Annotated in this window: 43 protein-coding genes and 3 tRNA genes (1 of these 46 running past the window's edge); 24 read left to right on the forward strand and 22 right to left on the reverse strand. The window is 69.3% G+C overall.

The annotated features are described in order from the left end of the window. The 9 genes from RAC81_RS05905 to hpt form a co-directional block, all read right to left on the reverse strand. Positions 1 to 1,317: the 5' portion of a PH domain-containing protein gene (locus RAC81_RS05905; RefSeq protein WP_375081458.1), read on the reverse strand. It extends 639 nt beyond the left edge of the window; only the first 1,317 of its 1,956 coding nucleotides appear in the window; its start codon is at positions 1,315 to 1,317; its stop codon lies beyond the left edge, outside the window. Further along, entirely contained in the window at positions 1,314 to 1,910 is a 597-nt protein-coding gene (locus RAC81_RS05910; protein WP_375081459.1) for a PH domain-containing protein, read from the reverse strand. The genes RAC81_RS05905 and RAC81_RS05910 overlap by 4 nt, the downstream gene beginning before the upstream one ends. Continuing rightward, complete coding sequence (locus RAC81_RS05915; RefSeq protein ID WP_375081460.1) at positions 1,846 to 2,343, reverse strand: DUF3180 family protein; 498 nt, start codon at positions 2,341 to 2,343, stop codon at positions 1,846 to 1,848. The genes RAC81_RS05910 and RAC81_RS05915 overlap by 65 nt, the downstream gene beginning before the upstream one ends. Then, positions 2,340 to 2,879, reverse strand: a complete 540-nt coding sequence (gene folK, locus RAC81_RS05920) for a 2-amino-4-hydroxy-6-hydroxymethyldihydropteridine diphosphokinase (protein WP_375081461.1) — start codon at positions 2,877 to 2,879, stop codon at positions 2,340 to 2,342. The genes RAC81_RS05915 and folK overlap by 4 nt, the downstream gene beginning before the upstream one ends. Beyond that, a complete protein-coding gene (gene folB, locus RAC81_RS05925; RefSeq protein ID WP_375081462.1) occupies positions 2,876 to 3,268 on the reverse strand; it encodes a dihydroneopterin aldolase in 393 nt (130 codons plus the stop codon). Before folB ends, folK begins: the two co-directional genes overlap by 4 nt. A gap of 3 nt (positions 3,269 to 3,271) precedes the next feature. Continuing rightward, positions 3,272 to 4,075, reverse strand: a complete 804-nt coding sequence (folP, locus tag RAC81_RS05930) for a dihydropteroate synthase (RefSeq protein ID WP_375081463.1) — start codon at positions 4,073 to 4,075, stop codon at positions 3,272 to 3,274. Next, positions 4,072 to 4,674 (reverse strand): GTP cyclohydrolase I, encoded by a 603-nt coding sequence (gene folE / locus RAC81_RS05935; protein ID WP_375081464.1) that lies wholly within the window; start codon positions 4,672 to 4,674, stop codon positions 4,072 to 4,074. The genes folP and folE overlap by 4 nt, the downstream gene beginning before the upstream one ends. Before the next feature lie 2 nt (positions 4,675 to 4,676). Further along, positions 4,677 to 6,677: an ATP-dependent zinc metalloprotease FtsH gene (gene ftsH, locus RAC81_RS05940; protein ID WP_375081465.1), complete on the reverse strand. Its 2,001-nt coding sequence runs from the start codon at positions 6,675 to 6,677 to the stop codon at positions 4,677 to 4,679. Between the two features lie 116 nt (positions 6,678 to 6,793). Beyond that, positions 6,794 to 7,345: a hypoxanthine phosphoribosyltransferase gene (hpt, locus tag RAC81_RS05945; protein ID WP_375081466.1), complete on the reverse strand. Its 552-nt coding sequence runs from the start codon at positions 7,343 to 7,345 to the stop codon at positions 6,794 to 6,796. Between the two features lie 129 nt (positions 7,346 to 7,474). Here hpt and RAC81_RS05950 point away from each other — a divergent pair, with 129 nt between their 5' ends. Further along, positions 7,475 to 8,017, forward strand: a complete 543-nt coding sequence (locus RAC81_RS05950; RefSeq protein ID WP_375081467.1) for a DUF937 domain-containing protein — start codon at positions 7,475 to 7,477, stop codon at positions 8,015 to 8,017. A gap of 16 nt (positions 8,018 to 8,033) precedes the next feature. Here RAC81_RS05950 and tilS read toward each other — a convergent pair whose 3' ends face one another. Then, positions 8,034 to 9,020 carry a tRNA lysidine(34) synthetase TilS gene (tilS, locus tag RAC81_RS05955; RefSeq protein ID WP_375081519.1) on the reverse strand — a complete coding sequence of 329 codons (987 nt, stop codon included), beginning with the start codon at positions 9,018 to 9,020 and terminating at the stop codon, positions 8,034 to 8,036. Positions 9,021 to 9,086: 66 nt separating this feature from the next. Here tilS and RAC81_RS05960 point away from each other — a divergent pair, with 66 nt between their 5' ends. Both RAC81_RS05960 and RAC81_RS05965 read left to right on the forward strand, forming a co-directional pair. Continuing rightward, entirely contained in the window at positions 9,087 to 9,722 is a 636-nt protein-coding gene (locus RAC81_RS05960; protein ID WP_375081468.1) for a TMEM175 family protein, read from the forward strand. Positions 9,723 to 9,765: 43 nt separating this feature from the next. Beyond that, on the forward strand, positions 9,766 to 10,257 hold the full coding sequence (locus tag RAC81_RS05965; protein ID WP_017204665.1) for an inorganic diphosphatase: 492 nt from the start codon (positions 9,766 to 9,768) through the stop codon (positions 10,255 to 10,257). Between the two features lie 77 nt (positions 10,258 to 10,334). Here RAC81_RS05965 and RAC81_RS05970 read toward each other — a convergent pair whose 3' ends face one another. After that, positions 10,335 to 11,702, reverse strand: coding sequence for a M23 family metallopeptidase (locus RAC81_RS05970; protein ID WP_375081469.1), 1,368 nt, complete (start codon positions 11,700 to 11,702; stop codon positions 10,335 to 10,337). 210 nt (positions 11,703 to 11,912) lie between these two features. Between RAC81_RS05970 and RAC81_RS05975 the strand changes: the two genes are divergently transcribed. The 8 genes from RAC81_RS05975 to RAC81_RS06010 all read left to right on the forward strand — a co-directional run bounded on the left by RAC81_RS05975 (position 11,913) and on the right by RAC81_RS06010 (position 16,668). Then, positions 11,913 to 11,985: transfer RNA gene (locus tag RAC81_RS05975), tRNA-Glu, on the forward strand. A 29-nt stretch (positions 11,986 to 12,014) separates the two neighbouring features. Next, a tRNA-Asp gene (locus RAC81_RS05980) sits at positions 12,015 to 12,088 on the forward strand. Between the two features lie 68 nt (positions 12,089 to 12,156). Then, a tRNA-Phe gene (locus RAC81_RS05985) sits at positions 12,157 to 12,229 on the forward strand. Between the two features lie 151 nt (positions 12,230 to 12,380). Further along, the gene (locus tag RAC81_RS05990) at positions 12,381 to 13,556 is read left to right on the forward strand and encodes a PP2C family protein-serine/threonine phosphatase (RefSeq protein WP_375081470.1); all 1,176 of its coding nucleotides are present in this window, start codon (positions 12,381 to 12,383) and stop codon (positions 13,554 to 13,556) included. Further along, the gene (locus RAC81_RS05995) at positions 13,553 to 15,517 is read left to right on the forward strand and encodes a glycosyltransferase family 2 protein (protein ID WP_375081471.1); all 1,965 of its coding nucleotides are present in this window, start codon (positions 13,553 to 13,555) and stop codon (positions 15,515 to 15,517) included. Before RAC81_RS05990 ends, RAC81_RS05995 begins: the two co-directional genes overlap by 4 nt. Continuing rightward, positions 15,501 to 15,833: an STAS domain-containing protein gene (locus RAC81_RS06000; protein ID WP_375081472.1), complete on the forward strand. Its 333-nt coding sequence runs from the start codon at positions 15,501 to 15,503 to the stop codon at positions 15,831 to 15,833. Before RAC81_RS05995 ends, RAC81_RS06000 begins: the two co-directional genes overlap by 17 nt. Further along, on the forward strand, positions 15,823 to 16,245 hold the full coding sequence (locus RAC81_RS06005; RefSeq protein ID WP_375081473.1) for an ATP-binding protein: 423 nt from the start codon (positions 15,823 to 15,825) through the stop codon (positions 16,243 to 16,245). The genes RAC81_RS06000 and RAC81_RS06005 overlap by 11 nt, the downstream gene beginning before the upstream one ends. A gap of 57 nt (positions 16,246 to 16,302) precedes the next feature. Further along, the gene (locus RAC81_RS06010; RefSeq protein WP_375081474.1) at positions 16,303 to 16,668 is read left to right on the forward strand and encodes a hypothetical protein; all 366 of its coding nucleotides are present in this window, start codon (positions 16,303 to 16,305) and stop codon (positions 16,666 to 16,668) included. Here RAC81_RS06010 and RAC81_RS06015 read toward each other — a convergent pair. The 4 genes from RAC81_RS06015 to RAC81_RS06030 form a co-directional block, all read right to left on the reverse strand. Then, entirely contained in the window at positions 16,653 to 21,029 is a 4,377-nt protein-coding gene (locus RAC81_RS06015) for an SdrD B-like domain-containing protein (protein WP_375081475.1), read from the reverse strand. The two genes, RAC81_RS06010 and RAC81_RS06015, sit on opposite strands and share 16 nt — an antisense overlap. Before the next feature lie 44 nt (positions 21,030 to 21,073). Next, positions 21,074 to 22,300 (reverse strand): SdrD B-like domain-containing protein, encoded by a 1,227-nt coding sequence (locus RAC81_RS06020; protein WP_375081476.1) that lies wholly within the window; start codon positions 22,298 to 22,300, stop codon positions 21,074 to 21,076. 161 nt (positions 22,301 to 22,461) lie between these two features. Beyond that, a complete protein-coding gene (locus RAC81_RS06025; RefSeq protein WP_375081477.1) occupies positions 22,462 to 23,199 on the reverse strand; it encodes a hypothetical protein in 738 nt (245 codons plus the stop codon). Continuing rightward, complete coding sequence (locus RAC81_RS06030) at positions 23,196 to 24,335, reverse strand: Dyp-type peroxidase (protein WP_375081478.1); 1,140 nt, start codon at positions 24,333 to 24,335, stop codon at positions 23,196 to 23,198. Before RAC81_RS06030 ends, RAC81_RS06025 begins: the two co-directional genes overlap by 4 nt. A 67-nt stretch (positions 24,336 to 24,402) precedes the next feature. On the opposite strand from RAC81_RS06030, the gene RAC81_RS06035 reads away from it, so the two are divergent. From RAC81_RS06035 to RAC81_RS06065, 7 genes are all read left to right on the forward strand, one after another. Next, positions 24,403 to 25,734: a nitrous oxide reductase family maturation protein NosD gene (locus RAC81_RS06035; protein ID WP_375081479.1), complete on the forward strand. Its 1,332-nt coding sequence runs from the start codon at positions 24,403 to 24,405 to the stop codon at positions 25,732 to 25,734. Positions 25,735 to 26,046: 312 nt separating this feature from the next. Continuing rightward, positions 26,047 to 26,967, forward strand: a complete 921-nt coding sequence (locus RAC81_RS06040) for an AEC family transporter (RefSeq protein WP_375081480.1) — start codon at positions 26,047 to 26,049, stop codon at positions 26,965 to 26,967. Between the two features lie 41 nt (positions 26,968 to 27,008). Beyond that, positions 27,009 to 27,533, forward strand: coding sequence for a hypothetical protein (locus RAC81_RS06045; protein WP_375081481.1), 525 nt, complete (start codon positions 27,009 to 27,011; stop codon positions 27,531 to 27,533). Further along, on the forward strand, positions 27,503 to 28,399 hold the full coding sequence (locus tag RAC81_RS06050) for an NAD(P)-dependent oxidoreductase (protein WP_375081482.1): 897 nt from the start codon (positions 27,503 to 27,505) through the stop codon (positions 28,397 to 28,399). The genes RAC81_RS06045 and RAC81_RS06050 overlap by 31 nt, the downstream gene beginning before the upstream one ends. A 136-nt stretch (positions 28,400 to 28,535) precedes the next feature. Further along, positions 28,536 to 29,963, forward strand: coding sequence for a cell division initiation protein (locus RAC81_RS06055; protein ID WP_375081483.1), 1,428 nt, complete (start codon positions 28,536 to 28,538; stop codon positions 29,961 to 29,963). Between the two features lie 55 nt (positions 29,964 to 30,018). Continuing rightward, positions 30,019 to 30,906 carry an ABC transporter ATP-binding protein gene (locus tag RAC81_RS06060; protein WP_375081484.1) on the forward strand — a complete coding sequence of 296 codons (888 nt, stop codon included), beginning with the start codon at positions 30,019 to 30,021 and terminating at the stop codon, positions 30,904 to 30,906. Further along, the gene (locus tag RAC81_RS06065) at positions 30,903 to 31,736 is read left to right on the forward strand and encodes an ABC transporter permease (protein WP_375081485.1); all 834 of its coding nucleotides are present in this window, start codon (positions 30,903 to 30,905) and stop codon (positions 31,734 to 31,736) included. The genes RAC81_RS06060 and RAC81_RS06065 overlap by 4 nt, the downstream gene beginning before the upstream one ends. A gap of 19 nt (positions 31,737 to 31,755) precedes the next feature. Here the strand turns inward: RAC81_RS06065 and RAC81_RS06070 are convergent, their stop codons facing one another. The 4 genes from RAC81_RS06070 to RAC81_RS06085 all read right to left on the reverse strand — a co-directional run bounded on the left by RAC81_RS06070 (position 31,756) and on the right by RAC81_RS06085 (position 35,703). Then, positions 31,756 to 32,868 (reverse strand): fatty acid desaturase family protein, encoded by a 1,113-nt coding sequence (locus RAC81_RS06070; protein WP_375081520.1) that lies wholly within the window; start codon positions 32,866 to 32,868, stop codon positions 31,756 to 31,758. A 158-nt stretch (positions 32,869 to 33,026) separates the two neighbouring features. Next, positions 33,027 to 33,314: a hypothetical protein gene (locus tag RAC81_RS06075; protein ID WP_375081486.1), complete on the reverse strand. Its 288-nt coding sequence runs from the start codon at positions 33,312 to 33,314 to the stop codon at positions 33,027 to 33,029. Positions 33,315 to 33,488: 174 nt separating this feature from the next. Beyond that, positions 33,489 to 34,469: an intradiol ring-cleavage dioxygenase gene (locus RAC81_RS06080; protein ID WP_375081487.1), complete on the reverse strand. Its 981-nt coding sequence runs from the start codon at positions 34,467 to 34,469 to the stop codon at positions 33,489 to 33,491. 88 nt (positions 34,470 to 34,557) lie between these two features. Further along, the gene (locus tag RAC81_RS06085) at positions 34,558 to 35,703 is read right to left on the reverse strand and encodes a low temperature requirement protein A (protein ID WP_375081521.1); all 1,146 of its coding nucleotides are present in this window, start codon (positions 35,701 to 35,703) and stop codon (positions 34,558 to 34,560) included. Positions 35,704 to 36,058: 355 nt separating this feature from the next. On the opposite strand from RAC81_RS06085, the gene RAC81_RS06090 reads away from it, so the two are divergent. From RAC81_RS06090 to RAC81_RS06100, 3 genes are read left to right on the forward strand one after another with little or no spacing between them, the layout of a single operon-like run. Then, positions 36,059 to 37,591 (forward strand): sugar transferase, encoded by a 1,533-nt coding sequence (locus tag RAC81_RS06090; protein ID WP_375081488.1) that lies wholly within the window; start codon positions 36,059 to 36,061, stop codon positions 37,589 to 37,591. Between the two features lie 4 nt (positions 37,592 to 37,595). Next, positions 37,596 to 38,762 (forward strand): DUF1972 domain-containing protein, encoded by a 1,167-nt coding sequence (locus RAC81_RS06095; RefSeq protein WP_375081489.1) that lies wholly within the window; start codon positions 37,596 to 37,598, stop codon positions 38,760 to 38,762. Continuing rightward, the gene (locus tag RAC81_RS06100) at positions 38,756 to 39,892 is read left to right on the forward strand and encodes a glycosyltransferase (RefSeq protein WP_375081490.1); all 1,137 of its coding nucleotides are present in this window, start codon (positions 38,756 to 38,758) and stop codon (positions 39,890 to 39,892) included. The genes RAC81_RS06095 and RAC81_RS06100 overlap by 7 nt, the downstream gene beginning before the upstream one ends. A gap of 16 nt (positions 39,893 to 39,908) precedes the next feature. Here the strand turns inward: RAC81_RS06100 and RAC81_RS06105 are convergent, their stop codons facing one another. Beyond that, a complete protein-coding gene (locus RAC81_RS06105; RefSeq protein ID WP_375081491.1) occupies positions 39,909 to 40,526 on the reverse strand; it encodes a hypothetical protein in 618 nt (205 codons plus the stop codon). Positions 40,527 to 40,655: 129 nt separating this feature from the next. Between RAC81_RS06105 and RAC81_RS06110 the strand changes: the two genes are divergently transcribed. After that, on the forward strand, positions 40,656 to 42,179 hold the full coding sequence (locus RAC81_RS06110; RefSeq protein ID WP_375081492.1) for a polysaccharide biosynthesis tyrosine autokinase: 1,524 nt from the start codon (positions 40,656 to 40,658) through the stop codon (positions 42,177 to 42,179). A 30-nt stretch (positions 42,180 to 42,209) separates the two neighbouring features. Here RAC81_RS06110 and RAC81_RS06115 read toward each other — a convergent pair whose 3' ends face one another. Together RAC81_RS06115 and RAC81_RS06120 are read right to left on the reverse strand one after the other, a co-directional pair. Continuing rightward, positions 42,210 to 43,007: a phosphotransferase gene (locus tag RAC81_RS06115; protein ID WP_375081493.1), complete on the reverse strand. Its 798-nt coding sequence runs from the start codon at positions 43,005 to 43,007 to the stop codon at positions 42,210 to 42,212. A gap of 188 nt (positions 43,008 to 43,195) precedes the next feature. Next, positions 43,196 to 44,842: a lipopolysaccharide biosynthesis protein gene (locus RAC81_RS06120; RefSeq protein WP_375081494.1), complete on the reverse strand. Its 1,647-nt coding sequence runs from the start codon at positions 44,840 to 44,842 to the stop codon at positions 43,196 to 43,198. Between RAC81_RS06120 and RAC81_RS06125 the strand changes: the two genes are divergently transcribed. Then, positions 44,751 to 46,019, forward strand: a complete 1,269-nt coding sequence (locus tag RAC81_RS06125) for a hypothetical protein (protein ID WP_375081522.1) — start codon at positions 44,751 to 44,753, stop codon at positions 46,017 to 46,019. The genes RAC81_RS06120 and RAC81_RS06125 overlap by 92 nt on opposite strands. 20 nt (positions 46,020 to 46,039) lie before the next feature. Next, a complete protein-coding gene (locus RAC81_RS06130; protein ID WP_375081495.1) occupies positions 46,040 to 47,026 on the forward strand; it encodes a glycosyltransferase in 987 nt (328 codons plus the stop codon). Positions 47,027 to 47,072 lie beyond the last annotated feature (46 nt).

Here is a 47,072-nt window from a genome sequence, read left to right on the forward strand (position 1 = left end):
GCCGTGCTCCCAGACGAGCGGGATGTCGGAGACCGGCGCATCGGGCAGCACCAGGGAGAGCACCCGCTCGACGTCGGCGCGCTTGCCCACCGGGAGGACGACGTTGAACTGCTGAGCGCTGCCGGACTGCTGCTGCGCAGCGCTCTTGCCGCTCATGCGGTTGATGCGGACCGTCCACCACCCGAACGGCCGCCACAGCAGCGACTGCGACACCTCGACCGCGAAGATCCGACCGGGAGGAAGCGTCTCGGTGACGGTCGTCAGCAGACCATAGGTGATGCGGACCCCGTCGGGCGTCGGCGCGATCGAGTAGCGCAGGGACTTCGAGATCTGCGCCCAGGTGATTCCGACCACGGCGACCACGAGCGGGATGCCGATGCCGAGACCGAGCCCGAGCCCGATGAAGCCGCCGAGCGGCTCGCCGTCGAGCACCGAACCGATCAGGATGCCGCCGAAGGCCGCGAGGAAGATCACCCCGAAGAACACCAGCCAGAGCACGCTCGAGATGAGCTGCGATCCGACCAGCCGTCCGGTGGGGATCTTGACGACGCTCTCGGGCTCGACATCGGCCAGATCCACGCCGCCGATGAGACCGTTGACGCCCTCGTTCATCGACCCGACGAGCTGCGCGCGGGCCGAGGCGGGCGCCGAGCCCGCGGCATCCTCAACCGGGTTCGACGCGCCGGCGACCGCCGACCGGCGAGCAGCGCGCGCACCGGACGCGAGACGCAGGATGTCGGCGCGCACTGACTCCGCTCGGGCCGTGGCGAGGTATTCGAGCTCGACGTTGGAGTCGGTGCCGGCTCCGACCACCTCGAGCTTCGCGAGCCCGATGATGCGCGCGGGGAACGGGCGGGTGAGGTTCACGCCCTGCACACGGTCGAGCGGTGCGCGGCGGTGCGAGCGGAAGACGATGCCCTTGCGCACCTCCACGTGGTCGCCCGTGATGCGGAACTGGTGGAAGCGCCAGACGAACCAGAAGATCGCGACCAGCACGACGGCGAGTCCGAGCACACCGAGCAGCACGACGAGGATCAGGTTGTTGGCGAGCACCCACTCGACGGGGTCGCCGCCACCGTACTGGTCGTAGTGGGCTTCCTCCGGCGTGAACAGGTCGACGAACCAGGCGATGAGACGGTCGCGCAGGTTGGCGATCGCGAATCCGGCGACGACGATCAGCGCCAGCCCGCCCTTGAAGAGCGGGGTGAGCGGATGCATCCGGTGCCACTCGCCGTCGGCGAGGGTCGTCGAATCTCCCGCCCGAGGGGGCGTCGACGCGGTGGGCGCGGCGGGCGGCGGGAGCTGCGGCTCGCTCACAGGCCGGTCCGGCGGGTCTCGGCGACCTCGATGAGCGTGTCGCGCAGCGCCTCCGCGGCGGCCTGCGTGAGTCCGGGGATCTGCACTCCGGTGGTCGCCGCCGCCGTCACCATCTTCAGCTGAGCCACACCGAACGCCCGGTCGAGCGGGCCCTGCGTGATGTCGACGAGCTGCATGCGTCCGTAGGGCACCGCGATCATGCGCTGCCACAGGATGCCCTTGCGGAAGACGATGTCGTCGTCCCGCAGCATGTAGCCGATCGCCTTCGCCTGGCGGGGCAGGATGACGAGGGTGATCAGGGTGATCAGCACGATGACGCCGGCGGGGATCCATGCCCACGTCTGGTCCAGGACGAGCGCGAGCACCGCGGCCGCGATTGCGACGATCGCGATGAAGATCACGTTCTGCACGATCTGCGACACGACGTATCGCGGCGAGATCTGGTGCCAGACGCCGTCGAGCTCGAGACGCGCCTCGCTGCGCACCGTGCGCAACGCCGTGTAGTTGCCGGCGTCGAGGGCCGCGAGGTCAGTGACCTCCGCCGAGTTCAGCGGGGCCGGGGTCCCCGGCTCGGTCTCTGGGTTCTGAGTCATCAGGATCCTTCGGCAGGGTGCAGAACTGTTCGGCGACGAGCGCGGCGACAGCGAGCACGACCGCACTCCCGATCAGCGCCAGCATCGCCACAGTCGACCCTACCGGGGGATCAACCGGCCGCGACAGGAGGAACACGAGCAGCCCGGCGCCGAAGCCCGCCATGATCGCGCCCAGCAGACTCGACGCCCGCGCGAGGGTCACGGCCCTCGTCGCGCGGAAGGGATCGATGCGGATTCCCTTGCGCACGCTCGCCCGCACCGGCCAGGCGAGAGACAGCGCGGCGGCGGCGATCAGCAGAAGAAGCAGCGGGAGCAGCAGTGACGGCGTGAAGGTGACCCGCCCCATCACGGTGAGCACATGGTCGAGCAGGAATCCGGCGCCGGTCGCGAGCAGCGCGAGCACGACGAGGACGCCGATCGACGTGCGCTTCATCCCTCACCCCGGTCGCGGAGTGCAGCGGCGAGATCGGCAACGCGACCGTGACCGGGCAGGACTGCGTCGGCGTCGAGGTCGAGCCACGGGTCGAGCACGAAGAGCCGCTCGGCGGCGCGCGGATGCGGCAGTCGCATCGCCTCGGCATCCGATCTCGCGTCGCCGTAGGCGATCAGGTCGAGGTCGAGGGTGCGGTCCCCCCAGCGCTCGTGGCGCTCGCGCCCGTGCTCGTCCTCGATCGCGTGGAGCATGCCGAGCAGCACCGATGGTGCGAGGCGGGTGGTCACCAGGGCGACCGCGTTCACGTACGCGGGGGCCTCGGGGTCCGGCCCGTCGAGCCGCACAGCGACGGTCTCGTGCAGCGGTGAGAGCTGCACCTCCGACACCAGGGGAAGTCGGGCGATGCGCGCAGCGGCGGCGCGGATCGTCTCCTCGCGATCGCCGAGGTTGGCACCGAACGCGACGACGGCGACCGTCTCGGGACGCGGCTCACGGGGGCCGGGCAGATCCGGCGGGATGGTCAGGTTGCGGCTCACGACGTGACCTCCTCGAGGGGATGCCGACGTGCGCGGTGCACGGTCACGGACACGTCGGCGAACGTCAGCGGAATGGGAGCATGCGGCTTGTGCACGGTCACCGTCACAGTGTGCACGCGCTGGTCGTCGAGCGCGACCTCGGCGATGCGCTCCGCCAGGGTCTCGATGAGGTTCACCGGCTCGCCCGCGACCACGGCGGCGATCCTCTCCGCCAACTCGCCGTAGTGCACGGTGTCTGCGACATCGTCGGATGCCGCGGCGTCGCCCAACGGCATCCGGAGGCGCACGTCGATCGTGAACTCCTGTCCGTCGCGGCGCTCGTAATCGTAGACGCCGTGTCGGCCGAAGACCGTGAGTCCGGTGAGGGCGATCTCGTCGAGCTCGGTCATGGCTTAGCCCTCCCAGGCGCGGGCGACGGCGAGGGCGTCGCGGGTGGCTTCGACGTGGTGCACGCGCACGGCCCACGCGCCGGCGCGCATGGCGAGGGCGCTCGTGACAGCCGTTGCGAGGTCGCGCCGGCGCTCGCTGACCGAGCCTTCCTCGTCGACCTGGAGGGTGTCGGCGAGGAACCGCTTGCGCGACGTGCCGACGAGCACGCGGGGACCCAGCGCGACGATCTCGTCGAGCCCGCGCAGCACCTCCCAGTTCTGCGCGCCCGCCTTCGCGAAGCCGATGCCGGGGTCGAGGATGATCCGCGACGGCGCGATGCCCGCGGCGGCGGCCTCGCCCATGCGCTCCTGCAGCTCGCCGGCGACCTCGCGGGCGACGCGGTGGTATTCGGCCCGTGCGTACATGTCGTCGGAGAAGCCTCGCCAGTGGCCGATCGCGTAGTCGGCTCCGGATGCCGCGACGACGCCGCGCATGTCGGGATCGGCCAGGCCGCCCGACACGTCGTTGACGATGCGCGCTCCTGCCCGCACCGCGGCGTCGGCCGTGGCGGCGTTGATCGTGTCGATGCTCACGGGCACCCCGGCCTCGACGAGGCGCTCGATCACGGGGATCACCCGCTGCTGCTCGACCTCGGCGCCCACGCGCTCGGCACCCGGCCTGGTCGACTCGCCTCCGACGTCGAGCACCGTGGCTCCTTGGGCGCGCAGCCGCAGACCGTGCTCGACGGCCCGATCCACCTCGAGGTAGCGTCCGCCATCGCTGAAGGAGTCAGGCGTCACATTGACGATGCCCCAGATGCCCGTCATGCCCGCGACGCTCCGGTCGATGCGCCGATCAGGGCGATGAGCTCGGCGCGGGCGACGGCGTCGGTGTACTCGCCGCGCGCGGCGATCGTGAGGGTCGACGCCTCGGGCTGGCGTCCGCCGCGCATCGTGACGCAGCCGTGGCTGGCGTCGAGCACGACGAGCACGCCGCGGGCGTCGAGGTTCTCGGCGATGACGTCGGCGATCTGCTCGCCGAGCCGTTCCTGCACCTGGGGTCGCGTCGCGAGGATCTCGACGACCCGCACGAGGGCTCCGAGTCCGACGACCTGCCCGCCCGGGAGATAGGCGATATGGGCGTGCCCGGCGAACGGCAGCAGGTGGTGCTCGCACACCGACCGGAAGCGGATGTCGCGCAGCAGCACGGCGCCCGAGGGAAGAGTGTCGGGTGCCGGGCCGCGCGAGACGCTGATGGTGCGCGCGAGGGGTGCCGCGGCATCCTCGCCGACGCCGGCGAAGAACTCCGAGTACAGGTCGGCCATGCGCGCGGGCGTCTGGCGGAGCCCCGGGCGGTCGGGGTCTTCCCCGATCGCCTCGAGGAGCTCACGCGTGAGCCGCTCGATCCGCGTCCTGTCGACGCTCACGGTCAGGCCGTCGCGGGGCGCGGGTTGGTCGCGGTCGACGGGCCCTGCTGCGTGCGGGGCGCGACGGACGGCTCCTCGACGGACGCCGCGACCGGCACGACCTTCTTCGGCACCTCGATGGGCGGCACGTCGGACACGGGACGGTCCTCGCTCGACAGCCAGAGCGGACGCTCGGGCAGCTTGCGCACCTCGGTGAAGATCTCCGCGATCTGGTTGTGGTCGAGGGTCTCCTCCTCGAGCAGCGCGAGCGCGAGGCGATCGAGGATGTCGCGGTTGTCGCTGATCACCTGGTAGGCCTCGTCGTGGGCCTGCTCGATGAGGGCGCGCACCTCGGTGTCGACGCGCTCGGCCACCTTCTCGGAGTACTCGCGGCCGCGGCCCATGTCGCGGGCCACGAACATGTCGCCGCCCTCGGAGCCGAGCTTCACGGGACCGACCTCGGTGGTCATGCCGTACTCGATCACCATCTTGCGGGCGATCGACGTCGCCTTCTCGATGTCGTTCGAGGCGCCGGTCGTCGGGTCGTGGAAGACGATCTCCTCGGCGACGCGCCCGCCCATCGCGTAGGTCAGCTGGTCCTGCAGCTCGTTGCGGGTCACGGAGTACTTGTCGTCGAGCGGCAGCACCATCGTGTAGCCGAGCGCCTTGCCGCGGGGCAGGATCGTGATCTTGGTGACGGGATCGGTGTAGTTCATGGCCGCCGCGGCGAGCGCGTGCCCGCCCTCGTGATACGCCGTGATGAGGCGCTCCCGGTCCTTCATGACGCGGGTGCGACGCTGCGGACCGGCGATCACGCGGTCGATCGCCTCGTCGAGCGCACGGTTGTCGATCAGCTGAGCGTTCGAGCGCGCCGTGAGCAGCGCGGCCTCGTTGAGCACGTTGGCGAGGTCGGCGCCGGTGAAGCCCGGGGTCTTGCGGGCGACGACCTCGAGGTCGACGCTCTTCGACAGCGGCTTGCCCTTGCTGTGCACCTCGAGGATCTTCTGTCGGCCCTTGAGGTCGGGGGCGTCGACGCCGATCTGACGGTCGAAGCGACCCGGGCGCAGCAGCGCGGGGTCGAGGATGTCGGGACGGTTGGTCGCCGCGATCACGATGACGTTCGCGTTCGGGTCGAAACCGTCCATCTCGACCAGCATCTGGTTGAGGGTCTGCTCGCGCTCGTCGTTTCCGCCGCCCATGCCGGCGCCGCGGTGGCGACCGACGGCGTCGATCTCGTCGATGAAGATGATCGCCGGCGCGTTCTCCTTGGCCTGGTTGAACAGGTCGCGGACGCGCGAGGCCCCGACGCCGACGAACATCTCGACGAAGTCCGATCCGGAGATCGAGTAGAACGGAGCGCCCGCCTCACCGGCGACCGCGCGTGCAAGCAGGGTCTTGCCGGTTCCGGGAGGGCCGTACAGCAGCACACCCTTCGGGATGCGGGCGCCGATCGCCTGGAACTTCGCGGGGTCCTGAAGGAACTCCTTGATCTCGTGCAGCTCCTCGATCGCCTCGTCCGCGCCGGCCACGTCGGCGAACGTCACGGTCGGCGTCTCCTTGTTGACGAGCTTCGCCTTCGACTTGCCGAACTGCATGACCTTGCCGCCGCCGCCCTGCATCGACGAGAGCAGCCACCAGAAGAGGAGGCCGAGCAGCACGAGCGGGAGGAGGAGGGACAGGATGCCGTCGAACCACGTCGCACGCGGCACGCTGTCGTTGAAGCCGTCCTTCGGGTCGGCGGCGTTGATCGCGGTGACGACCTCGTCGGCGCGCGCCTCGACGTAGTAGAACTGGACCTTCTCGGAGCCCTCGAACGCCTTCGACAGCGTCATGTCGACGCGCTGGTCGCCGTCGGTCGTCACGACCTCGGTCACGGTGTCGCCGGCGAGCAGCTTCAGACCCTCCTGGGTGGTGATCTGCTTGGGGGCGCCGAGGTTCGAGATCAGCAGGAATCCGCCGAACAGCAGCAGACCGATCAGGGCGACGTAGATCAGCGGGTTCCGCGTGAGCTTCTTGACATCCATGGTCGGATCAGCGTATCGCGCGAGCCCTAGGTGACCGCTGTGCGTTCACCCACGGCGTACGGGTTCCGCCACCGCGGTCGTCGAGCGAGCGCAGCGAGATGAAACGCGGTGACCTCTCAGGAGTACACGTGCGGCGCGAGCACCGCGACGTCGCGCAGGTTGCGGTAGCGCTCGTCGTAGTCGAGACCGTACCCGACGACGAAGTCGGTGGGGATGTCGAAGCCCACGTACTTGCAGTCGATGTGGACCTTGGCGGCCTCCGGCTTGCGCAGCAGAGCGAGCACCTCGATCGACGCCGCCCCGCGCGATCCGAAGTTCTCGAGCAGCCAGCTCAGCGTGAGGCCGGAGTCGATGATGTCCTCGACGATGAGCACGTGCTTGCCGTTGAGGTCGGTGTCGAGGTCTTTGCGGATCTGCACGACGCCGCTCGACTTCGTGCTCGCGCCGTAGCTCGACACCGCCATCCAGTCCATCGGCGCGTGGAACGGCAGGGCCCTGGCGAAGTCCGCCATCACCATCACGGCGCCCTTGAGCACTCCGACCAGGATGAGGTCCTTGCCGGCGTAGTCCTCGGCCACCCGGGCGGCCAGCTCGTCCAGCTTCGCGACGATCTCCTCCTCGGTGACGAGGATCTGTGCAAGGTCGTCCTGGATCTCCGCGGCGCGCATGGATCGATTTTAGGCGACGAAGGCGGATGCTCAGGCCGACGGCCCTGTCCACCCCCTCCCCGCTCGTCCTCGGCGCGCACTACCCTGGGCCGTGACACGGGCGACCGCCCCTGACGGAAGGAATCCCTGATGGCTCTCGACGACATCCTCAAGCAGGTCCCGATCGACGACGTCGCCGCGAAGCTGGGCGTCTCGCACGACGAGGCCAAGGCCGCAGTCGAGCAGGGCGGGGCGGTGCTGCTCAGCGGGCTCGCCAGGAACGCCTCGACGTCGGAGGGATCGTCCGCGATCGAGAACGCGTTGAAGCGTCACGAGGGCTCGACCGGCGCCAAACGGGTCGACGACATCGATCAGAACGACGGCGGCAAGATCGTCTCGCACATCCTCGGCGCCGACGAGAAGAAGGTCACGAAGAAGCTCAACGAGTCGAAGGAGACGGCCGGCATCGACTTCGGGAAGCTGCTGCCGATCCTCGCGCCGATCGTCATGGGGCTCATCGCGAACGCGACGAAGAGCAAGGACACCGGCGCCGGCGGCAAGACGCAGTCGGGCGGCGGTGGTCTCGGCGACGTGATCGGCGGACTGCTCGGCGGCGGCTCGAGCTCCGGCGGCTCGGGCGGCATCGGCGACCTGCTCGGCGGTGTCCTCGGCGGGCTCTTCGGCAAGAAGTGACCCCCGGCGAAACGCGTCAGCGCGCCGTGAACACGATCCGGCCGCCGATGCGCCGCGCGGAGCATCCGGGCAGATCGATCGGCCCCTGACCCGCCCAGTCGGTCGCGAGCCGCGCGACCTCGACCGTCTGCAGCCGCGTGAGGCTGGCACCGAACTCGCTGTCGACCACGAGGCGGATGATGCGGTTGCGCAGCGCGGCCGGGTTCGCGGCGAGCGCGGCGGCGCTGACCGAGATGCCCGCCTCGGCGTGCTCGACGATGTCCTCGATCGTCTCGTGGATCATCTCGTCGAACGCCTCGGCGTCTTCACGCAGCTGCTCGGCGGTGCGGGCGAGCGCCTCCGCGACGCCGGGTCCGAGTTCGGCTTCGAGCACGGGAAGCACGCTCTCGCGCACGCGCACCCTGGTGAAGCGCTCGTCCCGGTTGTGCGGGTCCTCCCAGACCTCGAGAGCGGATGCCGCGCAGAACGCGCGCGTCGTCTCGCGGCGCACGCCCAGCAGCGGCCTGATCCAGCGGAGTCCGTCGTCGTCGGTGCGGACCGGCGCCATGCCCTGCAGGCTCGCTGCACCCGAGCCGCGAGCGAGACCGAGCAGCACGGTCTCCGCCTGGTCGTCCAGCGTGTGGCCCAGCAGCACCGCAGCGGCACCGGCATCCGCCGCCCCCTCCGCGAGCACGCGATAGCGGGCGTCACGCGCCGCGGCTTCCGGCCCGCCTTCTGCCCCGACCTCGACCCGCACGACGAGGGCGCCGAGCCCGAGCGCTGCTGCGGCCTCCGCCGCGCGCCGGGCCACGGCATCCGACCCCTCCTGCAGCCCGTGATCGACGGTGAGCGTTCCTGCGCGCAGGCCGAGCTTCGGCGCTTCGAAGGCGGTCGCCGCCGCAAGCGCGAGCGAGTCGGCGCCGCCGGACAGGGCGACGACGACCGTCGACCCCTCGGGCAGATCGGCGAGCGCGGAGCGCACGGCGAGGCGGATCTCGGCGATGGCGGGTGGGAGCGACGGCACGGTTCCACGGTAGATCACGGCGCCCGCCTCTCGCGCGACGGCGAGCGGGCGCTCTAGTCTGGCGCCGTGGCAGATGACTCCCCGCGGTTCCGACCGGAGCGTTTCACGGCATTCGTCGACGCGGTCGTGGCGATCGCGATGACGCTGCTGATCCTGCCGCTCATGGAGGCGGTATCGGAGGCGGCATCAGGCAAGCTCACGACCGCCGAGTTCTTCTCCGAGCACTCGGGGCAGCTGCTGAGTTTCGCGCTCAGCTTCGTGCTGATCGCGACCTTCTGGATCGGCCACCACAACCAGTACCGCGACGTGGAGTGGATGACCGGTCCACTGCTGTGGATCAACATCGCGTGGATGCTGACGATCGTGTGGCTGCCCGTCCCGACCGCCATGATCGGTCAGATGTCCACCGATGCGCTGCAGACCCTGGTGTACATCGGCACCCTGATCCTCACGCAGGTGACCACGCTCGCCGCCTGGCTCTATCTGCAACGACACCCCGACCTCACGACCGCGTCCGCATCGACCCTTCGGGCGGGCGTGGTCGGCGACCTGTCGGCCATCATCCTGTTCACGATCGCGCTCGCGATCGCCCTGCTTCTGCCCGACCACACCTACGCGGGGCTGTTGCTCCTGCTCGCCACGGGAGTCGTCACGCGGCTGATCGATCGCGGTGTCCGGCGGCGGGATGCCGCTCGCGGGTAGGCTGGTCCGCGGCATCCACCCGTCTTTACCGAGGAGCACACGCATGGGCGCACACGACGCCGTCATCGAGATCCCGCGCGGCAGCCGCGTGAAGTACGAAGTCGACCACGAGACCGGGCGAGTGCACCTCGACCGTGTTCTCTACACGACCTTCGGCTACCCCGCCGACTACGGCTACTTCGACAACACGCTCGGCGAGGACGGCGACCCGCTCGACGTGCTCGTGCTCCTCGACCACGCCATCTACCCGGGCGTCGTCGTCGAGGTCCGGCCGGTGGCCGTGCTCAAGATGAGCGACGAGGCCGGCGGAGACGACAAGCTCGTCGCCGTGCTGTCCAAGGACCCGCGCTGGGCGCACATCCAGGACATCGACGACATCGCCGAGTACACGAAGAAGGAGATCGCGCACTTCTTCGAGCACTACAAGGACCTCGAGCCCAACAAGTGGGTCAAGGTCGACGAGTGGGGCAACGCCGCCGAGGCGCAGCGCATCCTCGACGAGGCGATCGTCCGTTTCGGCGAGCAGGGTCACTGACGCTGCGCACTCGCCCACAACGTGAAGACCCCCGGTCCGCTCAGCGGCCGGGGGTCTTCTTCTTCTGGGTCGACGACTCAGACCGAGATGCCTCGATCCGCCAGGAAGGCGATGGGGTTGACGTAGCCGCCGTTGCGGTAGACCTCGAAATGCAGATGGCAGCCGACCGAGGCCCCGGTGTTGCCGGCGTACGCGATGACCTGACCCGAGTTGACCCACTGACCGCTCCGCACCGCGAAGCCGCCGTTGCGGATGTGCGCGTAGCCGGTGGCGATCCCGCCGCCGTGCTGGATGCGGATGTAGTTGCCGTAGTTGCCGTTGGGGCCTGCGTAGTCCACGGTCCCCGACTGCGCGGCGTAGATCGCGGCGCCGCAACCGTTCGCGAGGTCGACGCCGTAGTGGTAAGCCGAACACGCGGGGCACGGGCGAGGCCGCGGTCCGAAACCGGCGCTGCGGTGGCCGCCGTGCGGGCGCACCCAGCCACCCGACCCCTGCGATCCCCCGGCGCCTCCGCCGCCGTTCGCTGCGGCCGCCGCCGCTGCAGCAGCGGCCTCGGCCGCCTCGCGGCGCTTGCGCTCCTCCTCCGCGACGCGCACGCCCTCCTGGTAGCCCGCGACCGTGGTGGCCGTCTGGTCCTTGAGAGCGGCGAGCTGCGCCTGCATCGTGGCGAGGTTGGCGGTCTGCTCGTCGAGAGCCGCCTGAGCGGCCGCAGCAGCTTCCTGGGCGGCGATCATCTTCTGCTCGGCGATCTGCTGCAGCCGATCGCGCTCATCGCGCGCCACCTTGGCCTGGTCGCTGAGCGACTGGGCCGAGTTGCGGGCGGCGACGGCGTTGTCGTACATCGTCTGGTTGTACTGGTAGACCTTGTCCATCGACCCGAGTCGGGACAGCAGGTCGTCGGCGTCGTCGGCCGACTCTGAGAAGAACAACTGCAGGGCGGTGTCGTCTCCGCCGTTGCGGTACAGCTGCCCGGCGAGCTGCGCCGCCTTGCGCGTGGCCTCGTCGGCGGCGAGGGCCTGCGCGTCGGCCTGCGCCTGCAGCGCCTCCGCCGCGGCGATCGCGTCGAAGTAAGCCTGCTGCGCGGCATAGTACTCGTTTCCGGCGGCCTCCGCTGCGGCCTGCGTGTCGGCCACCTTCTGCGTGAGCGACTGGATCAGGCCCTCGATGCGGGTGACCTCGGCAGCCTTCGCGTTCTGGTTGCTCATGGCGCGCTGCACGTCGTCCCAGCTGGGATACGTCGCAGCGTAGGCGGCGGATGTCGTCGCGCCGATGCCGAACGCGCTGAGCGCGACGACGCCGAGAGCGCCGAGACCCAGGCCGAGCGCTCCGCGGCGGCTGACGGAATCCTTCGACCAGAAGGCGCGACTCTCGGCCGACGTGGGCGCGCAGCCGCAGTCGTCGGACGCCAAAAGGCCCGCATCCTGGGGGAGATGCTTGTCGTTCACGCGGCCCCTTCCGCCGGTTTCACAGATGCCACACTAACAACAACCGTCACACCAGCAACAGAGGCAGATCGGAGCGCGGGCGCAGCTCAACGCCCTCCATCGTCCTACCGAACACGCCCGGGACGTGGGCGGCGCGCCCTCGATTCGCAATTTGCCTGAGCGATCCCTTATGCTTGAGCGTCGGCAAGGAAGTCCCCCGGGACAGACTTCGGCCCCATCGTTTAGCGGCCTAGGACGCCGCCCTTTCACGGCGGTAGCACGGGTTCGAATCCCGTTGGGGTCACTCCATCCGATACAATTGAAAACAAGTATGGCCCTGTAGCGCAGTTGGTTAGCGTGCCGCCCTGTCACGGCGGAGGTCGCGGGTTCAAGTCCCGTCAGGGTCGCTCTGTGCGATTGGTCCTTTTCTCGGAGAGGGCCTTTCGTCTAGATGCGACGGGTTCGCCGGTCGCACGGCTCTGTAGCTCAGTTGGTAGAGCGCACGACTGAAAATCGTGAGGTCACGGGATCGACGCCCGTCGGAGCCACAAGGCTGATCATTACAATCAGTCCAGAAACCCTCGCCTAGCTTCTACATGGCGGGGGTTTTGCTTTGCCCTGGCAGAGGGTCGCCCGAGCAGAATCACCGGCTGACGTGCGCGCGCTCCCATCCAGTGCCAGGATGGCAACGAACCAACCGTGGGAGGGACGGACGTGTTCGACGAGAGACAGCGCCAGGCCGCGCTCGATGCCCTGGGGATCCTCGACACCCCGCGCGACGAGCGCGTCGATCGGGTGGCGCGACTGGCGAAGGAGATGTTCGGCGTGCCGATGGTGGCCGTCTCGCTCATCGACCGCGACCGCCAGTGGCGCAAGACCCAGATCGGTCTCGGCGTCGACGAGGCTCCGCGACAGGACTCCTTCTGCGACTACACCGTCAGCCAGGACCGCCCGGTCGTGGTCGAGGATGCCGCGCTCACCGATCTGTTCGGCGACAACCCGTTCGTCGTGGGCGATCCTCACCTGCGCTTCTACGCCGGACATCCGCTGCACGCGCCAGGCGGCGAGCCGATCGGCACCCTCTGCGTGCTGGACACAGAGCCCCATACGCTCGACGACGCACAGCTCGACCTGCTGCGCGACCTCGCGATGTGGGTGCAGTCCGAGCTGGCGAGCGAGGCCGAACTCGACCACGCGGCTGTCATCCAGAGCGCCCTCCGCCCCCATTCGCATCCCACGCTCCGGGGCTACACGGTGGCAGGCGGATCCGTCTCGCGCGGCACCCTTGCCGGCGACTTCTACGACCTCGGCATCGTCGACGGAGCGCTGCGCATCACCCTCGCCGACGCGATGGGCAAAGGCACCGGCCCCGCCCTCGTGGCCGCCAGTGTGCGCGCATCACTGCGCACCGCACCCGAGCGGGGGCTGGCCGAGTCGATCGCCGAGATCGACCGCCTGCTCGAAGAGGACCTCGGCGACACCGCGATGTTCGTCACCGCCGTGCACGCCGAGGTCACCCCCGAGACCGGCGACCTCCAGGTCATCGACGCCGGGCACAGCCTCGCGTTCATCCTGCGCGCCGACGGCTCGTGGGAACATCTGCGCTCGACGAGCCTGCCCCTCGGTATGGGCATGGGACTGCAGCCTGCCGAGGTGCGCGAACCGCGCCTCTCCCGCCTCGAACCGGGCGACGCCTTCGTCTGCTGCAGTGACGGGCTGCTCGACGTGCTCGACCCCGACGACCCCTACGCCCACGTGTACCGCGTGCTGAGCGAGCTCGGCCCCGACGGCGCCATCCGCGAGGCGATGGGGCTGGCGACCGCCGACACAGCCACCGACGACATCACCGTCGTCGTGGTGCGGAGAGACGCGTGACCGCCCGATTCGCGACCATCCGCGTGCTCGCGCTGCTGTCGGTACTGCTCGGCGTGAACTACGTCGCCTGGCGATGGCTCGAATCGGTGAACTGGTCGGCTTGGTGGATCGCCGTGCCCCTCGTGATCGCCGAGACCTATAGCCTCATCGACACGTTCCTCTTCTGCCTCACCATGTGGCGCGCGAGGGAACGGCCGGGCCCGACCTCTCCACCGCAAGGCACCGTCGACGTGTTCATCACCACATACGACGAGCCGATCGAGCTGGTGATGACCACCGCCCGCGCTGCGAAGCGCATCGCCTACCCGCACACCACGTGGATCCTCGACGACGGCTCCCGGCCCGCGCTCGAGGCCGCGGCCCACGACGCGGGAGTGGGCTATCTCACCCGGTCCGAGGACTGGACCGGCAAGCCGCGTCATGCGAAGGCCGGCAACCTCAACAGCGCCCTGCTGCAGACCGACGGCGAGTTCCTCCTCATCCTCGACACCGATCAGGTGCCGGACCCCCTCATCCTGCACCGCACCCTCGGTTACTTCGCCGACGACCCCGAGGTCGCGCTCGTGCAGACGCCGCAGTGGTTCGTCAACGTCGACGAGGCCGACCCGCTCGGCAGCCAGGCACCGCTCTTCTACGGCCCCATCCAACAGGGCAAGGACGGCTGGAACGCGGCGTTCTTCTGCGGCTCCAACGCCGTGCTGCGCCGCGAGGCGCTGATGCGTCTCGGTATCACCGGGTACGTGCGCGAGGTGACCGACTCGGCCGCCCGCGCGCTCCGCGCCTCGGAGCAGATGATCGAGAAGGAGGCGCGTGCCGCCACCGATCCCGACCTCGCCCTTGAACTCGCCGCCCTGCAGATCGCGATCCGGCAAGGGCGTCGCGACCTCAGCGAAGGCACCTCGGTGGGTGAGGTGGCCGACCGCGTCCGCACCGCCGTCGACGCCGCCTCCCGCATCCTCGTCGCGAAGGACCTCGCCGGCATCCGCGCCGACCTCGACGAGCTCGGCGCCCTGCCGATCGCCCACGACGACGAGCTCGACGCGATCGTCGTCAATGAGGCCGGTCTCGCGACACTGGCAGCATCCGACCTCTCCCCCATCACGGCGCTCGACGCCGTGCGCGCCCTGCTTGACGTCCTACGGCTCGACCGCGGCGACGAGGCTCAGCCGATCCTGCCGATGGCCACGATCTCGGTCACGGAAGACATGGCGACCGCGATGCAGCTGCACTCCCAGGGATGGCGCAGCGTCTACCATCACGAGATCCTCGCGAAGGGCCTCGCCCCGGAAGATCTGCGCACCATGCTCACGCAGCGGCTGCGCTGGGCCCAGGGCACCATGCAGGTGCTGCTGCGCGACAACCCGCTCGCCAAACGCGGGCTCTCGATCGGACAGCGCCTCATGTACTTCGCAACCATGTGGAGCTACCTCTCGGGCTTCGCCGCCATCGTGTACCTCACGGCACCCGTCGTCTACCTGGTATTCGGGATCCTGCCCGTCACCGCCTGGTCGGTCGACTTCTTCGCGCGCTTCGTGCCGTATTTCCTCGTCAACCAGCTGCTGTTCCTGGTGGTTGCGAAGGGCGTGAAGACCTGGCGGGGGCAGCAGTACTCCCTCGCCCTCTTCCCGGTGTGGATCCGAGCGTGCTGGACAGCCTTCGCGAACGTAGTACTGGGCCGACCGCTGTCGTTCGCCGTGACCCGCAAGGACGGCCGCGATCCGCGCGGAGTGCCGTGGCGCGAGATCTGGCCCCAGCTGACGGCCATGATCGTGCTCACGATTGCGCTCATCATCGGCATTACGCGCGTCTTCATCGGCACCGCCGACGGAACCGGCACACTGGTGAACACCGCGTGGGTGCTCTACGACCTCGTCGTCCTGAGCGTCATCATCCAGGCGGCCCGCTACCGCGGCCCCGCCGCCCGCGTCCTCGAGAAGGAGACTCATGGATCTGAGCACTGACCGGCGCGACGGCTACGCCGTCATCGGCCTGACGGGACGACTCACCGCGACCGGTGCGCCACTGCTGCGCAACGCCGTGGGCGACATCATCGCCGCGGGCGAGCCGAACATCGTCATCGACATGTCGGGCTTGCAGTTCGTCGATTCCTCCGGACTCGGCGCCCTCATCGGCGGGTTGAAGAGCGCACGCATCGCGGGCGGCGACCTGCGCATCGCGGCGGTCCCGAACGCGGTGCAGACCGTGCTGCACCTCACCAACCTCGACCGCGTGCTGCGCGACCACCCGACGCCGGAATCGGCGTTCGATGGACGCTGAGCCCCGCGCGGTGCACATCGACGGGCCGGCCGGGCTCGAACTCGTCGACCACGTTCTCGATGCGCTCGACGGCCTGTGGGCAGATGCTGCGCACGTCGCCGACCAGGACCGCACGCTCTTCACACTCGCGGTCAGCGAGGTGGTGACCAACATGGTGCAGCACACCGAGAACCCCGATGAGGTGACGCTGACCGTCGACATCCGGGTGTCGGCGAACGATCTCGTCGCGACCCTCACCGACACCGCTCCGCCGGCGGAGATCGATTGGGACGGCGTCGAGATGCCGGATGCCGACAGCGAGAGCGGCCGAGGGCTCGCGCTCTCGACCGCCGCGCTCGACGAGCTGCGGCACTACTCCGACACCCGCGGAAACACCTGGCGGCTGCGGCGGAAACTCGGGCAGGGCGAGTAGCCCCGTCGACACCCGTCGCAGACCCATCGGACTTGACCCGGTTCCGGGTTCACCGACGTGCGCACCCTCTACGGATGGAGCTACGGTGCGCTCATCTCCCTGCACCTCGCACGCCGAACGGCAGTGCCGCACGCCATCGCCTTCGAACCGGTCATCCGCCCGTTCGCAGAGCACGCGATCCCTGCTCTGCGAGTCGCTCATTCGCGAGAGGATCGGGACGAGAGCGTTCGCATCGTGCTCATGGAGATCTCCGAACTGGGTGCCGCCACTGTGCACGCGCTCCGCGCCGACACGCGGACATGGGAGTACCGCACGCTCATGAGCCAGTCGGCGCACGCAGAGACGGAGTCGCTCGATGCGGCTCTCCCGCCGGACGAGCCCGCCCGCCTCAGGGGCCCTCTCCGCAGCTACGGCTGCCGTTGACGGCGGACGCCGATGAAGCTGACGCCGATGAGGCCGAGACCGAGCAGGAGAAGAAGAGTGCCTCCCGCGACCATCCAGATCGGCGACGCTCCCCCTGTCGCCGGCAGGATCGTCACGAGGCCGGCGTCGATCGTCGAGTCGATGAAGGACGCCAGGGTCGTGTCGTCCGCGCTCGTCACGAGTCTCATGTCGTCCGAGCCCGGTCCGAGCGAGAACACCGGAGTGCGGCCCGAGCTCGCGGGATTCGAGTCCCCGTCGCCGCTCGCACCGGACGCGGTGAACTGGTAGCCGGCCGGGATCTCGCTGAACAGCGCGTAGTAGTCGCCCGCGAGCAGACCGTCGAACACGTAGCGCCCGTCGGCATCGGTCTTGACCGGAGCGACCACCGCTCCCCGCCAGTCGCGCGCGGGTGTGCCATCGGCGTTCCGAAGCGTCACGGTCACGCCCGGGACCGGCCCCTCACCGGCATCTCGTCGGCCGTCCGCGTCGGCATCGAACCAGACCACGTCGCCGACGGCGAACAGGTCCTGCGCGATCCCGAGGTCGATCGTGGGATCGATCCGGGTCGCACTGCTCACCCCATCCGTCGGGTCGACCGCGCGAACACCCGCTGCACCGCCGCGCAGAGTGAACACGGGGGTGAGTCCGGTCACATCCGGGTTCGAGTCGTCCGTGCTCGATACGCCCGCGGCCGATCGGACGGTCGGGTGATAGCCCCGCGGCCAGCCGGCGAACCGCACGCGATAGTCGCCCGGCGCCAGGCCGTCGAACACGTAGTGCCCGGCCGCATCGGTCTCGACCGGCGCGACAGGCGCGCCATCGGCATCGAGCGCGGGAGACCCGTCGGCGCCCAGCAGCGTGACCGTCACGCCGGCGACGGGCGTCTCACCGGCGTCCTGCCGTCCGTCGCGATTCGCGTCGATCCAGACATGATCACCGACGGCCAGCAGCGGGATGAGTCCCGCATCGATCGTGCGATCGATCCGCTGCGCGACGGAGGTGCCGTCGCCCGCGGCGACCGGCGTCGTGTTGTCACCGGCCGGCCCGAGGACGAACGGGGGCGTCACGCCGTCGCGTGCCGGGTTCGAATCGCCCAGCGCGTCGCCGGCCCCCTGTCGCGTGAGCTGCAGACCGGCGGGGATCTCGGTGAACGACACGGTGAACACCCCAGGCGGGAGACCGTCGAACACGTAGTGTCCGTCGGCATCCGTCCGCACCGGAGGCACCGGGTCGCCGTTCAGATCGGTGACGGGGTTGCCGTCGGCATCCATCAGCGTCACCAGCACACCGGCCACCGGCTGCTCCTCGGCGTCTCGACGACCGTCCCCGTCGTCGTCGAGCCAGACGACGTCGCCGACCGCGAAGGCCTGCGTGAAGCCGAAGTCGACCGTGAGCAGATCGGCGGCATCGCCGGGCGGGCCGTGCGCTCCGGCACCCGTCGCGCCCGCATCGGCGTCATCGAGGGGGTTGACCCGGCTGAGCGAGACCACGCTCGACGTGATGCCCGTGATCGCCGGAGTCGGCGAGTTCACGCCCTTGTCGGCGCTGTTCGCCGTCGCATCGGCAGACGTCGGCGACGAGGAGAACCATTGCTGCAGCGGGGCACCCGTCGTGAAGTTCGAGGCAGCGACCCGCACCCGATAGTCGCCCGGCGGCAGACCGTCGAACCGGTAGTAGCCGTTCTCATCGGTCGAGGACGTCAGCGCGGAACCGCCGATGAGGACGGGGTTGCCCGCCGCGTCGAGCAGCTCGACCACCGCGCCGACCACCGGCGCCTCGCCGTCGTCGACGACGCCGTTGTTCGCCTCTCCTGCCCCGGTGCCCGCATCGAACCAGAGTCGGTTGCCCAGCGACAGCCCGGGGACGAACCCGAAGTCGGCGGTGAGGTTGTCGAACCGGTCGCCGAAGGGTCCGTTCGCGCCGGCGCCGGTCGCTCCGCCGTCGACCTCACCCGTCACGCCGGGCCGCAGGTCGATCAGGGCCGACATCACACCCGCCCCTGCGGGCTGCAGGGTGTCCTCGCCCTTGTCGCGGCTGTTCGACCCCGCGTCGAAGGCCGTCGAGGCGCCGGTGCTCGACAGGTGGTGCACCAACGGCCCCGTACCGGTGAAGTTGGTCGCTGCGACGCGGACACGGTACTGCCCGGGCGCCAGGCCGTCGAAGCGGTAGAAGCCTTCGGCATCCGTCGTCGCGGTCACCGGGGCTCCGTCGGCATCCAGGATCGGGTCGCCGTCCGCCCCGAGAAGTTCGACGATCGCGCCAACCACCGGCTGCTCTCCGACGTCATACCGTCCGTTGTCGGTGTTCACGTCGGCACCGGTGTCGAACCAGAGTCGGTTGCCCAGACTCAGAGTCGGCGCGAGGATCGGAACCTCGGCGCTGTCGTCGTTGTTGGAGGGGCTTCCCGCACTCGGCATCGGGCTGCCGTTCTCGTATCGGTCGGGACTCGTTCCGACAGGAACGCGCTCGGATGTCGGCTGCGCGACGGACGGTTCCACCACGGCGACGTTGCGCAGGGAACCGGGGACGGTGGAGGTCACGCGCGCGGTGACGGTGACGGGCGACGCCACGTCGCCCGCGGCGAGGTCGTCGCCGAGCCAGTCCAGCGTGATCTCGGCGCCGGAGACGGCCGCTTCCGACCACGAGTCGCCGCTCGCGGACACGAACTCCAGTCCTGCCGGAAGCCGATCGGACACCGAGAAGCCGGTGAGCGCCGTGCCCGGGCCGTCGTTCGACGCGACGAGCTCGAACGCGACCTCGTCGCCCAGGCGGTAGGGCCCCGCGCCGGAGAGCAGCCTCTTGTCGATGGTGAGGTCGATCAGCGGCACGAAGGAGAAGTCGACGGTCAGGTTGTCGAGCGCGTCGCCGCCGGGACCGTGCCCTCCGGCGCCGGTCGCTCCGGAATCGCCGTCTCCCGTGAGCCCCGGCGCCAGCGAGATGACCCCGGACGTCACGCCGGATGCTCCGGGATCGGATGCGTCCTCGCCCTTGTCTCGATCATTGCTCGCCGCGTCGAACGCCGACGACGCTCCGGTCGACGATCGCCAGTTCTCGAGTACGGCACCGGCGGCGAAGTTCGCCGCCGCGACGCGGACGCGGTACGGACCGGCGACCAGATCATCGAAGCGGTAGAAGCCCTCGGCATCCGTCGTCGTCGTGATCGGAGCGCCGTCGGCACCCCGCACCGGGGTGCCGTTCTCGTCGAGCAGTTCGATCCGTGCACCCTCGACGGGTGTCTCGTCGCCGTCGAAGTGTCCGTTGTCGGTGTGTCCAGGGCTCGGGCCGTCGTCGAACCAGAGACGGTTCCCGAGCGACAGCAGCGGCACGAACCCGAAGTCGAACGTGTGGTCGGCGGAGCCGGAAGACGGAGTACGCACCGGAGCGGTCACGAGGACCGGGGACTGTCGCACTCCATTCGAGTCGACCGCCCTGTTCGGGCCTGCGGCGGTGCTCGTCGAAGCGAGATGCGCGAGCGGCCCGGTCGGCGCGAAGTCGGCGGCGTTGTCGAGCCGGATCTCGTAGTCGGTCTGCGGATCGAGGACCAGACCGTACTGTGCCGACCCCGTCGAGGTGCCAGGCGAGGACGAGAAGTAGTAGTCGCCGTTCGCGTCGGTGACCGCCGTGGCGATCACCGCGCCGTCAGAGGAGTACAGCCGCACCGTCACTCCGGCGATCGGCGTCTCAGCCGCCCCCTGAACGCCATCGCGGTCCGAGTCGAGCCAGACGCGGTCGCCGATCTCGACGGGTGCGACTGCGGCGAGCGTGGTGAGGTCTCCGAGACCACCCGCTTTGCCGAAGCCGCCGTCTGCGGTGGCGAGACGCGTCAGCGATGCCCCGCGCACCGTTCGCCCGTCGGAGTTCCCGAAGACGCGCACCCCGTCCTGATTGATCGCGAGAGGATCGATGACCGTGGCCATCACGGTGCTGTATCCCGGGATCTGCAGCGCGGAGCCGACGGCCGTGTTGGCGTGGTAATTGACGGAGTTGGGCTCGGAGAACGTCGTCTCGTAGAACTTGCCGCCGCCCGCACCCCAGTTGTTGTTCGACTGGCTCGACGATGTCGTCCCGCATCGCCCGTCGTTCTCGAGCACGAGGGCACCGCCCGGGTCGGCGCAGGCTCGCAGAAGGTCACCCACTCCGATGTACGTGTAGTTCCGGGTGTCGGTCGTCGTCGTGCTGCTGAGGGCCGCCCCGTACTGATCCGCGGAGCGGTCCTTGATGGAGAGCGTCAGGTTCCCGGCCGAGTCGAACACGACCGACGAGGCGACCGGGGAGGGGCCGTCGAGCGAGAGACCGCGCGAGCCCGCTCGCCACGTCTCCGTCCACGGCCGGTAGTTGTTGGTCGTGGTCGCCGCAGGCATCCTCGGGGAGTACGCCGGTCCCCGACTGAACGTGAGGGGGACGGTCAGCACGGGCGCACACCGAAGGCACGGGTGTCTTCATCCATCGGCACAACCCAGGCGCGCAGATCGCCGACGGACGGACCCGTGCACGTCAGGGTGACGAAGACGCTCCCGCGGAAGGCGCCGAGGCCGTAAGGGCGCACCCAGTCGGGGTCGCAGCCGGCAGCCGCGGTCAGCGGGATGTCGATCGCCTCCGGAGCGCCGGCGGTCGGCGCCGCCGCCACGGAGGCGCCTCGGATGAGGGGAACCGCATAGAGACGACGGTCGTTGAGGTTGACCGCGTACAGCGTGCGCTGGTCGTCGGAGACCTCGATGTCGCCGAGCCCTACTCTGCCCGGTGCGGAGAATCCCGCCGTGTCGTGCAGCCAGTCGTAACCGGCGAGGTCGGCCGGACGAGGGTCCGTGCCGGCGTCGGGGATCGTGGCGATGGCGGTCCCGTTGGGAACACCGGTCGACGCGTCGGTCAGATAGATCGCGCCGAGTCCCCCGGGCCCGATGAGGGTGCCGCGGCGGAAGGACGCCGCACTGAGCACGAACCGCTCGCCGAAGTTCGCCGTTCCCCAGACGGTTCCTATCTGACCTTGCGTGGCCAACGCCACACGGTCCGCCGCGGGATTGCCCGTCGTTCCGTAACCCACCTCGAGGAGCGCGGACTGGCCGGCGAGATTCGGTGTGGGGCCGCCGGTCGCGCTCTGGCCGCTGTTCGTGGCGAGCACCGAGCGCTGCGTCGGCACGACCACGCGGGGCACACCGGAGGTGGTGCGCACCATGCCCTCCTGCGTGACGCCGAGGTCGACGCCGGTGGCGCCGATGCTCACGAACTGCACGGTGCTGCCGTTGTCCGCACCGACCCGAGCCGAGCGGAACCCGGCGGGCAGCGACGTGAACTCGATGCGTACATCGGACGTCGCGGCAGCCGCGACGGAGAGCGTGTACGTGCCGTCGGCGGCGGTCGTGGTGACGCCTCGCACGGCACCGGTCGAGTCGGTGGCAGTGACCCCGACGCCGGCCACGCCGGTGTCACCGCCGAAGTCGCCGGAGGCCGCGTCCCTCACCCCGTTGTCGTTGAAATCCTGGTAGACGGTGCCGGTCACGGACCCGTCCGCGGCGAGCGCGGGCGAAGCGACGAGGACGGTGATCGCGATCGTGGCGGCCGTGACCAGCGCCGCCACGAGGCGTCGCGCACCGCGGTCGCGGCGGCGCGGCCGGGCCGCAGCGTATCGATCCACAGCTCCCCCAGTCGACGCTGTTCGCTCCTGACCCCCGGAGGGGCTTCTGCCGCACAGGCGGAATCGAGACCGGCCGGCGCAGAGAACGAGTCGACCGTAGCGGGGTGCTGTTCACGCGATCCCGCGGTGAACTGTGAACCCTTGCCGCTCCCCGCCGACGGTCAGTCGAGGTCGGGTGCGCGCGGCACCGCGACGTACTGCTCCGGCCGGAGCAGTATCGACACGGTGCCCGAGGGCAGGTCGGCCTCGAAGCGCAGCAGCGTGCCGGACCCGTCGACCCAGAAGCGCGTCGTCCCGGCGCCCTCCCCGGTGTCGGGGTCGGATGGTCCCGCGAAGACATCGACCGGAGTGCCGTCGACCTCGTCGGCGCGAAGCCGCCGCGCATCCGAACTCGCCAGCAGTTGCGCGTTCTCGGGGCGGTCAGCGCCGAGACTCGCGAGCAGCACGAGCACGGCATCCACGGTCGAGGCGGAGGGATCGAGGGGCCGAGCCGCCCCGGGGGACGGCGGCGGAGCATCCGGAACCGTGGTGCCGTCACCCGCGCCGACCCACCCGACGACGGCGTCGGCATCCCAGGTCACGACCGCCGTGCCGCCGGAGAGCGCGGCCGTCGCGATCCCCACGCCGGTGCGATAGTCCACCCTCCCTCGCAGCTCGACCGTCCCGTCGGGGGTGTCGACATCGACCTCGAAGCGGCGGCTCCCGTCGCGGTACGCGAGGAACCGGGCGACCGAGAGCCGCTCGGCCTCTTCGGTCGTCAGCCCGCGGTGACCCTCCACCCTGGGGGACGCGGCGGGCGACGGCGCATCGCCCCCACGGTGCGACACGAGGATCCCGATGCCGATCGCGCACAGGATCACCGCGACCACGCCGACCGCGATCCACCTCCGCCTGGTCATGCGCGCCCGAAGATCGTCGAGCCGAGCGGATGCTGCGCGTCGAAGCCGGGGAGAGCCAGGAAGGCTCCGGTCGCGGTCGTGCGGGTGAAGTCGAGCAGGGCGTCGGACTCCGACATCCGCTCCATGGTCTGCGTGAACGTGCGGAGTTCGGCCTGGTAGCTCACGAACAGGAGTCCGAGCGGCTCGTCCATCGAGTAGGAGCGTCGCAGCATGAGCGGCACTCCGGCGGGACGGGGATGCGCCCGTCTGACGTGTGCGTCGACCGGGATCACATAGGCGCCCTCGGGGGACTTGGCCTGAAGATCGACGTCATCGCCGATCGACCCTCCGGACAACGGCGCGCTACTCGCCCGCTCGCGTCCGACCACTCTCTCCTGGGCGTCGATCGAGAGCCGGCGGAAGGCCGCCAGGTCGATCTCCATCCGGCGGACGACCAGGATGCTGGCGCTTGCCAGGGGGCCGTCGCCGATCCAGACCGATTGGGCCAGCTCTTCTTCGGACACCGGAGCAGCGATCCCGTCGACGAAACCGAGTACGTTGCGGGGCGCCGAGTGCCCGCCGCGCACCGCGACGGAGGGCCCGCGCGCACCACGCTGCCGCCACCTTTCCGAGAGCGCGGTCACGCCGTCGATCACGCCAGCGAGGGCGAGCGGGGGAACGAGCGGATCCGAGGCGCACACCTGGATCACGAGGTCGCCGCCGCGGTGCCGCTCGTCGATCTCCTCGCGAGGGTAGGCCGGCAGCGGTTCGGTCCCGACTCCCCCGGCTCGGGCCTGCTGCACGAGCCGCGGTCCGACTCCCACGGTCACGGTGAGGTCTCCCGGAGCGATCCCCGCGAGCACGGGATGCTCGCCGGACGTCAGCGAGAGGATGCTGTCGCCGAGCGCCGCGAGCACCGCTGCGCTGTCGCCGTCCAGGTCGTAGACGCCGAGGAGCATGTGCGGCTGGGCGGCTGCGGGACGCGCGATCCCCGCCTGATGCTCTCCTGTCGGGGACACCGGGCGGGGTTCCTCGGCGACCGGATCCGGAGCCACGCGATCGACGGGCGCGCAGCCCACGAGCGCCGTGCCGAGCGCGGCGAGACCGCCGGAGCCGAGCAGCGCGCGCCGCGAGATCCCGCCTGTCTCATTCGCCACGACGATGATGATAGCCCCCGCCTCGGGAGCGATCCGCCACGCGTCTGCGGCCCCCTATCATGAGGCGATGCGCAATCGACTGGCCGCACTTCTGCTCGTCCCGGCGGCCGTGCTCGCGGTCGTGCTCGTGGCCGGATGCTCGGCACCGGCGGGCCCGGAGCCCACCGGGAACGCGCCGGTGATCCTTGCCGTCCCTGCGGATTTCGCCACCATCTCGGACGCCGTCGACGCGGCCTCCGAGGGCGACACCGTGCTCGTCTCGGCCGGCGTCTACCGCGAGACCGTGACGATCGACACGGCGGGCGTCGTGCTGCGCGGGCAGGACCGCGAAGACGTCGTGATCGACGGCGAAGTCCTGCGCGGCAATGGAATCGTCGTGACAGCACCTCGCGTGACCGTTCAGAACCTGACTGTGCGCAATGCCACACAGAACGGCGTTCTGGTCACCGGTATGCACAACGACGAGGGTGCCCCCGTCGGCGGGCACGACGGCTATCGACCGATCGATCCCGAGGATCTCCCGCTGCTGGACGGGTTCCGCATCGACCACGTGACGGCGTCGAACAACGGCCTCTACGGCATCTACGCCTTCAACGCGTCCCACGGCGCGATCACCGACTCGTATGCGTCGGGAGGGGCGGACTCAGGGATCTACGTCGGCCAGTGCCAGGAGTGCGGGATCGTGGTGTCGGGCAACGTCGCGGAGCGCAATGCCGTGGGCTTCGAGATCGCGAACGCCGGTGGCGACCTGCACGTCGTCGGCAACCGCTTCGCGGGCAACCGCGTCGGGGCGACCATCAACTCCGACTATCAGGAGGCATACCTCCCGCAGGCGGGGGCCACCTTCGCGGGGAACGTCGTCGCCGCGAACGCGCAATCCGACACCCCGGAGCAGGCGGAGGGAGGATTCGGCATCGGCGTCGGCATCGCCGGAGGAACGGACAACGACGTCCGTGCGAACCTCGTCGTGGGCAATCCCTCGTCCGGACTCGTCGTGACCTCCTCCGAGGACCTCGGTCCGATCGGCAACCGGATCACGGGGAACGCGTTCGAGGGCAACGGCATCGACACCGTCTACGCCCCCACCGCCCGAGGCGTGGGCCGCGGGAACTGCTGGGAGGGCAACCTCCTCATGAGCTCCTCGCCCGCTGGCCTGGAAGCCGCGTCGCCGTGCACGGCCCCGACGACCGTGCCGTCGGGCACCCTTCCCCGGACGACGGCACCGGACGGCATCCCGTTCACCGACGTGGCAGCCCCTCCGCCCCAGCCGGATCTCGGCCCGCTGACGTCGCCGGGCGTCCCCTGGCGCGGCGCGTCCGATGTGCCGCGGATCGACATCGACGCGCTGACGGTCCCCGAGTCCACGCTGCTGGCCGACCGCGCCGCCGTCACATGGTGACGCCGGCGGAGCGGATCCGAGAACCCGCAGGGGGCGAAGAGGAGTTCCGGTCCCCCGTACCCGATTACGGAGGACCGGAGCAGTCGATGAGAAGGTCCGCAAGCGCACCCACCCCCGCAGTGCGCTCGAGACCGAGAGAAACCCGAGATCGCCGACTGGGCCGACCGACGCGGAGCGGCAAGCGTGCGGCTCGTTGTACTGCCAGCGTACGGATGCCGTCGGATCGCCGCTCGTGACGCCCGAACCATTGACGCGGACCTCCGCCCCTGCTACGGGTCCTCCTGCAAGGTCGACCGTCGCTACGCTCGAAGAATGCTCGATACGCTCACCGGATTCGCCGTGGTGGGTGTCGCGATCGCCCTCGGGTGGATCATCGGGCGCATCGATCTGCTCGGCCCGCACGCACGGCACGTGCTCGGCCGGCTGATCTTCTTCGTCCTCTCCCCGTTCCTCCTCTTCACCGTGCTGGCGCAGGCCGACGCCACGATGCTGTTCTCGTCGCTCCTTCCCGTCTCCGCGATCGCGGCCGTCGCGGTCATCGCCGTCTACGCGCTCGTCGCGCGCCTGTGGTGGCGGCGTCCGGTGGGCGAGACCCTGATCGGCGCTCTGGCGGCCGGGCAGGTCAACTCGAACAACATCGGCATCCCCCTGTCCCTCTACCTGCTGGGCAGCGCCGCGTATCCCGCGCCGGTGGTGCTCATGCAGCTGCTCGTCTTCACGCCGATCTCGCTGTCGATCCTCGACGCGGTCACCAGCGATGCGGTCTCCTTCGCCAAGACGCTGCGCCGCACGGCGACGAACCCCATCATCATCGGCTCGCTGCTGGGCACCCTCGTGTCGGTGTTCGACATCTCGCTGCCGCCGATCGTGATGCAGCCGGCACAGCTCATCGCCGACGCCGCAGTCCCCGTCCTGCTCATCAGCTACGGCATATCCCTGCACGGTCAGCGCGTGCTGGGGGCGCGGGGGCACCGCCGTGACGTCGTCCTCGCCTCGGTGCTGAAGCTCCTCGCGATGCCGGTCATCGCCTGGGTCGTGGCGGAGCTCGTCTTCGGGCTCTCGCCGCACGAGGTGCTGATCGTCGTCATCCTCGCGGCCCTCCCGACGGCACAGAACGTCTTCAACTACTCGCAGCGATACGACGTGGGTGAATCGATCTCACGCGACACCGTGTTCCTCACGACGGTCGGATGCCTCCCCGTGCTCGTGCTGATCATGGCGCTGCTCGGATGACCGCGCCGATGCGGAACAGCGACGGGTCGTAGGTTGGTGAGGTGGACAACCCGCTCCTCCTCTTCGCGCCGATCGCCGTCATCGCGGTGCTTGCGACGCTGCTGCCGCGGTGGATTCGGCGGTCGTCGAGCACCCGGGGGCGGCGCGCCGGCCGACGCTTCGAAGAGGACCAGCTGGTCGCCCTCCTCGCAGAGCTGGGCACCGCCGTCGACCTGCACACCGATCGGCGCACCGCGCGCGAGATCGTCGACGGGGCTGCACGGAGTGAGCCGCGCAAGTTCACGGTCCTGGACGACGGGGCGTACGGCATCCGCTTCGTCGAGCCGGACGACGCCGTCGCACACCTCGTTCCGATCGATGCCGGGTCGCGTCTGCAGATCGTCGAGTTCCGCGAGTACCTCGGTCGTCCCAACACCGCCGGTTTCTGGAGGGATCTGCGCGCGACCGTGACGGACGGGGCGCAGGCCCACGGTGTCGCGCACTCGACCCCGCCCTCGCCGTCGCTGTTCCGGCGCAGCGAGGATCCGGAGCCGCGGTGGCGACTGAGCGAGCGGGAGGGGAGCTGATGGAGGTCGGATTCATCGGGCTCGGCATCATGGGCTCTCCGATGGCCCGCAACCTCGTGCGGGCGGGGTTCTCCGTGACCGTGTGGAACCGATCGCCCGCGGCGAGCGCGGAGCTCGAGGCGGCAGGCGCCCGTGTCGCCGCGTCGGTGACCGACGTCTACGCCGACAACCGCGTGGTGGTGCTGATGCTCCGCGACGAGGCGGCGGTCGACGTCGTGCTGCGGAGAAGGACTCTCGAGTTCGCCGGCCTCGTCCGCGACCGGATCACCGTGCAGATGGGCACCTTCACCCCCGCCTTCTCGAAGGCCCTCGCTGACGACGTCACCGCGGCCGGAGGAGCCTACGTCGAAGCCCCGGTCTCCGGCTCGCGCGGTCCCGCGACGGATGCGACGCTCGTGGCGATGCTCGCAGGCCCCGACGAGGCTCTGGCGGAGATCGCCCCGGTGATCGACGCGATGTGTGCACAGCGATTCGTGTGCGGCGAGATCCCCGCGGCACTCGGCATGAAACTCGCCGTCAACACCTTCCTCATCACGATGGTCACGGGCCTCGCGGAGACGTTCCACTTCGCCCGGGCGACAGGCGCGGACTGGGAGGTGCTGCGCCAGGTTCTCGATGCGGGCCCCATGGCGTCGACCGTCTCGCGCGGCAAGGCGGCGAAGCTTCTCGACGGCGACCTCAGCGCTCAGGCCGCGATCGCCGACGTCCTCAAGAACGCTGCCCTCGTGGAGAACGCGGCGATCGCCGCCGGCATCCCCCATCCCCTGATCGCGGTGAGTCGGCAGCTGTATGCCGAGGCGGCGGCGGACCACGCAGACGAGGACATGATCGCCGTCATCGAGGCCATCGCTGCGCGCCGTCTGTGATCGAAACGGGTGGGTGAATCCGGGCCGACGCAACTAGGCTGTGGAACGTCGTCGATGCGCCCGCTCGGCCCTCGGCATCCGACAGCTCGCCACATCGCAGACCTCAGGGCTGTGACATGCGCCAGAAAGGCTGACCATGAGTGACTCCCCCCAGAACGACCGCACTCCCGATTTCTTTGACAAGCTCATCGAAGACGCCCCCCGCGAGCAGACCGGCGGCTTCACCGCCTCGTTCCGCGGGTACGACAAGGCGGAGGTGGATGCTGCGCTCAGCGCGCTGCGCAACCAGCTGCAGCAGGCCAAGGCCGACCTCGCCGACGCCGAGGCGCGGCACGAAGACGCCGTCGAGGCGCTGAAGGACGAGGAGCGCGACGCGCGCGAAGCCCTCGAGGCCGAGCTCGCCGCCGCCAAGGCGCAGGCTGCCGACGCCGAGCAGCAGATCACCACCCTCACCAACGAGCTCGTCGACGCACCGCGCCCCGAGGGCGTCGAAGCACCGTCACGCGAGCAGTTCGAGGCGATCCTCCGGGTCGCCGAGGAGCAGGCCAATGTGCTGATCCAGAACGCCGCCGTACAGGCCGACCGCCTCATGGCCGCGGCACGCGAAGAGGTCACGCAGCAGCGTGCCGAGGCGGACGCCGACGTGGCCCGCATCATCGCGCAGGCCCAGCACGACGCCGACCAGGTGCGCCTGAAGATCGACACCGAGTACACGGCCCACCAGGCGACGCTCGAGCGCGAGGCCGCGCACGCCGCCGAGAAGGTGCACCAGGCATCGCAGGAGGCAACAGCGATCCGCACCGAGGCCGAGAAGGGCGCCGCCGCCCTGCGCTCGCTCGTGACGCGGGAGACCACGCAGCTGCGCGCCGATGCCGAGCGCGAGGTGCGCGAGATGAACGCCCGCGTGCTCGAGTTCGAGGAGACCCTGACGCGCCGCCAGGACGACGCGCAGCAGGAGTTCCTCGTGCTGCACAACCAGGCGGTCTCGCACGCCGAGCGCATCACGACCGACGCCAACGAGCAGGTCACCGCGTCTCTCGAGCACGCACAGCGCATCTCGGCCAAGGCCGACGACTACGAGCGGCTCATGCGCTCGCAGGCCCAGACCATCGAGGCCGACGCGCAGGTGCGCGCCCGTGACACGCTCGACCGTGCCCGCGCCAAGTCGCAGAAGATCGTCGACTCGGTCACCCAGCACACCTCGACGGTGCTGCGCGACGCCGAGGATCACGCGCGCCAGCTGCGGTGGCAGCAGCAGCAGCTCGCCAGCTTCATGGCAGAGGTGCGCGAGCTGATCCGCCCCGACGGCATCTTCAGCGACGAGCAGTCCGCCTCGGCGGCGCCCCTCGGCGCGACGCTCGGAGACGACGAAGCCGACGACACCTCCGACGACACCTCCGACGACGTCGTCGCGGCGGAGCTCGTCGCCGACGCGCCGGAGCCCGCCGAGGAGTTCCGCGGCGACGAGGCGCTGGACGACGAGATCCTCGGCGAGGACGACGCGACGATCGACGGGAAGATCACGATCGAGGTCGTCGAGGCCGACGAGAACACCTCGCGCTGAGCATCCCTCGCATCGGGCACTATCGCGGAGCCGTCCGTACCGGCAGTCTGGACGGATGACAGACAGCGTGATCGAGGTCCGCGACCTCCGCAAGGCCTACGGCGCGTTCACGGCCGTCGACGGAATCAGCTTCGACATCCACCGCGGGGAGACGTTCGCGCTCCTCGGGCCGAACGGCGCGGGCAAGTCGACGACGATCGAGATCCTCGAGGGATACCGTCACCGGACTTCCGGCGAGGTGCGGGTGCTCGGCGTGGATCCGCAGCGCGGCGGCCTGAGCTGGAAGGCCCGCTTGGGCATCGTGCTGCAGTCATCCGGGGAGGCCGGCAACTTCACGGTGCGCGAACTCCTGACCGAGTTCGCCGGCTACTACCCCGCCCCTCGATCGGTGGACGAGGTGATCGCGGCGGTCGGCCTCGAACAGAAGCAGCGCGCGAGAGCGGGTCGCCTGTCGGGCGGTCAGCGGCGGCGCCTCGACGTGGCCCTGGGGATCATCGGACGCCCGGAGCTGCTCTTCCTCGACGAACCGACGACGGGATTCGACCCGGAGGCTCGACGGCAGTTCTGGGAGCTCATCCGCTCGCTCAAGGCCGAGGGCACCAGCATCCTGCTCACGACCCACTACCTCGACGAGGCAGCGCAGCTCGGCGACCGCGCGGCCGTCATCGCGAACGGCCGTATCGCCGACATCGGGCCGATCGACGAGATCGGCGGGGCGGAGGCGCGCATCCCCGCCGTCCGCTGGATCGATGACGACGGCCGACGACGCGAGGAGCGCACGCACTCCCCCGGCGCGCTCGTCGCCGACCTGATGCGCGACAGCGGGGAACCGCGCGACCTCGAGGTGGTGCGACCGACGCTCGAGGACGTCTACCTCGACCTCATCCTCGAGCACGGAGCCGTGGACGATCGGGCGCTGCTCGACGCGAAGGAGCAGTCATGACCACCTCCACCGCGGCCGCTCGATTCGGGGTCGCCCGGACGGTCCGACTGGGGCTGCGCCGCATCGGCTTCGAACTGCGTCAGTACTTCCGCGCCGGAGACCAGGTGTTCTTCACCTTCCTGTTCCCGACCGTGATGTACCTCATCTTCGCGACCGTCTTCACGGGAGACGTCGGCCAGGGCGCCGACACGGTGAGCATGGCGACCTACTACCTGCCCGGACTCATCGCCGGCGGCATCCTGCTCTCCGGTGTGCAGGGGCTGTCGATCGAGATCGCGGTCGAGAAGAGCGACGGGACGCTGAAGCGACTCGGCAGCGCGCCGATCTCGCCGGTCACCTACTTCATCGGCAAGCTCGGCGAGGTCTTCGTCACCGCCGTCCTGCAGATTGGGCTGCTGATGGTCGTCGCCGTCGTGCTCTACGACGTCGACCTGCCCTCGGATGCCGAGTCCTGGGGGCGCTTCGCCTGGGTGTTCGTCTTCGGTCTGCTCACCTGCGCGCTGCTCGGCATCGCGCTGTCGGCGGTCCCCCGCTCCGGCAAGACGGCATCGGCCGTGGTCATCCCGGTCGTGCTGCTGCTGCAGTTCGTCTCGGGGGTGTACATCGCCTTCTCGACGCTGCCGGAGTGGCTGCAGAACGTCGCCGCCGCGTTCCCGCTGAAGTGGATCGCTCAGGGCATGCGCGCGGCCATCCTGCCGGACTCGTTCGCGTCGGCGGAGCCTGCGGGCGAGTGGCAGCTCGGCGCGATCGCTCTCGCGCTCGCGATCTGGTTGGTCGTCGGCCTCGTGCTGAGCCGAGCGACCTTCCGCTGGATCCGTCGGAACGGATGACGCCGGCGCACCGCCTCCGCTACGCGCGACCGAATCGCGCCGCTGCGGGGCAGTCGAAGGGATCGCGCGCGGCGAGGCCGACGCGGTTGAGGTACTCGATCACGATCGCGTACGAGCGGCCCAGGCTCGTCTCGGTGTAGTCGACGTCGTTCGCCTCGCAGTAGTCGCGCACGATCTCCCGCGCCTTCGACAGGTGCGGCCGCGGCATGCTCGGGAACAGGTGGTGCTCCACCTGGTGGTTCAGGCCGCCCATGAGCCAGGTCACCCAGCGGCCGCCTCGGATGTTGCGCGATGTACGCACCTGCTTCGAGAAGAAGTCGAGGCGGGCGTTCGGGTCGATGATCGGCATGCCCTTGTGGTTGGGCGCGAAGGATGCGCCCATGTATACGCCGAACACCGCGAGCTGCACGCCCATGAAGGCGAAGGCCATGCCGAGAGGGAGCAGCAGGAAGACGGGCACGAGCACCACGGCGAAGCGCACCGCGATGAGCGCGATCTCGGTCCAGCGCCCCTTGACCTTGCGGCCCGTTGCGAGGTGCTTGATGCCGAGGTAGTGCAGGTTGAGTCCCTCGAGCGTCAGCAACGGGAAGAACAGCCACCCCTGCTTGCGCGTGATCAGGCGCACCAGGCCGCGCGATTTCGCGGCATCCGTCTCGAGGAACGAGATCGTGTCGACCTCGATGTCGGGGTCCTTACCGACCTGGTTCGGGTTGCCGTGGTGACGGGTGTGCTTCGAGTCCCACCAGGCGTAGCTGATGCCGACGATGCCTGCCGCGAGGATCCGGGCGAGGCGGAAGTTCGCCGGGCCCGACGAGAGGATCTGCCGGTGCGCAGCCTCATGCGCGAGGAATGCGACCTGCGTGAGGATGACGCCGAGCGCCGCCGCGATGAGCAGCTGGAACCAGCTGTCGCCGAGCAGGATGAACCCGGTGATCGCGCCACCGAGCGCCACGGCGACGCCCGCGGCGACGAGGCTGTAGAACCACGGCGTGCGCTGCAGCAGCCCGGTCTCCTTGACGACCTGCGACACCTGCTTGTAGGCCTGTGCCATGGGCGGGAACTCGGCGTTTCCGGAGTAGGTCTGACGGATCGGTCCGAGAGTGGCGGTCGTGTCGACCTGTGCGAGAGAGATGCTGTCTCCTGACGATCGGGAGCCCTTGAGCTGTGGAAGCCAAGGGCGGATGCCGATCGCTGTCCTCAGGCTAACCCGGCCCACATGCAGTGGTCGGCATACGAGAGGCTTTCCCAGGGCACTGCCAGAGCGGCCTTCAGGACACGGTCAGACGCCGGTCACGCCCGGGCGCGGCGCGGCCTCCGGCGCAGCACTCGGGGAAGGGCGAAAGGGAAGGTCGACGGACGCCGCTGCGGCGCGTGGGCGCGCTCGAGAGCGTGCCGAGCGGCGTCGAGCGAGTCGAACGAGCCGAGCTCGGCGCCGCGGTGGTCGTGCGTGACGTGCGCCGACCCGTCGAATTCGACGAAGCCGGCGAACTCGCCGCCGCGGGTCGCGACATGCACGTCGATGTCGGCCTGCTTCCAGGCCAGCGGATCGGAGGAGGAGGAGATGGTGGTCGTGCTCATGGTGATACTCATTGCTCTGGGGCGGGCACGCGTCAGCGCTCCGCATATCGTTCGATCGAGGGCGGATGCCGCGCGCGTCGATGTGCGTGGTCCGTAATGGCCCTGATCAGTGGCTCCGCGGCGGCCCAGAGGGTGGCCATGTCACACGGTGCGTCCCCAGTCTAGCAGATCTGGTCACCGCGCCAGGGGCTCGCCTCCGCCGCTCGGTCCTCCGCCGCCGTTGCCTGGCCCGCCGGACGCCGCCGACCCGGCGCTCGGCGCGGTCGTCGTGTCGACCGAGACGACGAGCGCGGCGGTGTACCCGGTCTCCGCGCTTCCGGTCACGGAGGCGAGCTGCAGCGCGGCGGAATCGTCGCCGAACACGTTGTCGCTCGCGAGGGTCGTCTGCGCCAGGTTCTGCGCGGAGCCGTCGTACCGTGCGTCCGCGTAGACCGTGGCGCAGGTCTCCTCCGGCAGGGCCATCTGCGAGGTCGCGATGGCGTTGGCGGAATCGGTGATGGAGTCGACGTCGGGATAGACCTCGAAGTGGATGTGCGGCCAGCGGCCCGAGTAGCAACCAGGGAAGATCGAGGTGAAGGAGACGTTGCCCTCGGCATCCGCCACCTGGACTCCGCGCAGATAGTCGACGTCCTCGAGGCCCGACGAGTACATCGAGTACTCGCCCTGGGCGGTGCAGTGCCACGCGTAGACCGCGACGCCCGCGAAGGGAACTCCGCCGTTCGCCCGGTCGAGGATCTGGAACCGAACGGTCAGCGGGATGCCGTCGGCCGTCGCCGATCCGTCGATCGAGGATCTGATGTCCTGGCGGACGATGCCCGACTCCTCGAGCACGTCCGGTCCGTTCGAGCCGTCGCCCGGATACGGCCCCGCCGTCTCGTCGGGGATCTCCCCGTCGGCGGTCGTGCCTGCGGAGTCGCTCGATCCGGACGTCGCGGACGGCGTCGCGGATGTCCCCCCTCCCGTCGGTGCGCACGCCGCCAGGACCACGGCGCCCACACCGAGCCCGGCGAGCCCGAGAAGACCACGACGGCTGACGAGCGTGCGCAGGTCGAATGCCACGCCCTGGTCGACGACCTCCTCGTCGACCCGATCGAGCAGGCGGCCCTCGTAGGCGGGACCTTCCGGTGTCTGGACGGGCTCGGGGATGCGGCTCATGATCGGGGTCCTCTCGTGGGGCGGGTCGTCGATGAACCCATGCTCACGGAGGAGTCGATCAGGAGGCTATGTTCGGCCTATCCAGAAGCTATGAAGCACGCGGTCCGCCATGGTGCGGGACCGGCGGGCGGAGGACGAGCACAACCACGATCGAGGCCATGACCGCGGCGGTGATCGCCACGGGGATCGGCAGCACGGGATCGAGCAGCACCAGCACCGCGCCGAGCGGGACGACCATGTTCACGACGCGGTCGGCGTTGTCGCGGATCGCGACCCACCAGATCGCGATCAGGAACAGCGCGATCGGGATCGTCACGGTCAGGGACGCCTCGGCGGTCGAGAGGTGGCTCTCGCCCGTCAGCACGTCGAGCTCGACCTCGATGCCGGCGGAGAAGGCGGCGGCCGCCGCGAAGACGAAGTAGTGGGTGTAGCCGTAGCGCAGCGATCGCCCGAAGCTGGTGATCGCTCTGTGGTGCGGCGGCCAGAAGTAGATCCACCACAGCGAGGCCGTCACGACGAGCGTGAGCACGGAGATCGAGATGAGCGGGACGAAGGACTCCAGCTCACGGCTCGCATCGATGATCGCGTTCGCGGAGGCGAGCAGGCTCTCACCGAGCACGATCAGTGTGAAGAGACCGTAGCGTTCCGTGATGTGGTGCGGATGCCACGGGGTTTGACGTCGATACTCGGCGAAGACGGGGATGCTGACCTCGAGCAGCGCGAAGACGACGAACGCGATCAACTGCAGCGTGCCGGACGGGATGAGCAGGAACAGCACCCAGAGGACCTGTACCGCGGCGATGCCGGCCGCATACCGACGGGTCGCCCCCCGCAGATCGCCGGCGCGTCGCGAGGCGCGGAGCCACTGCGCGATCATCGCGACGCGCATCACGACGTATCCGACCACGGGGACGGTGAAGTCGCCGTGCTCGAACGCGGCGGGCACGCCGGCCGCGAGCACCAGGACGCCGCCCATCTGCACGATCGTCGTCACCCGGTACAGCCAGTCGTCGGTGTCGAACGACGTGGCGAACCAGGTGAAGTTCATCCACGCCCACCAGATCGCGAAGAAGAGCATCGCGTACGACGTGACGCCGTGCACGAAGTCGCCGTGACTCAGCGCGTGATGCAGCTGCGCCGACGTGATGCTGACGGCGACGACGAACACGAGATCGAAGAACAGCTCGAGGCTGCTCGCCGCCCGGTGGGGCTGCGCGGGGTCGCGCGGCTGCATCGGATTCAGACGGAAGCGGTGCGTGGAGGCGATCGTCACGCGGGTCAGGATATCCCCGCCCGCGTCGGCGCCCCGAGAGGACTGAAAATTCATTCATCCAATCGCCGGAAATACCTTCCGCTGAGGGCGATCGATCCGCTAGAGTGATCGAAGTCTGCAGCTCCTGCTGTACGCAGGCACCGTGTGGGACGGTGCGAGCACTCCCGTGATGTGGGATCACGGTACGCGGCAGGACCCGAGGGGTCGGGTGTGCAGACGATGCTGGGGACGTGGGGTCCCCGGTCTGGGGAACACTGGGGAAAAACATGTCGCACTGGGGATTTCTGCGCACATACACGGCTCACGAGGCCTCGGCATGACTTCCGTCGAGGATGCTCTGAGCATCACTCGTGCGGGTTCGGTCTTCGCCCCGGTCGCGGCCCCACGGGCCATCAAGCCGGTCACGCATACGGTGGTCACACCGCGCGTGTCCGCAACGCTGGAGCGACGCCGCCAATGGGAGCGGCGTTATCGGAGGCGACTGCGGATCTCGGATGCGGGGATCATCCTCTTCGCGGTCGCGCTCACCGCAGCGATCCAGCTGATGACCGGTGTCGCGGGGGAAGAGGCCCTGCGCAACGGCATCCTGCTGGGTTCGCTCTGGTATCTGATGCTCAGCGCTCTGCATACGCGTGATGCAGCGCTGTTCCGCGCCAGCGCCACCGAGTATCGCGGCGTCGCGCACGCCAGCGGACTGGCGTTCGGGGTCATCGCCATGGTCGCTGTCGTGCTCGGCTGGGAGTCGATGCAGCTCGTGCTGCTCGTCGGCTTCCCGTTCGGCGTACTCGCGCTGCTCGTCACCCGATGGACGTGGCGGCACTGGCTGACGGCGCAGCGTGCGCAGGGGCGATTCGCCTCGCGCACGCTCGTCGTCGGCAACCGCGACGACGTGGAGTACGTCGTCCGCACCCTGCACCCGATCGGCGCCTCGGGATATCAGGTGGTCGGAGCGACGCTCCTCGACGGCAACGCGCGCGACGTCGAGGTCGCCGGCACGCATTTCCCGATCATCGGCAACGTGAACTCGGTGTCGACGGTGGCGGCCGAGTTGGGCGCCGACACGATCATCGTGGCGAGTCGACCCGACGGCGAGCCGGACTTCGTGAAGAAGCTCAGCTGGCAGCTCGAGGGCACCGCCGCCGAGCTCGTGCTGTCGAGCCGCCTCACCGACGTGGCCGGGCCACGCATCTCGTTCGCCCCGGTCGAGGGGCTCCCCCTCATCCAGGTGCAGATTCCTTCCTACGAGGGAGGACAGCACCTGCTGAAGCGCGCGCTCGACATCGCCGTCGCCACCGTCGCGCTGATCCCGATCGCGCTCATCACGCCGATCCTCGCGCTGCTGGTGAAGATCGACTCCCCCGGTCCGCTGTTCTTCTTCCAGGACCGGGTCGGACGCGACGGTCGCACGTTCAAGATCGTCAAGTTCCGCTCCATGAAGACGGATGCCGAGCAGCAGCTCGCCGCGCTCAAGCAACAGAACGAGGGCGCCGGGCTCCTCTTCAAGATGAAGGACGACCCTCGCGTCACCCGGGTCGGGCGGATCCTGCGCAAGCTCTCACTCGACGAGCTGCCGCAGTTCTGGAACGTGCTGGTCGGCGACATGAGCGTCGTCGGCCCCCGCCCGCCGCTGCCCTCCGAGGTGACGGCGTACGACGGCACCGTGTACCGCCGCCTGTACATCAAACCCGGCATCACCGGCCTGTGGCAGGTCTCGGGCCGCAGCGATCTCTCGTGGGACGAGAGCGTGCGCCTCGACCTGCGATACGTCGAGAACTGGTCGGTCATGAACGACCTGCAGATCATGTGGCGCACCGCCAAGGTCATGGTGCGGCCCAGCGGGGCATACTGAATCCATGAGCAAGGGGAACGCCCTCACCATCGCGATGGTGGGGACACGGGGAGTGCCCGCAGCATACGGAGGATTCGAGACGGCGATCGAGGAAGTCGGTCGCCGTCTCGCTGAGCGGGGTCACGACGTCGTGGTGTACACCCGAGGGTCGGAGCGTCGCGAGAAGGAGTACCTCGGCATGCGGGTCGTCCACCTTCCCGCGGTACCCGTGAAGCAGGTCGAGACGCTGAGCCACACCGGCTTGTCGACGCTGCACCTGATGTTCCGTCGACGTCCGGACGCGACGTTCGTGTTCAACGCCGCGAACTCGCCTTTCCTGCCTCTCCTCCGACTGCGGCGCGCCCGCACCGCCCTCCATATGGACGGTCTCGAGTGGCGTCGCTCCAAGTGGGGTCCCCGCGGCAAGGCCTACTACCGGTGGGCGGAGCAGTTCGGGGTGCGTACCGCGGATGCGCTGATCGCCGACGCGCCGGGCATCGCCGACTACTACGCGCACCAGTTCGGCGTACCGACCGAACTGATCCGCTACGGCGCGCCGATTCTCGACGAGGCTCCCGCGCGCGGAGTGAGTGAGCTCGGCCTCGAGCCAGACGGGTACCACCTCGTCGTCGCACGCTTCGAACCCGAGAATCACGTCCGCGAGATCGTGCAGGGTTATCGCGACAGCGACGCGACACTGCCCCTCGTCGTCGTCGGCTCCGCGCCGTACAGTGCGGAGTACACCCAGGAGATCCAGCGACTGGCCGATGGCGACGACCGCATCCGGCTCGTCGGCGGCGTCTACGATCAGGAGCTTCTCGACGCCCTCTATGCGAACGCCCTCACCTACGTGCACGGCCATTCCGTCGGAGGGACGAACCCCTCGCTCCTGCGCGCGATGGGCGCGGGCACCGCGGTGATCGGGTTCGACGTGGCCTTCAACCGCGAGGTGCTCGACGACGACGGCTGGTTCTTCGCCGACGCCGGCGACGTAGCCGAGCACGTCACCGCAGCGGAATCCGATCCCGCGGAGACTCGCGAGATCGGAGCTCGCGCGCGAGAGCGCGCCCGTTCGACATTCCGGTGGGAGGGCGTGGCCGACGCGTACGAACAGCTCGCGCGACGTCTCTCCGAGGGGCACAGTGTGCACCGGGTGGCGCGCCGCTCTCGTCGATCGGCGCAGGAATGGTGACGGCGCAGCCCACTGTTCTCGTCGCGCACCCGGGCGCCGAGATGTTCGGCTCCGACCGCATGCTGCTCGAGAGCGTCATCGGATTCCTCGAGGCGGGGGCGCGAGTAGTGGTCGCTCTGCCGAGCCGGGGAGCACTCGACGTCGAACTCCGCCGTGCCGGGGCCGAGGTGGTGGTCGTCCCCATGCTCGTGCTGCGCAAGATTCTCCTGACACCCAGGGGACTGCCGCAGCTCTTCCGCGACACGTTCCGCGGGATCGGCGCGACGTGGCGACTGCTCTCCCGCCTTCGCCCCGATGCCGTGTACGTCTCCACGATCATCCTCCCGCAGTGGCCCCTGATCGCTCGACTCCGGCGAGCACGGGTCGTGACCCATGTGCACGAAGCCGAGGCGTCGGGCAGCAGGATGGTGAACGCCGCCCTGTACTTCCCGCACCTGATGGCGCACCGCGCGCTCGTCAACAGCGCTTTCGCTCTGGACGTCATCCGCAGTTCGCTTCCGATGCTCGCGCGGCGCGCGACGGTGGTCTACAACGGCGTCGCTTCCCCCGCCGATCCCCGTCCTCCCCGCGAGACACTCGAGAGCCCCCTGCGCGTCCTCTTCATCGGACGTCTGTCACCGCGCAAGGGCCCCGACGTCGTCATCGACGCCGCAGCAGCGCTCGCGCGAAGAGGACGCGCAGTGACCGTCACCCTGCTCGGAGCCGTGTTTCCCGGATACGAGTGGTTCGAAGAGGAACTGCGCGCACGGGCGCAGGCGTCAGGCGTCGACGTGACCTTCGCGGGGTTCCATCAGAGCGTGTGGCTCTTCCTCGCGGAGGCGGACGTTCTGACCGTGCCGTCCCGTGTGGACGAGCCCTTCGGCAACACCGCCGTGGAAGGGGTTCTCGCTCGACGACCCGTGGTGGCCAGTGACAGCAGCGGTCTTCGTGAGGCGGCCGGGGGATATCCGACGGCCCGATTGGTGACCGCCGACGACGCGGATGCTCTGGCCGATGCTCTCGAGGACATCGTCGAGCAGTGGCCGTCGCTTCGCCTCCGGCTGGACGATTCGCGTCGTATCGGCATCGACAGGCACGCTCCCGAGGCGTACCGGGAAGCCGTGAGCAAGAACGTGCTCGATTTCCGGTGAGCCCCGGGGAGCCGTGTCACCGCGGAGAGGTCAGCGTGGCGATGGCCGCACCCCAGCGCCGCGACGCGCTGTCGATCTCGTCGAAGACGCGTTCGTGCCGCGCGCGACTGGTGTGCGCGTCGGGGATGTCGAAATCAGCGCGCTTCCCCTGCAGTCGCTGCCAGCGACCGGGCTGCGGCGGTTCGATCCGCCCTCGCTGGGCGTTCATCGTGTCGGCGAGCGCGGCTATCTCGACGGCGACGCCCCTGATGCCGCGGTCGACCGCGTGTTCGGCCAGCGCTGCCGCCTCGAGCAACGTGAAGGTCCGTGTGCGCGCGTCCGGACGCAGCAGAGCGACCGCACCCCGCTCGTCGGCCGTGGCTGCGAGGATCAGTTCGGCGTTCTCGACATCGCTCGCCGTCAGCCGCGCGGATCGGTGCTCGGTCGCGAATGCGTCCCATCCGGTGCTGCCGGCCAGACGCGACCTCATCGTGTGGCAGACGGCGACATTGCCGCGAGCGCTGACACCCGCCGACGCGAACGAGGGCGGCGTGACGAAACCCGCCGAGCGAAGCCGGCATGAGGCGAGGTAGGCGATGACGGGGGATCGGCAGACGTTCGCGGCGCAGACGGCGAGTACCGATTCGGGCACCATACACTCTCCTCACACGCCGGTGGCTCTAGGCTATACACGGCACCTGCGTGCCCGCCGCACGTCGAGGACCGCCGGAGCGGGCGAAGAGCGGCGTGGGGCCGGTGACTGGACGGGGTTCGGGGGAGAACGATGGATCTGAAGGACTACCTGACGGCATTGCGCGACAGATGGTATCTGCTCGTCGCAGCGACCCTCGTCGGAGCCGTCGCCGGAGTCGCCTACGCCGCGGTGCAGCCAGACCAGTACGAGGCGACCACGAGTGCCTACGTCTCCTCCCAGCGCGGAGACACGGTGAGCGAACTCGTGCAGGGATCCCAGTACACGCAGAGCCTGATGCAGTCGTACGCGAATCTCGCGACCACACCCGCGGTGCTGCAGCCGGTGATCGAAGAGCTCCGTCTCGACACGACGGTCGACGACCTGGCGAAGAGGATCTCGGCGGAGGTGGAGCTCAACACCGTGATCGTCACGCTGACCGTCGTCAGCGAGGATCCCGCGGACGCGCAGAAGACCGCGACCGCCGTGATGGACTCACTGGCCGACGTCGTGAGCGGTCTCTCTCCTAAGGACGCCGACGCGAATCCGTCGATCGCGCTCACGACGGTGACGCCGCCGAGCGAGCCCGAGTTCCCCTTCGCGCCGAACACGCGTCTCATCGCCGTCACCGGGGCCATGCTCGGTCTCGTCCTGGCTGTCGTCTACGCCATCCTCAAGCAGCTGCTCGACACTCGGATCCGCACGGAGGACGACGCCGAGCGATCGGCGCAGATCCCCTTCCTCGGCCGAGTGCCGCGACCCGGGGGGAAGAGGAAGAGTCTGCGGACGTCCATCAGCGCGCAGTGGGAGGCGTCCGGTTCCACCCGAGAGGCCTACCGACGCCTTGCTGCGAGCCTCGACTTCGCCGACATCGACGGAGATCTGCGGATGGTGGTCGTGTCCTCCGCCTTCGCCGGCGAAGGAAAGACGACGACAGCGGTCAACCTCACTCTCGCCCTCGCCGAGCGACGCCCTCGGGTCCTCCTCATCGACGCCGATCTTCGGCGACCGCGCGTCGCTGAGGCGTGCGGCCTCGACGGATCCGTCGGCCTGACGACCGCGCTCACGCACCAGGCGTCGCTCGCCGACTCCATTCAGACATGGGGCAGCCGCAACATCGACGTCCTGACGAGCGGCCTGCGTCCTCCGAATCCGACGGAGGTCGTCAGCTCCGCCGCGATGCAGGATCTCCTGCGCGAGGTGCGGGAGCACTACGACTTCGTGGTGGTGGATTCCGCTCCCGTGCTCCCGGTCAGCGACACGCTCACGCTCGCGAGAGCCAGTGGCGCGAGTCTGCTGGTCGGTCGGTACAAGGTCACCCGTCGTCAGTCGCTCCGTCGTGCCGTCGACACTCTGTCGAGCGCGGGCGCTCGCGTGATCGGTTTCGTTCTGAACGCCGTTCCGCCCGAGCACTCCTCGTCGAGCTACTACGAGGAGTCGGAGCTCGTCGAGGTCTCACCGGCCGTCGAGTCCGAAGCGGGGAAAGCGCCCGCCGAGAAGGGTTCGAACTCGTCCGAGACGGATCAGCGCCGACCCCAGGGCACGCAGGCGAGATCCTCGAAGAAGCCGGCGCGGACGACCCCGCAGACCGGGAAGGCGAAGAACTCCGCGCGCTGATCACCGACCTTCAGCCGGCAGATCCGCCCGCTACTGCGTCAGCGAGCGAAGGGTGTAACCGAGATCGCCCCGGTGCTCGCGGTGATGGTGCACTGCGGCGATGAGAGCAACGGCGTCCAGCGCGATCTGCGGCGTCAGCACCTGGGGGTCGAGCCCTGCTGCCCGGACGAGACCAGTCCACTCCTCGTCGACGTCGCCGGAGACCAGCGTCGCCCGCAGAGTCCGGTCCCGCACGGCGAGGGAAAGGGGGTCGTAGAAGAACGGCGTCGGCCGTGCGTCCTCGAAATCGATGGGCGCCCAGGCATCCGGCCCTCGGCCGATCACGTTCTCCGGCGTGAGGTCTCCGTGGGACATCAGCCACGGCACCGGCCCGAGTGCCGCGTCTGCCACACGGAGATCGTGCCACCGAGGCGAGGACGGCAGTTCGCTGCGACTGGAAGCATCGAGCATCGGCCGCCTGTCCGGCGTCTTCTCTGCGCGCGCCGCGCCCTCGCGCAGGAGCCGTCGCAGCAGCTCGATTCGATCGGCGCCGCCCCACGCCGAGGAGGGCGAGCCCATGACGTGCTGCTCGACGAGAGTCAGACGGTCGTCGCTGAGACGCCATCGAACAGCGGGATAGACGGTGTCGAGCGTCGTCCGCCGCTCTCGGTACTCCGCCGGAAGCGGTGACCGCCGAAGGTGGGTGACCGTCGTGTCGAGACGGTCGAATCCTACGAGGCCCCCGTCCTTCGTCATGAGCACTCGGACGGGACGATCGTCGTCGGCGCGCTCGGCCGTCCCTTCGACCGACACGACGCGCGGCGACACCAGGAGCCGTCGTACGTCCAACAGCGTCCTCTTCGCACCCCGTCGACGATCGATCCTTCGAAGGGCCGCTGTCGCAAGACTCTCTGCGGTGCGGACGGCCGTGCTGGTATCCAGGATCCGCCATCTGCCGGGTGCCAGTGCCGCGCTGTGCGCGAGGAGCGATGTGGCGAACTCCTTCTTGCCGTGGCGCTCCCGCGCCAGGCCGCCGCTCATCGCGACGACCTGCCGAGCGCTCGGCGGATGAAGGAGACCACGGTCAGCAGGTCAGCGCGCGCCTGTCGGGAGACGAGCGCGATGAACGCGAGGTACAGGATGCTGGCGATGATCGCAACGATCACCGTCACGATCGATGTCCAGCCGAGGAGGCTGATGCCGAAGGCGATGACGCCGCACGGCACCGAGACGGTGAGGAGGATGCGGAGGATGTTCGCGATCAGCGGGCGCGACGAGACGCCCGTCACGCGCGACGCCCAGAGAAGGGAGACGATCCAGTGCAGGGCGTAGGCCACGGTGCTGCCGACCGCCACGCCGAACGCACCCCACGGCAGGCCGGCGAGGATGACGACGATCATGATCGGTCGCACGACGAGGAACATGCGCAGCTGGGCGCCGGTCTGCGCGGTGGCGAGGAACATCCAGTACGACACCTGAGCTGTCGCCCGCAGCACCCCGCCGATGGCCAACACCGCGAAGATGGGGGCCATGGGCGCCCACTTCGGACCGAACAGCACGTCGACGATCGCCGGCGCCATGCCGCTGGCCAGCGCGAACAGCGTCGCGGTCGCGTATCCGCCCACGATCTGCGCCTTGAGCAGATACCCCGCGAACCGTTCCTTCTCCTCGTGCACGCGGGAGAGCACCGGGAGCGCGACCCTCGTCATCGGCGCGTTGATCTGGTTGAGCGGAGCCATGAGCAGCTGATAAGCCCGGTCGTAGAATCCGAGCGGCCCGGCACCCCACACGACGCCGATCGCGATGTTGTCGACGTTCTTGGTCCCGTACGAGATGAGCTGCGTCACGAAGAGGGCTGCACCGAAGCGCATGAATCGACGGATCGACGTCTGCCGCTTGGGCAGTCCGGGCAGCCACCGCGCGATCGCGACCGAGAGCACCAGCAGGACCAGCGACGAGGAGAGCTGCTGCACGACCAGGGCCCAGTAACCGAAGCCCTGCAGTGCGAGCAGGATGCCCACGGCGAAGCCGACGGTCGGAGCGACGGCCTCGGTGACGGACAATCCGAGGAACCGCAGGCGCCTCGTGAGATCCGCGCGATACTGCGTCACCATCCCGCTCAGGACGAAACCGATGGACATGACGAGGACGATGGCGGGAACCTCGTCGCGCGAGTAGATGAGTCCCACCAGCGGCGCCGCGAGAGCGACGACGACGGCGCACGCGGTTCCTAGCCCGGTGTTCACCCAGAACAGGTTCGTGCGCTCGTCCCTGGATACGTGCGCAGCCTGGATGGCCGCGCTCGAGAGACCGAAGTCCCTGAACAGCTCCGAGATTCCGATCACCGCGGCGACCATCGCGATCAAGCCGAAGTCGTCGGGGCTGAGCAGTCGTGCGAGGACGAATATCGACACGAACTGGAGGACGGTGCGGTAGAGCTGGCCGGCGAGGGTCACGCTGGCGCCGCGCGCCGCGGCATCCCCTAGACTCGCGCGCTGAGAGCCCACTCCCACCCCCAGTTTTCTCCCCGATGAGCCCGTAGACTCGTAGAGGTCAATACTACAGCCGAGGGGTCGACGAGGGGGGTCGCGGATGACGACGACGACGCCTCGGTCCATGCCCCGCGAGCGCACCTTCTTCACGGACGCGGAAGCGGCGCTGGCGCTTCTGACGCTGTTCCTCATCGGCGCACGGATCTTCCTCGGTTCCGGGGTGAGCATCGGCCAGATTCTCGCGCTCGCCCTCCTCCCTCTCTGGCTTCCCCGCCTCGTCTCCAGCTGGAGCGGACTGTGGCTCGCGATCACCGCCGCGCTGGCGACGATCTCCGGGGTCTGGCTGACGGCGGTCGCGGCGCAAGACCACGACTCGTCCACGAGCACACTCATCGCGACGACATTGCTGTTCCTCAGCGTGCCGATGATCGCCGGTATCGTCGTGTGGGCTCAACGATTCGTGCCGCTGTGGACGATCGGCGTCACGTTCGGTCTCGGGATGGTCGCCGCGGCGGTGATGCGGCCGTCGACTTTCGCGGAGAATCCCTGGAAGTTCGCGGTGGGCCTGCCGATCGCGGTCATCGCCCTGTCGATCACCCTGCGGCCTCACAAGCGTCTCCCGGACATGCTCGCGCTCGCAGCCCTCGCTCTGGTCTCCGTCGCGATGGACTCGCGTGCGTTCTTCGGCGTCTTCACCATCGTCCTTCTCCTGCTCGTCTGGCAGGCGATGCCGCGGATCTCCAATAAGCGCATGTCGGCGGCGAAGGTCCTCGTGTGGGCGGCGGCCATCGGTGTGACCGTCTACGTGATCGGCACGAGTCTGCTCGTCGAGGGCTACCTCGGGCAGGAGGCGCAGGCACGGTCGGTCGAGCAGCAGGAACGGGCGGGCTCCGTCCTCGTCGGCGGTCGCCCCGAGCTCGCGGCGACGGCCGCTCTGTTCCTGCATCGCCCGCTCGGTTTCGGAGCGGGCACGATCGCTTCGCCATCCGACATCCTCGTGGCGAAATCCGGGATGCAGGTGATCAATTACGACCCGAACAACGGCTACGTCGAGAACTTCATGTTCGGACCCACCAAGTTCGAGCTGCACTCGATGACCGGCGACCTCTGGGCGTACTTCGGCTGGCCGGCCGTGATCTTCCTCGCGATCGCTGTCGTCGTGATGATCCGCCGGGTGGCTGTCGAGCTCGCCCGCGGCACGGCGACGGCCCTGCTCCTGTTCGCGGTGATCATCACCGCCTGGAACCTCTTCTTCAACCCGATCTACAGCTCTGCACCCTTCTTCGGTCTGGCCCTCGGCCTCGCCCTCGCCGGTCCGCATCTGCGGTCGGAGGAGACGCCCTGGCGAGAGGCCGTGCTGCGCAGATGAGTTCGAGAAGACTCCGGGTCATGATGTCGACCCCGGCACTGCGAGAGACCACCAATCCCTACATCGTCCAGCTCGTGCGATCGGTGGGTCGTGAGGCCGACGTCCGCCTGTTCTCCTGGCGCGATGCGATCATGGGTCGCTATGACGTGCTCCACGTCCACTGGCCGGAGATCTTCACCTCCGCTTCGAGTGCTCCGAAGCGCTGGGCGCGTCGGGTGCTGGTGTCGGCAGTGCAATGCCGCCTCGCACTCACGAGAACCGCCCTGGTGCGCACGGCGCACAACGAGCGCCCGCATGAGCAGGCCGCTTCCGTGGACGGGAACATCCTGCGACGATGGGACCGTCTGACCACGCTGTGGATCGTTCTCAACGAACGCACGACCACGGCTTCCGAGGCGCCGACGGCGTTCATTCCCCACGGGCATTACCGAGAGCACTTCGCCTCGTACGAGCGACGCGAGCCATCGGCTGATCTGGTGAGCGTCGTCGGACACATCCGGCCGTACAAGGGCGTGGAGGATCTCGTGTCGGCTGTCGTGAGCGACGCGCGTCCCGACGCCTTCCGCGTTCACGTGGCGGGAAAGCCGGCGAACTCCGCACTGCGGAAGGAGCTGCTCGAGGTGGCCGGCGACTCGCCTCGGATCGACCTGGAACTCGACTTCATCGACGACGCCCGGATGGTCGAGGTGATCTCGTCCTCCTCGCTCGTCGTGCTGCCGTATCGGAACCTCCACAACTCCGGCGTCGCGCTGCTCGCCTTGTCGCTCGATCGACCTGTGCTCGTACCGGACAACGCGGTGACCCGCGACCTCCAGGCGGAAGTCGGAACGGACTGGGTGCATCTCCTCAAGGACGACGTCGATCTCCCCTCTGCCATCCGCACCGCTCTGTCGCTCGGTATCCCTGCCGGTCAGCCGGACCTGCGCGCCCGGGAGTGGTCGGTGACCGCGCACGAGCACGCCGAGGCATACCTGCGCGCGCAGAAGATCCGCAGGAAGCGTTCCTGACGCTTCCTGCGGATCGGATGCTGTGACTCGTCGCCCCGCGGGCTGA

It is taken from the genome of Microbacterium sp. CR_7 (assembly GCF_041954755.1).
In the GTDB taxonomy this organism is placed as follows: Bacteria; Actinomycetota; Actinomycetes; order Actinomycetales; family Microbacteriaceae; genus Microbacterium.

Coding starts and splice junctions, on each gene's coding strand:
- RAC81_RS06000 (WP_375081472.1), top strand. CDS start 15,501: ATGGATCTGAGCACTGACCGGCGCGACGGCTACGCCGTCATCGGCCTG.
- RAC81_RS06035 (WP_375081479.1), top strand. CDS start 24,403: ATGCGCAATCGACTGGCCGCACTTCTGCTCGTCCCGGCGGCCGTGCTC.
- RAC81_RS06055 (WP_375081483.1), top strand. CDS start 28,536: ATGAGTGACTCCCCCCAGAACGACCGCACTCCCGATTTCTTTGACAAG.
- RAC81_RS06060 (WP_375081484.1), top strand. CDS start 30,019: ATGACAGACAGCGTGATCGAGGTCCGCGACCTCCGCAAGGCCTACGGC.
- RAC81_RS05950 (WP_375081467.1), top strand. CDS start 7,475: ATGGCTCTCGACGACATCCTCAAGCAGGTCCCGATCGACGACGTCGCC.
- RAC81_RS06005 (WP_375081473.1), top strand. CDS start 15,823: ATGGACGCTGAGCCCCGCGCGGTGCACATCGACGGGCCGGCCGGGCTC.
- RAC81_RS06100 (WP_375081490.1), top strand. CDS start 38,756: ATGGTGACGGCGCAGCCCACTGTTCTCGTCGCGCACCCGGGCGCCGAG.
- RAC81_RS06130 (WP_375081495.1), top strand. CDS start 46,040: ATGATGTCGACCCCGGCACTGCGAGAGACCACCAATCCCTACATCGTC.
- RAC81_RS06090 (WP_375081488.1), top strand. CDS start 36,059: ATGACTTCCGTCGAGGATGCTCTGAGCATCACTCGTGCGGGTTCGGTC.
- RAC81_RS06015 (WP_375081475.1), bottom strand. CDS start 21,029: ATGCCTGCGGCGACCACGACCAACAACTACCGGCCGTGGACGGAGACG.
- RAC81_RS06085 (WP_375081521.1), bottom strand. CDS start 35,703: ATGCAGCCGCGCGACCCCGCGCAGCCCCACCGGGCGGCGAGCAGCCTC.
- RAC81_RS06065 (WP_375081485.1), top strand. CDS start 30,903: ATGACCACCTCCACCGCGGCCGCTCGATTCGGGGTCGCCCGGACGGTC.
- ftsH (WP_375081465.1), bottom strand. CDS start 6,677: ATGGATGTCAAGAAGCTCACGCGGAACCCGCTGATCTACGTCGCCCTG.
- RAC81_RS06095 (WP_375081489.1), top strand. CDS start 37,596: ATGAGCAAGGGGAACGCCCTCACCATCGCGATGGTGGGGACACGGGGA.
- RAC81_RS06080 (WP_375081487.1), bottom strand. CDS start 34,469: ATGAGCCGCATCCCCGAGCCCGTCCAGACACCGGAAGGTCCCGCCTAC.
- RAC81_RS06125 (WP_375081522.1), top strand. CDS start 44,751: ATGACGACGACGACGCCTCGGTCCATGCCCCGCGAGCGCACCTTCTTC.
- RAC81_RS06105 (WP_375081491.1), bottom strand. CDS start 40,526: ATGGTGCCCGAATCGGTACTCGCCGTCTGCGCCGCGAACGTCTGCCGA.
- RAC81_RS06040 (WP_375081480.1), top strand. CDS start 26,047: ATGCTCGATACGCTCACCGGATTCGCCGTGGTGGGTGTCGCGATCGCC.
- hpt (WP_375081466.1), bottom strand. CDS start 7,345: ATGCGCGCCGCGGAGATCCAGGACGACCTTGCACAGATCCTCGTCACC.
- RAC81_RS05910 (WP_375081459.1), bottom strand. CDS start 1,910: ATGACTCAGAACCCAGAGACCGAGCCGGGGACCCCGGCCCCGCTGAAC.
- RAC81_RS06120 (WP_375081494.1), bottom strand. CDS start 44,842: ATGAGGAACAGCGTCAGAAGCGCCAGCGCCGCTTCCGCGTCCGTGAAG.
- RAC81_RS05965 (WP_017204665.1), top strand. CDS start 9,766: ATGGGCGCACACGACGCCGTCATCGAGATCCCGCGCGGCAGCCGCGTG.
- folB (WP_375081462.1), bottom strand. CDS start 3,268: ATGACCGAGCTCGACGAGATCGCCCTCACCGGACTCACGGTCTTCGGC.
- RAC81_RS06075 (WP_375081486.1), bottom strand. CDS start 33,314: ATGAGCACGACCACCATCTCCTCCTCCTCCGATCCGCTGGCCTGGAAG.
- RAC81_RS06110 (WP_375081492.1), top strand. CDS start 40,656: ATGGATCTGAAGGACTACCTGACGGCATTGCGCGACAGATGGTATCTG.
- RAC81_RS06025 (WP_375081477.1), bottom strand. CDS start 23,199: ATGACCAGGCGGAGGTGGATCGCGGTCGGCGTGGTCGCGGTGATCCTG.
- folP (WP_375081463.1), bottom strand. CDS start 4,075: ATGACGGGCATCTGGGGCATCGTCAATGTGACGCCTGACTCCTTCAGC.
- RAC81_RS05915 (WP_375081460.1), bottom strand. CDS start 2,343: ATGAAGCGCACGTCGATCGGCGTCCTCGTCGTGCTCGCGCTGCTCGCG.